This is a genomic window from Rhodoplanes tepidamans (genome assembly GCF_030813915.1).
Taxonomy (GTDB): Bacteria; Pseudomonadota; Alphaproteobacteria; order Rhizobiales; family Xanthobacteraceae; genus Rhodoplanes; species Rhodoplanes tepidamans.
Map to the genome: position 1 here is coordinate 280,294 of NZ_JAUSUJ010000004.1, position 47,892 is coordinate 328,185.

The following is a 47,892-nucleotide window of genomic DNA, read 5'->3' on the forward strand; positions in this document are numbered from 1 at the left end:
GGCAGGCCTGCTCGGCCTCGGCCAGCGTGCGGATGCCGCGGGCGCGCAGCCGCGGCACCAGGGCGAGGAAGAGCTGGGCGCAGGCGCGGGCGTCGCCGAGCCCGCTGTGGCGGCCCTCGATGGTGATGCCGAGCCAGGAGGCGAGGCTGTCGAGCGAGTATTCGGCGAGGTCGGGCTGCGCCACCTCGGCGAGCAGCAGCGTGTCGAGGGTGCGGGGCCGCGTCCACGGCAGGCCGGCGCGCTCGCATTCGCGGCGCAGCACCGCGAGGTCGAAGCCGACCGCGTGGCCGATCACCACGGCGCCGGTGCGCATGAAGGCGGCGTAGTCCGGCCACGCCTCGGCGAAGGCCGGCGCCGCGGCGACCATGCCGTCGTCGATGCCGTGGATCGCGGCGGCGGCGCGCGGAATCGGCTCGGGCGGGCGGACGAGGCGGCGGAACACCGGCTCCGGCACCACCCGGCCGGCCGAGATGCGCACGGCGGCGAGCTCCACGGTCCACGCCTTGCGCGGATCGAGCCCGGTCGTCTCGGTGTCGATCGCGACCGCCTCGAGGACCATCAGGGGCGTCGCATTGTCGGCGGCGGCCATGTCCTCCCCCCCCCCCTCGCGGCTCCCCGGTGCGCTCGTCGCCCGCCGTGGCCCGCTCTCAGCCGCCGCCGCGCAGGAGGGCCGCCGTCACGGCGTCGGCATCCAGGCGCTCGGCGAGCTCGTCGTGGATGTTGCACAGGCCGACCCGCAGATAGTTGCAGGTCGTGTCGAAGTCCTGTCCGCGCAGCTTCGGATGGATCGGCATCAGCGCGAAATAGGGCTTCATGTAGGGCTCCGGCACGTCGATGACGCGCTTGACCGGATGCAGCGCGCAGCGCTCGACCACATGGGCGACGTCGTCGCGCGCCGCCGCCCAGGCCTCCGGCCCGAGCGAGGGCGGCGCCGGATAGCGGTCGAACACGGCGAGCGCCGTTCCGGTCAGCGCCGCGCGGACGCCGGCGAGATGTCCCGCGGCATGAGGCCGCAGCTCGCCCTCGACCATCTCGACCACCATGGCGAGGCCGAGCGGGTAGGCGCGCCAGCGCGCCGCCTCCACGGCGGCCTGGAAGTCGGGCTCGTGGAACAGCACCTTGGCGTAATGCCCGGCGCGGGCGCGCGCATACTCGAAGATGCCCTTCTGCACCAGAAAAGCCGACTGGCTGTCGATGAAATCAGCGAGCGCCGCCGCGTCGCGGACGGGCGGCTTGCGACGGAGAAAGCTGAACAGAGCCATTGCGAGTCCCGGTTGTCGGGCGAGACTACCGCGCCCGCGCGCCCGACCGGAAGAGGAAACGCGCCGACGTCCGCATTGCACTGCAACATCAACGAAATGATCACGTCGCGATCGACGAAAGTCTAATAGGCGCAGCCACAACCGATGTTAGCATTTTTACTATCCCGACCCGGCACCCAAGACCGGGAGGACAAGGGAAGAACGCCGTCGCGATCAACGCCGGCCCCTGATCTTTCAACACCCACCCGAACGCTGCCCTCCGGCGGCGTCGCAGGAGGTTACAGAGTCATGTCCGTCGAACCCGTCAGTACGCCAGAAAACGATCGCGACCACTGGAGGAAGACCACCAGGCTGATGTTCGGCCATCTCGCGGTGTGGTTCGTCTTCGGCTACGTGATCCACATGTTCGTGATCCCGCTCAACAAGATCACGATCCCGGTGCTCAACTTCCCGCTCGGCTTCTACATGGCCGCGCAGGGATCCCTGATCGTCTTCGTCGTCATGCTGTTCGTCTTCGCATGGCAGCAGGACAAGATCGACCGCGACCACGGCGTCGCCGAGGACGAGTGAGCGAGGATCCCGACATGGCGACACAAGCATCAGGCTCCTCGGACTTCATCAAGAATCTGGGGAAGATCTACGGGTTCTACACGGGCGGGTTCTTCCTGTTCGTGATCGCGCTGGCGCTGCTCGAGCAGGTCGGCGTGCCGAACAGGATCCTCGGCTACCTGTTCGTGTTCTTCACCATCGCGGTCTACGCGATCATCGGCATCATGTCGCGGACCGCCCAGGTCTCCGAGTACTACGTCGCCGGCCGCAGCGTGCCGGCCTTCTACAACGGCATGGCGACCGGCGCCGACTGGATGTCGGCGGCCTCCTTCGTCGGCATGGCCGGCACCCTGTTCCTGCTCGGCTACGACGGGCTCGCCTGGGTGCTCGGCTGGACCGGCGGCTACGTGCTGGTGGCGATCCTGATCGGCCCGTATCTGCGCAAGTTCGGCGCCTACACGGTGCCGGACTTCATGTCGTTCCGCTACGGCGGCAACTTCGCCCGCATGCTCGGCGTCATCGTGCTGGTGTGCTGCTCCTTCACCTACGTGACGGCGCAGATCTACGGCACCGGCCTGATCGCCTCGCGCTTCCTCGGCATGCAGTTCGAGATCGCCGTGTTCGCCGGCCTGTTCGGCATTCTCGTGTGCTCGCTGCTCGGCGGCATGCGGGCCGTCACCTGGACCCAGGTGGCGCAGTACATCGTGCTGATCGTCGCCTACCTGACCCCGATCGTGATCCTCTCGTACCAGAAGTTCGGGATCCCGATCCCTCAGCTGACCTACGGCAACGCGATCATGGACATCACGGCGCGCGAGCAGCAGATGCTGCAGACGGGCCTCGCCACCGCGGCCGCCCTGAAGCCGCACATCCAGCCGTTCACCAGCTACACGCCGCTGAACTTCTTCGCGATCATCTTCTGCATGATGATCGGCACGGCGTCGCTGCCGCACATCCTGATGCGCTACTTCACCACGCCGAGCGTCCGCCAGGCGCGCCTGTCGGTCGGCTGGTCGCTGCTGTTCATCTTCCTCCTGTACTTCTCGGCGCCGGCCTACGCGGCCTTCTCCAAGCTCGAGGTCTACACCGAGATCATCGGCCGTGACCTGACCGCGATCCGTCCCTGGCTGTTCAACTGGGGCGAGCTCGGCCTGATCCAGATCTGCGGCAAGAACGCCACCAACATCGACGCCGTGCTCGCGGCGTGCAAGGCGGTGGCCGGGCATCCGGGCGTCGTCCGGCTGCAGGACTTCGTCATCAACACCGACGTGATCGTGCTCTCCACCCCCGAGATCGCGGGCCTGCCCTACGTGATCTCCGGCCTGGTGGCGGCCGGCGGCCTCGCCGCGGCGCTCTCCACCGCCGACGGCCTGCTGCTCGCCATCGCCAACGCGCTCAGCCACGACGTCTACTACAAGATGCTCGACCCGAACGCGCCGACCGCCCGTCGGCTCATCGTGGCGCGCGTCCTGCTGCTGGTCGTCGCGGTGTTCGCCGCCTACCTGGCCTCGACCAAGCCGGCCGACATCCTCGCGATGGTGGGCTGGGCGTTCTCGCTGGCCATGGCGGGCAACTTCCCGGCCCTGACCATGGGCGTGTGGTGGAAGCGGACGACCTCGGCGGGCGCCATCGCCGGCATCATCGCCGGGTTCGGTCTCTGCCTGTTCTACCTGCTCGTGACCCGCTACTTCCCGGGCTACGGCGTGGCGTATTTCGGCATGACCTCGAACCTCAACCCGGTGACGGGCGCGCCGCTGGTCGACATCGCCAAGGCGATGACGATGCCGAACGCCATGGAGGTGTGGCCGACGCTGGCGCATCCGCTCGCCAACAAGGTCGGCTGGTTCAACCTCAACAACATCGCCGCCGGCCTGCTCGGCATGCCGCTCGGCTTCCTGGTCATCATCGTGGTCAGCCTGCTGACCAAGGCACCGTCGGCCGAGATGCAGTCGCTGATCGACGAGATCCGCAAGCCGCGCGGCCGCACGGTGCTGCAGGAGAAGACCTGACGACAAGACACCTGACGGGTCCGCCCGTCGGGTTCGGAGCGGGGTCCTTCGGGACCCCGCTTTTTTGTGGGCTTGCGGCCGAGCGGTTCGCGGTGCAATGGAACCGCACGCGGCGGGCCTGCTCGCCGTCATTCCGGGGCGCGGCAAAGCCGCGAACCCGGAATCCAGCCGAACGTACGGAGATCGCCGCTGGATTCCGGGTTCGCGAGCCTTCGGCCCGCGCCCCGGAATGACGGCGAACCGATCGACCGGGTTTCGGTCACCCGACCCGCCCCTGCATTGCGAGAGGATGTCGTTTCATGACCACCGGAGGATCGCTCGGATCCTGGCTGCTCTTCGTGCCGAACTTCGTGCTGGCGGCGCTGATGTACACGCTGCTCGGCCGGGCCGTGCTGGGGATCGTCGTCGGCACCGATTCGACCAACTACATCTGGCGCTTCTTCTGCCGGATCACCGACCCGGTGGTCGCCGTGGTGGCGCTGGTGACCCCCAGGGCCGCCGCGCCCGTGATCGTCTGGCTGTTCGGCGTGGTGTGGCTGTTCTGGCTGCGCGTCGCGCTGCTCTACGCCTATCTCGCCTTCGCTCCCACGCAGGCCGGGTGAGGGCCGCCATGGACCGCAGCTTCTATTTCGTCGGCATCGCCTTCTTCGGCATGATCAACGGCCTGTTCAGCCCGTTGATGCCGGTCGCCTACGTGTTCTCGACCGCCCTGATGTCCGAGCCGCTGTTCGACAGCCAGGCGGCCGTGTTCTACTTCGCCTCGCTGATGCTCTCGACCGCGACCGTGATTCTCGGCGGCATCCCGGCGGCGCTCTACGAGCGCGCCAAGGGCGCCGAAGACTCGACGCCGGCGTCGCTGTTCATCTGGCTCGTCGGCACCGCGCTGCTGACGCTGCCGGCGGTCGGGAGCTTCCTCGCCATCGGGCTGTGACGGCGCCGGCGCGGCCCGGCGGCCGGGCGGGCACCGCCCGGTTCAACCCCTCGTGAGCGCGTTGTGGCGGCGCGGAACTGCCGGTACCCTCTTGCTTTGTCGTCGGGTTCACGAGGGCGGCGGCGCCGCCGCCCGGTCCGAGGCGGAGGGAGCATGGAGGTCCTGCGGCGGGTCGCGTTCGAGATCGTGCTGCGGGCGTGCCTGTTCGGGTCGCTCGCGATCTTCTGCGTGATGGTTGCGCTGTCCTTCGAGCCGCGCGCCGCCTTCAAGGCCGGCGGCGTCCTCACCCTGGTGATGGTGGGCGTGCTGCTCATCAAGGCGGTCGAGGCCCGCACCAAGGACCATCGCCGCACCGAGATGTGGCTCTATCTGCCGAAGGAGCACCGGCCGCCGCCCGCCTATGCCCAGACGGTGAGCGCCATGGTGCTGCGCGAGACCTATCTCGACTTCGCCCGCCGCACCGCCTTCGTGTCGGTCGTCATGTGGTCGCTCGCCCTGGTGCTGGCGCTCGCCGGTCTGTAGCGCGGCGGGGTGCAGGCGATGGGCACGGCGCTCCGCCGCGGCGTCACGCCCCGAGATAGGCCTGCCGGACGTGCGGGTTCTCCAGGAGCTCGCGGCCGGTGCCGGTGAGGGTCACCCGGCCCTGCTCCAGCACGTAGGAGCGGTCGGACAGCTCCAGCGCCGCGAAGGCGTTCTGCTCGACCATCACCACGGTGACGCCGTCCCGGCGGATGCCGTCGATGATCTCGAAGGTGCGCTCGACCAGGTTGGGCGCCAGCCCGAGCGACGGCTCGTCGAACAGCACCAGCTTGGGCCGCGACATCAGCGCGCGCGAGATCGCCAGCATCTGCTGCTCGCCGCCCGACAGCGTGCCGGCCGCCTGGTCGCGGCGCTCGGCCAGGATCGGGAAGCGGGCGAACAGCCGGTCCATGTCGTCGGCGATGCCGGCGCCGTCGCGGCGCAGGAAGCAGCCCATCTCGAGATTCTCGCGCACCGTCATGTAGGGGAAGACGCGGCGGCCTTCCGGGCAGTGGGCGATGCCGAGCTCCAGCACGCGGCGCGCCGGCGCCCGGGTGATGTCCTCGCCGTCGAACACGATCCTCCCGGCGGCCGGCGTCAGCAGGCCGGAGATCGCCTTCATGCTGGTCGTCTTGCCGGCGCCGTTGGCGCCGATCAGCGTGACCAGCTCGCCGCGCTCGACCCGCATGGTCAGGTCGCGCACCGCCTCCACCTTGCCGTAACGGCAGACCAGGCCTTCAACCTCGAGCACGGACGTACCTCTCGCCCAGATAGGCGCGGATCACCTGCGGGTCGCGCTGGATCGCGGCCGGCGGCCCGTCGGCGATGATCCGCCCCTGGTTCAGGCAGACGACGCGGTCGGACACGCCCATCACCATCTTCATGTCGTGCTCGACCAGCAGGATCGTCGTGCCGCGGGTGCGGATGCGGGCGATCAGCGCCATGAAGGCGCCGGTCTCGGCCGGGTTCATGCCGGACACCGGCTCGTCGAGCAGCAGCAGGGTCGGCTCGGCGGCGAGCGCGATGGCGACCTCGAGCAGCCGCAGCTCGCCGTAGGACAGCGACGCGGCGACCTCGCCGGCCCGCCCGCGCAGCGACACGAGATCGAGAATCTCCCAGGCGAGGTCGCGCAGCCGCGCCTCGTCGCGCCGCACCCCGGGCAGGCCCAGCATGATCGCCAGCGGATGCTGGCGGGCCCGCCGGTGCAGCCCGATCAGCACGTTGTCGAGCACCGGAAGGCCGTTGAACACGCTGGTCTTCTGGAAGGTGCGGACCACCCCGTGGCCGGCGATCTGGTCGGGCTTCAGCCCGGTCAGCGGCACGCCCCGATAGGTGATGCTGCCGCTCGACGCCGGGATGTAGCCCGTGATGGCGTTGAAGGCCGAGGTCTTGCCGGCGCCGTTGGGGCCGATCAGCGACAGCACCTCGCCCTCGCGCACCTCGAAGGTCATGTCCTCGACCGCCATCAGGCCGCCGAACCGGATCGACAGGCCGGCGACGGCGAGCGCGACGGGCGCCGGAGTCGCCGCCGCGTCGGGAGCCGGGAGGGTGTCGGGCGTGCTCACGGGCTCGCCTCCGCGGTCGCCGGCGTCGCGCCGGCCGGGGTGGCGGGCGCCGGCTGCGCGGGCGGCGCGCCGGAGCGGCCGCCGACGCGGCGCCAGCCGTCGCGCACCGCCGGCACGATGCCCTCGGGCAGGAAGTAGACGATCAGGATCATCAGCACGCCGTACACCACCCACTGGATCTCGGGCTGCACCTCGAAGCCGCGCAGGAGCTCCGGCAGGATGCCGAAGATCAGCCCGCCGACGATCGGCCCGGCGAGCGTGCCCTTGCCGCCGGTGACCACCATGATCACCATGGTCACCGTGTAGATGAACAGGAACACGTCCGGATCGACGATGCGGACATACTGGGCGTAGACGGCGCCGGCGAGGCCGGCGAGCGCCGCCGAGACCACGGTCGCCAGCACCAGGAAGCGGGTCACGTCGATGCCGACCGAGGTGGCGAGCGGCTCGTTCTCGCGCAGCGCGATCATGGCGCGGCCGGCGCGCGAATGCACGAGGCGGCGGATGATCACGTAGGTGACCACGGCGACCACCAGCACCAGATAGTAGTTCGGCATCTTGCCGAGGACGTCGATGTCGCCGATCCCGGGCAGCCACAGCTTGAGGAACGGGATGTTGTTGAGCGCCATCGGCCCCTGGGTGAGCTCCAGCCAGTTGAGCGCGACCAGCCGCGTCACCTCGGCGAAGCTCACCGACACGATGACGAAATAGGCGCCCCGCACCTTGAACGAGATCTTGCCGATCATCCAGCCGCACAGGCCGGCGAACACCACCGCGACGATCATCGACAGCCAGACGGGCTTGGGGGCGAGGCCGACCGGCACGTCGAAGACGTGGATCTCGAAGCCCAACGAGCACAGGCTCGACACATAGGCGCCGATGCCGAAGAAGGCGACGTGGCCGAGGCTGAGCTGGCCCGTGTAGCCGAGCAGCAGGTTGAGGCTCATGGCGGCGACGATGAAGATGCCGGCCATGATCAGCACGTGGAGGAAGTAGAGGTTGTCCATCCACAGCGGCAGCGTGAACAGGAACACCACCCAGGCGAGCGTGACGGCGCGGCTCATCCGATCCGCTCCTTGCGGGCGAACAGGCCGGTCGGCTTGACCAGCAGGATCACGATGATCAGCAGGAAGCCCATGGCGTCGCGGTAGCCGGAGGAGACGTAGCCGGCGCCGAGCTCCTCCATGAAGGCGAGGATGAAGCCGCCGATGGTGGCGCCCGGGATGCTGCCCAGCCCGCCGAGGATCACGATGGCGAAGGCCTTGAGCGAGGCCAGATCCCCGATCGTCGGATAGACGACGAAGACCGGGCCGAGCAGCGCGCCGGCCGCCGCCGCGAGGCCGGAGCCGATCGCGAAGGTCGCGGTGTGGACGCGGTCGATGCGCACGCCCATCAGGGCGGCCGCCTCGCGGTCCTGGAAGGTGGCGCGCATCGCCTTGCCGAGCCGGGTCTTCTGGATCAGCACCCAGGTGCCGGCGATCAGCATGACGGCGACGGCGAAGACGAACAGCCGCGTCCACGACACCGAGACGCCGCCCATCACGAGGGGCGCCGAGGGGAACGGCGAGTCGATCGACTTGGCGACGCCCGACCACACCAGCTGCTCGGTGTTCTGCATGGCGATCCAGGCGCCGATCATCACCAGCATGGTGGTGTCGATGTCGGCGCCGCGCAGCCGCCGCAGCAGCAGAATCTCGATTCCGGCGCCGAGCAGCACGCCCAGCGCCACGGCGAGCGCGATCGACACGACGAAGTTGGCGCCGATCAGCATCACCCACATGTACATCATGTAGGCGCCGAAGGCGTAGAGCTCGCCGTGGGTGAAGTTCACCACCCGCATGATGCCGAAGATCAGCGTCAGCCCGATGCCGAGCAGGGCATAGGTGCCGCCGAGGATCATCGCGTTGAGGGCGTGCTGGAGAAGCTGGTCCATGAATCCCGCGAGAGTTGGGGTCTGATCGCTTCACGCCGGAGACGCGTCCGGCTCCGTCTCCGTTCGTCCCCGTGGAGGCGGGGACCCAGGGGCCACGCGTCGTATGGCCCCTGGATGCCCGCCTTCGCGGGCATGAGCGGAGTTCGGGTCCACGGCGCGTGCCGCCCGGAGGCGGCGCGCCGCGGCGGGATCGCTCAGAGGCCGGACTTGACCACCTTGCCGCCGTCGATCTTCACCAGATAGACGGACGGGATGTTCTGGCCGCTCTCGGAGCCGGCCGGGCCCTGCTTGATGAACGCGATGTTGCCGTAGATGCCCTTGACCTTGGTCTTCCACAGCGCGTCCTTGATGGCCGCGGGCTCGGCCTTGCCGGCGATCTTGATCGCCTCGACGATCGTGTAGATGCCGTCGTAGCCCCGGAAGCCCTCGGTCAGGCCGCCCGGCTCGTGGCCGCGCTTCTTCCACTCGTCCATGTAGCGCTTGGCCGGCTCCGGATTGGTGACGACCTCGGGGAACCAGGGTGGGAAGAACACCGTGTGGAACGAGCCGTTGGCGGCGTCGCCGGCCTGGGCGATCAGCTGGTCGGGCGAGTTGGAGCCGCCCGTGGTGATGATCCGGGTGTTGAGCTGCAGCTCCTTCGCCTGCTTCAGGATCAGCGTCACCTGCTCGACCGCCGTGGTGACGAACAGCGTGTCGCCGCCCGACGCCTTGATGCGGGTGAGCTGCGCCGAGAAGTCGGTCGCCTTCGGATCCATCGTCTCCATGACGCCGACGGCGACGCCCTGGGCCTTCAGCATCTTCGAGTACTCGGCCGCCGAGCCGATGCCGAAATCGTTGTTGGTGTTGAGGAAGTCCGCCTTCTTGATGGCCAGCTTGGGGACCAGCGGCTTGAACGCGACCGCCTCCATCTCGGAGGTCGGGCTGATGCGGAAGATGTAGGGATTGCCCGAGGTGGTGATCTTGCCCGACGACGAGGTCTCGACCACCATCGGCACCTTGTACTCCTGCAGCTTCGGCATCACGGCGAGCGTGAGGGTCGAGCTCCAGGCGCCCATGATGACCGGCACCTTGTCGCGCACGATCAGCTTCTCGACGGTCGCCACCGCCTCGGTCGGGTTGGACTTGTTGTCCTCGACGACGAGCTGGATCTTCTTGCCGAGCACGCCGCCGGCGGCGTTGATCTCGGTCTCGGCGATCCGGGCGCCCTGCGCCACGTAGTTGCCGGACGCCGCGAAGGCGCCGGTGAGGGGCTGCGTCACCCCGATCTTGATGGTCTCCTGGGCGAGCGCCGGCCCGGCGAGCAGCGTCGCACCGAGCAAGGCGAGAGCGAGCTTGGCAGTCCTGGTATGCATTGCAGTCTCCCTGTCGTCTCCCGGAATTCAAGCAATCTCCATGCCGGCCGGCGGTCGAATTCTTCTGTTCTGGATTGCGCCGGGCCGGCATCGTGAACGCCCGTCCGGCGGGGCCGGGCGGGGCCGTCGAGTCGTGTCCGCGTCACGTGCCTGCCGTCACCTGCACGTCGTCACGGTCCGCGTCGTCGCGTCGGCGTGGCCGCCTCCGCGTCGTCACCTTCGCGTCGTCGCCTTCGCGTCGTCGTCTTCGCGACGCTGCCTTCGCGTCACTTGGCCTTCAGCTTGGGCAGGATGTCGTTGGCGATGGCGTCGATCTGCTCCGCCTCGTAACGATACGGCACGAAGATGATGCGGTCGATGCCGGTGGCGAGATGCGCCTGCAGCTGTTCGACGCACTCCTCCGGCGTGCCCATGATGGCCGAGTCCATGGTCGACTCCGACCACGAGGCGTAGTCCCACTCGGTCTGCAGCCACTCCTTCATCGGCCCTTCGATCTTGTCGCGCGGGCCGACGCAGATGGGCAGCTGGTTGGTGGAGATCAGCTCGTCCGGATCGCGGCCGGCCTCCTCGGCGAAGCCGCGCACCTTGGCCCACACCCGGGCGAAGGCCTCGGCCGTGTAGTAGTAGGTGAGCCAGCCGTCGCCCTTGGTCGCCGCGCGCTTGAGCACCGCGTCCACGTAGCCGCCGATCAGGATCGGGATGCGCGGCTTCTGCACCGGCTTGGGATACATCACGGCGCCGCGCAGCGTGTAGGGATCGTAGTCGCCGACCACCTTCTCCTCGGTCCACAGCCGCGTGATGATCTCGAGGCTCTGCTCCATGATCTTGCCGCGCTTCGAGAAGTCGACCCCGAGCGAGTCGAACTCGCGGCGATACCAGCCGACCGCGGCGCCGAGCAGCATGCGGCCGCCCGAGATGTGGTCGATGGTGGCGAGCTCCTTGGCGAGCAGCACCGGGTTGCGCAGCGGCATCACCAGGATTCCGGTGCCGATTTTTATGCGCGATGTCCGCGCCGCGACGGCCGTCAGCATGAGCAGGGCGTCGTGGATCGGGAAGTTGGGGTCGACGCCGAGCAGCGTGTGGTCCCACGCCCACAGCGACTCGAAGCCGAGCTCCTCCATGCGCACGCCGTACTCGATCAGCGCCTTCGCGTCCGGCATCTCGGGATACCGCGTGAAGTTGCGCATCGCAACGCCGTAGACGGTCTCTTTCGTGAGGCTCATGCAGTCCTCCGGTCGCCGGGCGACCTCGCTTGTCGTGAACACAGGCGCCGCGGACGCGGCAGCCGACGGAAACGGTGGCTGGCCGCCCGGCGATGCCGGGCGATGCGGTCAGGCCGTGTAGAGCCGGCCGGGGTCGAGCTCGCGGATCAGCGCCAGCTCCTCGGCCTGCGGCGGCGTCGTGACCGAGAGCTCCCGGGCGCGACGCAGCGTGAAGCCGGTGTTGTCCTGCACCTGCTCGAAGGTGACGCCGGGATGCAGCGCCAGCACCTCCATCTCGCGGGTCTGGGCATCGAAGCCCATCACGGCGAGGTCGGTGACGACGCGCCACATGCCGCCGGTCGGCAGGCCGCGGCGGCGGCGGCTGTCGTCGCCGTCGAGCCAGCCCGGCGAGGTGACGAAGTCGACCTTCTCCACGAAGCGGCGCTTCTCGTGCTTCATCGCGACGATCATGTCGGTGAGCGACGAGATGTCGTTGCCGCCGCCGGTGCCGGGCAGGCGGATCGCCGGCTTGTCGGCCGGGCCGATGAACGAGGAGTTGAGGTTGCCGTAGCGGTCGATCTGGGCGCCGCCCATGAAGCCGACGTCGACATAGCCGCGCTGCAGCAGCAGCAGCACGTCGGTCGACGGCAGCACCATGTTGGCCCGGCGGGTGCAGCGCTGCTCGTTGGTCGACGGCGGCAGCTCGCCCGGCTTGATGAACGGGCCGATGACGCCGCCCTCGAACAGGATGGTCAGCTTCGGCGCGAAGACGCGCTGCGCCAGCGTCGCGGCGAGCAGCGGGATGCCGACGCCGGCGAACACGATCTGCCCGTCGGTGAGCAGCCGGCCCGCCATGATGGCGATCAGCTCGGAGGCCGTGTAGACCGTGGAGGTCGGGGCGTGCTCAGTCATTGTAGATCACCCGGCCGCGGCGGCTCGCCGTCAGCAGCGTCTCGAGTCCCACCTCGGCGAGATAGCCGGCCCAATCCTTCGGGCCGTACACCATCTCGTCCAGATACTGCTTCACGCCGCCGATCGGATCCTTCGCGGTCAGCGCGGCGTAGCGGTCGAGCTGGGCGAAGATCGGCTCGTACTGGCCGTAGCACTCGTGCGGCGCCGAGCCGTACGGCACCTCGACCACCGCCTCGACCGTGAAGAACGGGATGCGGGTGTGGTCCGGGGCGCGGCGGATCTGGTCGTTGGAGACGATCCGCTCGGTGGTCAGGATCACCTTCTTCGCGGCCATCGCGATGTCGATGTCCATGAACTGCAGGCCGTCGAGCTGGGCGTTGCCGTAGGCGTCGGCGCGCTGCACGTGGAGGAGCGCCACGTCCGGGTTGAGGGCCGGCACCGCCAGCAGCTCCTCGCCCGTGAACGGGCAGCGCATCGGCCTCACCTCGTCGGCCCGGATGCGGCCGACGTCGGAGCCGATCATCGAGCGCACCGGCATGAACGGGATGCCCATGCCGCCGGCCCGGTAGCGCAGGCCCATCGCCATGTGGCTCCACTCGTCGAACTCGGCCAGCCCCTTCTCCACGTGGTGGCGCATCACCTTGGAGATGCCCCACACGATGCCCTGGCTGAACCAGCTCGACACGATCTTCCGGCCGAGACCCGACGCGAAGATCAGGTCGCCCTCGGTCGAGGTGATCGAGCGCGACACCGTCAGGCCGGTCCGGCGGGCCCGGATCAGCGACCAGATCATCGCCATCGGGGTGCGCGACAGCGTGCAGCCGCCGATCGCCACGTGGTCGCCGTCGGCGACGAGCTGCGCCGCCTCGTCGAGCGACATCACCTTCTCGCGCAGCCCGCGATCGCGCGCCGCGATCTCGCGGCGCAGCGTCTCGTAGTCCTTCACCAGCGGTCCGCTCATCGGCCCGGCAGCTCCATCTCGGTGAGCGGCACGATGGCGACGCCGGCCTGCTCCAGCGCGGCGCGCGCCGTGCGGGCGACCGCGACCGCCGTCGGCTCGTCGCCGTGGACGCACAGCGTGTCGACCTCGACCTTCACGACCTTGCCGTTCATCGAGAGGATCTCGCCCTCGGTGACCATGCGCACCGTCTGCTTCGCCGCCGTCTCGGCGTCCTTGAGCACCGTGCCGGAGAGGGCGCGCGAGGCGAGGTTGCCGTCGTCGTCGTACATGCGGTCGACGAAGCCCTCGCGGGCGAGCGGCAGGCCGAGCGTCTCGGCGGCGCGCTGCATTTCCGACCCGTAGAGCGCGACGTAGACGATCGACGGGTCGACCGTCTTGATGGCGCGGCCGATCGCCATCGCGTAGTCGGCGTCCTCGGCCGCCATGTTGTTGAGCGCGCCGTGCGGCTTGAGATGCGTCACCTTCAGGCCGGCATACTGGGCCATCGCCTGCAGGGCGCCGATCTGATAGGCGACCATGTATTCCAGGTCGACCGGCTTCATGTGGATGCGCCGGCGGCCGAAGCCCCACAGATCGTTGAAGCCCGGGTGGGCGCCGATGCTGACGCCGTTCTCCTTCGCCATGCCGCACAGGCGGTGCATGGTGTTGGCGTCGCCGGCATGGAAGCCGCAGGCCACGTTGGCCGACTTGATGATGGTCATCAGTTCGGCATCGTTGCCGATATTGTAGGCACCCCAGCCTTCCGCGATGTCGGCGTTGAGATTGATCCGCTTCGCCATTGCTCCTTCGCCTCTCCGTCGGGGTGCTGCGGCGCCGTCTTTTCCGGCAGGGCCGGGGGTGGACGACTGGTGCTATTTATAGGACAACCATACAACAGCCGCGTCCCCGTGCAACCACCCGGGCTGCCGTTCTTTCAGGCGATCCGGACGGGCCGATGGCGCGGCGCACGCCGCCGGGTTCGAGCAGCGTCGGCTCGAGGATGGCCGGTTCGAGAGGAGCGATGTCGAGCGAGCCGCACCCCCGCATCCTGACGAGCGGCGACACCGCCCTGGTGGTGGAGTTCGGCCGCGAGGTCGACCGCAGGGTGAGCGCGCTGGTGCTGGCGCTGACGCGGCGGCTCGAGGCGGCGGCGCTCGACGGCGTCGTCGAGCTGGTGCCGACCTTCCGCTCGCTGATGGTGCACTACGATCCGCTGGTGCTGGCGCCGTCCGATCTCGCCGCGCGGCTCGCCGCGCTGGCGGCCGGGCTCGACGCCGTCGAGGAGCCGGGGCGGCTGTGGCGGCTGCCCGCCTGCTACGATCCCGCCGTCGCCCCCGACATGGCCGACGTCGCCGCCGCCACCGGCATGACGCCCGCCGAGATCGCCGCCGTCCACAGCGCCGAGACCTATCACGTCTACATGCTGGGCTACCTGCCGGGCTTTCCCTACATGGGCGACACGCCAGTGCCGTTGCGCCTTCCGAGACGCCGGGATCCGCGTGTGAAGGTGCCGCCGGGCTCGATCGCCATCGCCACGGCGATGACGGCCGTGTACGCGATCGAGAGCCCGGGCGGGTGGAACCTGATCGGCCGCACCCCGGCGCTGATGTGGGATCTGCGGCGCGACCCGCCCGCCCTGCTCGCCGCCGGCGACAAGGTGCGGTTCGAGCCGGTGTCGCTCGCCGATTACGAGGCGCTCGCCGCAAGCGCCGCCGCGGGCACGCTGGTGCTGACGCCCGAGCCGGCCGCCGCCGCGTCCGCGGCCGTGCCGGAGTCCGTGACATGAGCGCGGCCGCCACCAACGGCGCCGCCGCACCCGCCGGCTCCGCGCCGGACGCCGGCGACGCCCCCGCCCTGCGGGTCGTCGCGCCCGGGCCGGCGACGACGCTGCAGGATGCCGGCCGCACCGGCCATCAGCGCTTCGGCATCCCGGTGTCGGGCGCCATGGACCGCGTCGCGCTCGCCGCCGCCAACCTGCTGGCCGGCAACCCGCCCGAGACGGCAGCGCTGGAGATCGCCTATCTGGGCCCCACCCTCGTGGTCGAGGCGGAGAGCGTGCGGGTCGCCTTCGCGGGCGGCAGCGCGACCGTCGAGGTGCTGGACGACACCGGCGAGCCGCCGCGAAAAATCCCGCCGCTCACCAGCGTGCGGCTGGTGCGCGGCCAGCGGCTGCGCATCGGCGGCCTCGGGGGCAGCGTGGTCGGCTATCTGGCGGTCGCCGGCGGCTTCGCCGTCGCGCCGTTCCTCGGCAGCCGCGCGACCCTGATGCGGGCCGGGCTGGGCGGCTTCGCCGGCCGCGCCCTGCAGGCCGGCGACCGGCTGCCGCTCGCCGCCGCCGTCGCCCCGCTGCGCGACGAGACGACGCTGCCCGACACGACGTTTCCCGCACCGCAGCGGGTGCGCGTCGTGCTCGGCCCGCAGGACGATCATTTTTCGGACGCCGGCGTCGCGACCTTTCTGGGCAGCACATACAAGGTGTCGGCCGCGACCGACCGCATGGGCATGCGGCTCGACGGGCCGGCCATTGCGCATGCGGACGGCTTCAACATCGTCTCCGACGGCATCGCGCCCGGCGCCGTGCAGGTGCCCGGCAACGGCCTGCCGATCGTGCTGCTCGCCGATCGCCAGACCACCGGCGGCTATCCGAAGATCGCAACCGTGATCTCGGCCGACCTGCCGGCCCTCGGCCGGCTCGCGCCCGGCGCCACGCTGACCTTCGAGCGCGTCGATCTCGACGCCGCCGTGGCGGCGCGCCGCGCCCTCGCGGCCGAGCTCGCCGCGATGGCGGCGCGGCTGGTGCCGGCCGGCGGCGGCGTCGACATCGCGGCGCGCATCCTGAGCGAGAACCTGATCGGCGGCGTCGTCGACATGCATGCGGAGCACGCGCCGTGACCGACGCCCGTGCCGACGCCATCAGCGGGAGGACGCGATGAGGACGGCCCGATCCGCCGCGCCGGCGGGGCGCCCCAAGCGCAGCGCCGCCAACGGCGACGCCGACAGCCGCGTGCCGCGCTACCTCCAGGTCGCCGCGGTGCTGCGCCGCCGGCTACGCGACGGCATCTGGTCGGTCGGCGAGAGGATCGCGACGCTGGAGGAGCTGGAGCGCGAGTTCGGCGTCGCCCGCGTCACGGTGCGCCAGGCGATCGAGCTCCTGCAGTCGGAGGGGCTGCTGGAGTCGCAGCAGGGCCGCGGCACCTTCGTCACCAACACGGTCGACCACCGCCGCTGGCTGCAGCTCGCCACCGACTGGGAGAGCCTGATCTCGATGATCCGCGAGAACGTGCCGCATCCGCTGCCGGCGGGTGTCGTGGGCACGCCGCGCATCGCGCCGGGCGAGGGGCGGCGGGCCGCGGCCTACCGGTTCCTGCGCAGCCTGCAGACCCGCGACGGCGAGCCGTTCGGCTATGCCCGCGTGCATCTCGCCCGCGACGTCTACCGGCTGGCGCCGAAGCAGTTCGCGGCACGCGCCGCGCTCGTCGTGCTGGCCGAGATGAAGGGAATCGAGATCGCCCGGGCGCACCAGACCTTCACGTTCGGCTCGGCCGACGTGGAGACGGCGACGCTGCTCGGCATCGGGCTCGCCGCGCCGACCGTCGAGGCCCGCTGCGTCGTCGCCGACGCCGCCGGCACCGTGATCTATGTCGGCGAGATCACCTACCGGGGCGACTGCGTCAGCCTCGACATCGAGCTGCGCGGCGCCGCCGGCGGCAAGGCGTCTCCGGCGGCGGCGGCGTCGCCGGCGAAGCCCTCCCGCGCCGAGCGCCCGCCCGCCAGGTCCGCCGCCGCCGCGAAGCGGGCCCCGCCCCGCCGCCGCGGCTGAGGGGACGTCATGGCCGCACTCCTCACCCGTCATCCCGGACGGTGCCGACGCGCCGCCCTGCGACCACCGGGAGATTCCGGGAATTCCGCTCGTCCCCGCGCAGGCGGGGACGAGCGGAGTGTGCGGCCACCGCGGTGAAAACGTTCTAGGATCGGCTTGTCATATCAACCATGATCGAGGCCTCCCGTGATCAGCAACGGACCAGCGACATGACCGACGCAGGGATCGGGGCGCGGCTGCCGCGCAAGGAGGACGACCGCTACATGCGCGGCCGCGGCCGCTATGTCGGCGACATTCGGCCGGCCGGCCTGCAGGACGTGGCGTTCCTGCGCAGCCCGCTGGCGCACGCCAAGATCCTGTCGATCCGGGTGCCCGAGCACCTGCGCGACCGCGTCCTCCTCGCCGCCGACCTCGCCGCGGTACGCGAGATCCGGGCCGACACCACCCTGCCCGGCTTCAAGTCGTCGACCCAGCCGGTGCTGGCCGGCACGCGGGTGCGCCATGTCGGCGAGCTGATCGCCATGTGCGTCGCGCCGACGCGCGCCGAGGCCGAGGACATCGCGGCCGAGATCGAGGTCGAGTTCGAGGAGCTGCCGGCCGTCACCGACATGCTGAAGGGCCGCACCCCGGGCGCGCCGCTGCTGCACGAGGCGTGGGGCGACAATCTCTTCCTCGTCTCGCTCACCGACGTGAATTCGGCCGAGCTGAAGCAGAAGGCCGCGTACAGCGTGGCGCGCGAGCTGCGCACCGCCCGCCAGGCGATGAGCCCGCTGGAGGGCCGCGGCGTCGTCGCCGAGTGGGACGGCCGCGTCGGCCAGCTGGTGATCCACTCCTCCACCCAGCAGCCGCACATCGTCCGCTCCGGCCTCGCCGAATGCCTCGGGCTCGACGAGGGCGCCATCCGGGTGATCGCGCCCGACGTCGGCGGCGGCTTCGGCTACAAGGGCATCCTGCTGCCCGAGGAGGTGGCGCTCGCCTTCGGCACCCGCCGCTTCGGCGTGCCGCTGCGCTGGCTGGAGGACCGCCGCGAGAACCTGATCGCCGGCGCCGACTGCCGCGAGCACCATTACAACCTCACCGCCTATGCGGACGCCGACGGCCGGCTGCTCGGGCTGGACTGCGAGGCGAGCGTCGATTGCGGCGCCTACTCGGCCTATCCGTTCTCGGCCTGCCTGGAGGGCGGCCAGATCGGCAGCATCCTGCCCGGCCTCTACGACTTCTCGCTCTACCGCTGCCGCGTCCACTCGGTCGCCACCAACAAGCCGCCGATCCTGCCCTATCGCGGCGTCGCCCGCACCGGCGCCTGCTTCGCCCTGGAAGTGACGCTGGATGCGCTCGCGCGAACAATCGGCATCGAGCCGACCGAGCTGCGCTTCCGCAGCCTGGTGCGGCCCGAGCAGATGCCGTTCGACAACGTGGCCAAGCGCCACTTCGATTCCGGCGACTATCCGGAGGCGCTGCGCCGCGCCGTCGACGCGCTCGACCTGACGGCGGTGCGGGCGCGCCAGAAGCAGGGCGAGCCGGACGGCCGCCGCATCGGCATCGGCTTCTCCATGTATGCCGAGCAGGCCGGCCACGGCACCAGCGTCTACTCGGCCTGGGGCATCCCGATGGTGCCGGGCCACGAGCAGTGCCAGGCGCGGTTCACGCCGGACGGCGGGCTCGAGCTGCGCATCGGCGCGCACAGCCACGGCCAGGGCCTGGAGACGACGCTGTCGCAGGTGGCGCATTCGATCCTCGGCGTGCCGCACGACAGGATCAGGCTGATCCACGGCGACACCGCGCTGACCCCCTACTCGACCGGCACCTGGGGCTCGCGCTGCATGATCATGTCGGGCGGCGCGGTGGCCGAGGCCTGCGACGCGCTCGCCCTGCGGCTGAAGAAGATCGGCGCCGCGCTGCTGCAGGCCGACCCCGCCGCGGTGCGGCTCGAGGCCGGCGAGGTGGTCGGCCCGGGCGGCCGGATGAGCGTCGCCGAGATCGCCCGCACCTGGTATCGGCGGCCGCAGGACCTGCCGCGCGACGTCGATCCGGGCGGGCTCGAGGTGACGGCCGGCTACAAGGCGCTGCGCGACACCGGCACGTTCAGCTACGCGGCGCACGGCGCCGTGGTGGCGGTCGATCCGGAGACCGGCGAGACCGAGATCCTCGACTACGTCATCGTCGAGGATGGCGGCGTGCTGGTGAACCCGATGATCGTCGACGGCCAGATCATCGGCGGCACGGCGCAGGGCATCGGCACCGCCTTCTACGAGGAGATGCCCTATGACGAGCGCGGCCAGCCGCTCGCCTCGACGCTGTCCGACTATCTGCTCCCCGGCCCGACCGAGATGCCGGACCTGAAGATCCTGCACATGGAGACGCCGTCGCCCTACACGCGCTTCGGCCAGAAGGGCATCGGCGAGGGCGGCGCCATCGCGCCGCCCGCCGCGCTCACCAATGCCGTCAACGACGCGCTGAAGGAGTGGGGCGTCGAGCTCCTGATGTCCCCCGTCACGCCGCGCCGCATCGTCGAGGCGATCGCGGCGGCCCAGCACCGCGAGGCCGCGGAATGAGCCCTCCGAGTCATTCCGGGGCGCACCGGAGGTGCGAACCCGGACTCCAGCAACAGGCTCCGACGTCTTGGTTGGATTCCGGGTCCGCGCGCTGGCGCGCACGTCCCGGAATGACCAGCCCTGATCAGGCGGATTTCGCATGAAAGCTGCTGCATTCGACTATGTCCGTCCGGCGAGCGTCGCCGAGGCCTGCGCGCTGCTCGCCGAGGATGCCGACTCGAAGGTGATGGCCGGCGGCCAGTCGCTCGGGCCCATGCTGAACCTGCGGCTCGCGCGGCCCGCCCGGCTGATCGACATCACCCGCATCCCCGAGCTGGGGCGCGTCGAGGAGAGCGCCGACGCCGTGACGCTCGGCGCGGTGGTGACGCACGCCGCGATCGAGGACCGGCGCGTCGCCGACCCGACGCACGGGTTCCTGTCACGGGTCGCCCGCGGCATCGCCTATCGGGCGGTGCGGTCGCGCGGCACCATCGGCGGCAGCCTCGCCCATGCCGACCCGGCCGCCGACTGGGTCTCCTCGCTGACGGCGCTGGGCGCCGAGGTCCTGATCACGCGCGCGGACGGCACGCAGCGACGCCTGCCGGTCGAGGACTTCATCCAGGGCGCGCTGGCGAGCGCGCTGGAGCCCGGCGAGATTCTCGACGGCGTGCGCATCCCGCGCTTCTCGGCCGAGGCGCGCTTCGGCTTCGAGAAGATCTGCCGGAAGACCGGCGAGTTCGCCGAGGCCATGGGGGTCGCGGTGCACGATCCCGCACGCGGCGTCTGCCGCATCGTCGCCGGCGCCGCCGGCGGCCGGCCGGTCGTCATCGAGGCGAGCCGCGGCGCCGGCGCCCGCCTGCTCGAGCGCTTCGCCGATGCGGCGGCCGTGCACGACATGCTGACCGAGGCCGGCCTCGCCGGCGACGCTTACCGGATGCGCCTGCACGTCGCCGCCGTGCGCCGCGCCGTCGAGGAGATCCGCCGATGACCACCGTCACGATCGAGGTCAACGGCAAGGCCGTCACGGCCGAGGTGACGCCGCGCACCCATCTCGCCGATTTCCTGCGCGAGCAGCTGCTGCTCACCGGCACCCATGTCGGCTGCGAGCACGGCGTCTGCGGCGCCTGCACGGTCGAGATCGACGGCGAGATCGCCCGCTCCTGCATCACCTTCGCGGTCGCCTGCGACGGCGCCACGGTGCGCACCATCGAGGGCTTCGACGACGACCCGCTGATGGCGCGGCTGCGCGACGCCTTCTCCACGTCGCACGCCCTGCAGTGCGGCTACTGCACGCCCGGCCAGCTCGTCGCGGCGCGCGACCTGATCCGCCGCAAGAGCATCGAGCCCGACCTCGACATCCGCACCGAGATGAGCGGCAACCTGTGCCGCTGCACCGGCTATGCCGGCATCGTCGCGGCGATCGAGACCGTGGCGGCCGAGCAGCCGGCCGTGCCGGCCCTCGCCCGCGACCGCTGGGCCGGCCCGGCGCCGGGCCCGGGCGCCGCGACCGCGGCACCCGTGAAGCCCGCCGCACCAGCGGCTGCGCCCAAGGTCACGGCGCCCAGGCCCGCTGCGCCCAAGCCCGCTGCACCCAAGCCCGCTGCACCCAAGCCCGCTGCACCGTCTGCGCCGTCGCGCCCCGTCGAGGTCGAGGTCGGGCCCGTCACGGTCGAGGCCGGCGAGACGCGTTTCACCCAGACCTTCGTGCTGGAGCACCCGGGCGACGCCGTGTGGGCGCTGATGCGCGATCCCGAGCAGGTCGCGGCCTGCATGCCCGGCCTCGCCCTCGATCCGCCGGGCGAGGACGGCCGCCTCACCGGCCGCATGGAGGTGAAGCTCGGCCCGATCGCCGCCGGCTTCTCCGGCGAAGGCACGATGCGGCGCGACGACGCCGCCCGCCGCATGGCGATCGAGGGCCGCGGCAGCGACCGCCGCAGCGGATCGCGGGCCTCCGGCCGCGTCGACTACACGCTGGCCGACACCACGGCCGACACCGGCGCCGCGGCCACCCGCGTCGACTGCGTCATCGCCTTCACGCTGCAGGGCCCGCTCGCCCAGTTCGGCCGCTCGGATCTGGTCCGCGACCTCGTCGGCCGCATCGGCGCAGCCTTCGCGACCAACGTCGACGTCCGCCTGCGCGCTCCCGACGGTGCGACGGTCGCCCCCGCCGAGCTCGGCGGCGCCTCGCTGCTGCTCGGCGTGCTGTTCGGCCGGATCAGGCGGGCCGTGATGAGGATGCTGGGGCGCGGGAGCTGATCACGATCTCCGGTCACCTCTACCCTGCGGGGAGAGGTGATACGGCATCCGGCTGATTCAGTCGGTGGTCATTCCGGGGCGGCGCGAAGCGCCGAACCCGGAATGACGGCGAACTGATCACCCGGAACAGTATGACGTTCGCGGCAGCCCTCGAGCCCCCCTCACTCCGGCACCTTGCGCGGCCCCGGGCCCGTGTAGGTCCAGATCTGGTCGCGCGGGATCGGGCCCTTGTTGCGGTAGTCCGACTGGCTCTCCTCCCAGGCATGGGCGAGGCAGCCGACCGAGCGCGACAGCACGAACAGGCCGCGGCACAGCGGCGGCGGAAAGCCGAGCTCGGCGAAGACGACGCCGGTCGCGCCGTCGATGTTCATCGGCACGCGCTTGCCGCCGCGGCGCTGCGCGATCACGTCCTCGACGGTGCGGCCGATGGCGGCGAACAGGCCGCTCACCGCGCCCGCCGCCGCCGCCTCGTCGACGAGCGACAGGATGCGCGGGGCGCGCGGGTCGAGATGATGGAAGCGGTGGCCGAAGCCCGGCACGTGCCTGATGCCGCGCGCCGCCAGCGCCTCGATTTCGTCCGTCACAGCCTTGGTGATGGCCGCGGCGTCACGGGCCCCCTCGGGCAGCCGCGCCGCGACCGCGTTGAACAATTCGACGCACTGCTCGCCGGCGCCGCCATGCACGTCGCCCAGCACGTTGGTGGCCGACGCCATGGCGTTGTTGATGCCGACCCCGCAGGTCATCGCCATGCGGGCGATGGCGATCGACGGCGCCTGCGGCCCGTGGTCGACCGCTGCCACCAGGGCGGCCTCCAGCAGCTTCGCGGCCGGCTTCGACGGCAGCTCGCCGCGGGTGAGCAGATAGACCATCTCGGCGAAGCCGACCCGGCCGATCAGATCCTCGATCGCGTAGCCGCGATAGCGGATCATCCCGGGCTTCATCTCGATGATCGACGTCGCCCACCAGTCCGACGGCGACAGCTTCTGGCGCTCGCTCATTTGGATCCTCGGTTTGCTCGCAATTTGATCCGTCATCCTGAGGTGCGAGCGAAGCGAGCCTCGAAGGATGAGCGGCCGCTGACTCCGGGGCCGTCGCCCTTCGAGGCTCGGCCTGCGGCCGAGCACCTCAGGGTGACGGAGGAAGTGCCGACGCGCGGCGTCAGATCGCGCCGCCCTCGCGCAGCCGCGAAATCTCCTCCGGCGCGAAGCCGAGCTCCTGCAAGATCGCGTCGGTGTCGGCGCCGAGCGCCGGCGGCGGCGTGTGCGGGGTGGGATCGCCGCTCTCCAGCTTGAAGCCGGAGCGCACGACCGGCACCTCGCGGTCGACCCCGGGCGCGCCGGGGAAGCGCGTGACCAGCTTGCGCTCCCTGATGTGCGGATGCTCCAGCACCTGCGGAATCGACAGCACCTCGCCGGCCGGGATGCCCTTGGCGTTGAGCAGCAGCGACCACTCCTTGGCGGTCTTGCGGGCCAGCGCCTTCTCGATCTCGGCCTTGAGCTCGAAGCGGCGCTTCTTGCGGTCCTCGCGATCGACATAGAGCGGGTCGGTGGCGAGCTCGGGTCGGCCGATCACCTGGCACAGCGCGACGAACTGCTCCTGCTTGTTGGCCGCGATGTTGAGCGGGCCGGAGCCGGTCGTGAAGGTGCCGGACGGGCTCGCCGTCATGTTCTCGTTGCCGATCGGCCGCGGCTGCACGTGGGCGACCAGATAGTTCGACACCTGCCAGCCCATGGCGACCAGGGTCGATTCCAGCATCGACACGTCGATGAACTCGCCCTCGCCGGTCCGTCCGCGCCGCACCAGCGCGGCCGCGATGGCGAAGGCCGCCGTGATGCCGCCCATGGTGTCGGCCACCGGGTAGCCGACCCGCAGCGGCGCCGTGGTCTCGTCGCCCGTCACGCTCATCACGCCGGCCAGGCCCTGGACGATCTGGTCGTAGGCCGGGTTGCCGTGCAGCGGCCCGGTCTGGCCGAAGCCCGAGATGGCGCAATAGACGAGGCTCGGCTTGATCTCCTTCAAGGTCGACCAACCCAGCCCGAGCCGGTCCATCACGCCGGGGCGGAAGTTCTCCACCAGCACGTCGGCGCTCTCGACCAGCCGGCGGAACACCGCCTTGCCGGCCGGGTCCTTCAGGTTGACCGTGACCGAGCGCTTGCCCGCGTTCTGGGCCAGGAACGAGACGCCCATCAGCGCCTTGTTGAGGTCGCGGTCGGCGCCGAGCTGGCGCGCGAGGTCGCCCGTGCCCGGGACCTCCACCTTGATCACGTCGGCGCCGAGCAGCGCCATCTGGTAGCAGCAGAACGGCCCCGCCAGCACGTTGGTGAGGTCGAGCACACGAATTTTGTCGAGAAGCGGGCTCACGGTTTGCCCCATGGGAAGCGCGCGGCGCCGGGCCGGGTCTTGGCGAGCGAGCCGTGCGTCTGGCGTAGGGACGGGCGAGAGCCGCCGCCCCGAAGACTACGGTCCTGTGTACACGATTGCGGTCTGCGCGACGAGTGACGCCGCGGCGGATCCGCCATCCGGACGAATGCGGAACGAGCCCGCGCCCCGGTTGCCGCGCCGCCCCGCCGCGCCCGGAGCGGGCGCAGGCCGCATCCCGGATCAGTCGCGCACCGCCTTCTCCAGGGTCGCCGTGACCCACTTGTTCAGGCTGACGCCGGCCCGGCGCGCGGCGCCCGAGACGGCCTTGTGCAGGGACGGATCGGCCCGCACCACGAACTGCCCGGAATACGGCTTCTCGGGCTCCTCGCCACGCGCCTTGCAGAAGGCGAGATAGTCCTCGATCGACTCGGCGAACGCTGCCTTCAGCTCCGCCACCGACCGGCCCTGGAACGTGATCACGTCGCGCAGATTCGCCACCTCGCCGTGGAAGACCTCGGCGTCCTCGTCGTACTCGACGACGGCCTCGTATCCCTTGTAGCTCATGGTCGTCATGGCTCGATCCCGGCCTCGGTGAGAAAGCGGCGCACCGATTTCACCGCAGCCTTATCGGTCTCCTTCTGCGGATGCGGGCGGTGGAAGACCGCGCGGACACCGCCGAGCGCGACCCGCACCCGCGAGCCGCTGCCCTCGCCGATCTCCGCCCCGCAGGCACTGAACAGCGCCTCGATGTCGGTCCAGGCGATCCCGGACCGGACCGGCGAGGCGAAGATCGCCTCGAGCGTGGCGCGGTGCTTCCGGCTCAGATCCATATAGTATCACTTTTTGATATCAATTCAACGCGGCACGACCTCCAGCGTGCGACGCGCAGCTGCCGGGCGCAACCTTCCGGGCTCAGTCCGCCAGGATGCGCGCCAGCGTCGCGACGTACCGGGCCGTGATCGTCTCGCGGGCGTGGTGGCGGCCGTCCTGCACCACGACGGCACCGCCGGCCATCACGGTCGCCACAGCCTCGCGGCCGGCGACGAACAGCCAGAGATCGATCAGCCGGTCGATCGCCCGGTCGCCGCTCGCGCCGGCGAGGTCCGGGTGCGTGGTATCGAGCACCACGAGGTCGGCGCGGTTGCCGACCGCGATGGCGCCCATCGGCTGGGCCAGCGCCTGGGCCCCGCCCCGCAGGGCCTCCGCCAGCAGGCGACGGCCGGTCGACTCGCCCTCGGCGGTCGCCATCACGTTGCGGGCCCGCAGCGCGAGGCGCTGCGAGTATTCGAGCTGGCGCAGCTCGCCGGCCGGATCGATGTCGATGTTGGAGTCGGTGCCGACGCCGAAGCCGCCGCCGCTTTCGAGATAGCGGGCCCCGTCGAAGATGCCGTCGCCGAGCGACGCCTCGGTGAGCGGGCAGAGGCCCGCCACGGCGCCGGACCGCGCCAGCCGCACGGTCTCGTCCGGCGTCATGTGGGTGGTGTGGATCAGCACCCAGCGCGCGTCGACCGGCATCTCGTCGATGAGCCACGCGACCGGCCGGCGGCCCGACCACGCGACGCAGTCGTCGACCTCCTTCACCTGCTCGGCGGCGTGGATGTGCACCGGGCCGTCGGGGGCGATCTGCAGCGCGGCGCGCAGCGTGTCGGGCGTGACGGCGCGCAGCGAATGCGGCGCGATGCCGACGCGGCCCCCCGGCACGGCGCGGACGGCCTCGCGGCTGCGCGCGACCAGGCGGGCGAAGCGGTCCGGGTCGTTGAGGAAGCGGCGCTGGCCGGCGACCGCCGGCTGCCCGCCGAGGCCGCCATAGCCGTAGAGCGAGGGCAGCAGCGTCAGGCCGATGCCGGTCGCCGCCGCGGCGGCGGCGATGCGGACCGCCATCTCGCCGAGATCGGCATAGGGCGCGCCGTCGATGTCGTGGTGGAGATAATGGAACTCGGCGACCGCGGTGAAGCCGCGCTCCAGCATCTGCATGTAGGCGAAGGCGGCGATCGCCTCGGCATCGTCCGGCGTCAGCCGGGCGAGGAAGCGGTACATCACCTCGCGCCACGTCCAGAAGCTGTCGGAGGCGGGGCCGCGCCGCTCGGCGAGCCCCGCCATGCCGCGCTGGAAGGCGTGGCAGTGCAGGTTCGGCACGCCGGGCAGCGCGAGCCCGGCGATCCGCTCGCCCCCGTCCGCCAGTGAATCCGGCTCGACCGCGGCGAACACGCCGTCCCGCACCGTGACGCGCACGTTCTGCGCGAACCCCTCCGGCAGCAGCGCCTGCGCGAGCAGGAAGGTCTGGGTCATCGTCTCCTCCGTCTCGACCTCTCCCCGCTGGCGGGGCGAGGGGCACAGGCGCCGTGCCGAGCCCGCGCGCCGGACCATAGCGGAGGGCGCGGCGATTCTGTATGGGACGGAGCGCGGGCGCGGCATGCCTGCGGGACGACGAGGCCTTCCATGCGGTTCGACCGGCTGTGGCGCGACGCGCAGATCGCGACGCTCGATCCCCGAAAGCCCGGGCTCGGGCTGATCGCGCGCGGCGCCATCGGGGCGACGGACGGCCGCATCGCCTTCGTCGGCCCCGAGGCTGACCTCCCGGCCGATGCCGACGCGGCCGAGACGATCCGGCTCGACGGCCGCCTCGTCACGCCCGGCCTGATCGACTGTCACACCCATCTGGTCTACGGCGGCTCGCGCGCCAGAGAGTTCGAGATGCGGCTCGCCGGCGCCACCTACGAGGAGATTTCGCGCGCCGGCGGCGGCATCGCCTCGACCGTGACGGCGACGCGGGCGGCGAGCGAGGACGCGCTGGTGGCGAGCGCCCGGGCGCGGCTCGACCGGCTGATCGCCGAAGGCGTCACCACGGTGGAGATCAAGTCCGGCTACGGGCTCGACGACGCGACCGAGACCCGCATGCTGCGCGCCGCCCGCCGCCTCGGCCGCGAGGCGGACGTGCGGGTCGTCACGACCTATCTCGGCGCCCACGCGACGCCGCCCGGCGAGCCGGACAAGGACGCCTATGTCGAAAGAGTCTGCGCCCTGATCCCGACGCTGGCGCAGGAGAAGCTCGCCGACGCGGTGGACGCCTTCTGTGAAGGCATCGCCTTCTCGCCCGAGCAGACCGCGCGCGTGTTCGCCGCCGCCAAGGCGGCCGGGCTGCCGGTGAAGCTGCACGCCGACCAGCTCTCCAACCTGCACGGTGCGCGGCTCGCCGCCGCGCACGGCGCGCTCTCGGCCGACCATCTCGAATACACCGACGAGGAGGGCGCCGCCGCGATGGCGCAGGCCGGCACCGTGGCGGTGCTGCTGCCCGGCGCCTACTACGTGCTGCGCGAGACCCACAAGCCGCCGGTCGAGGCGTTCCGGAAGCACGGCACCCGCATGGCGCTCGCCACCGACTGCAATCCCGGCACCTCGCCGGTCACGTCGCTGCTGCTGATCATGAACATGGGCGCGACGCTGTTCCGCCTCACCGTCGACGAGGCCATCGCCGGCGTCACCCGCGAGGCCGCCCACGCGCTCGGCCTCGCGTCGGAGATCGGCACGCTGGAGACGGGCAAGTCCTGCGACCTCGCGATCTTCGACGTCGACACCCCGGCCGAGCTCGTCTACCGCATCGGCGCCGCGCCGCTGCATGGCCGTGTGTGGCGCGGGCAATGACATCATGGTGTTCGGAACGACACTCCTCTCTCCGTCACCCTGAGGTGGCCGCGCAGCGGCCCTCGAAGGGCGACGGCCCGCGACGCCTCGGCCGTCCATCCTTCGAGGCCCGGTTTCGCCGGGCACCTCAGGATGACGGGTCCAGCACAAGGACCAACAGATGACCCGCATCGACAACGCCCGCACCATCCGCGCCCCGCACGGCAACGCGCTCTCGGCCAAGAGCTGGCTCACCGAGGCGCCGCTGCGGATGCTGATGAACAATCTCGATCCCGACGTCGCCGAGAAGCCGGGCGAGCTCGTCGTCTACGGCGGCATCGGCCGGGCGGCGCGCACCTGGGAGAGCTTCGACCGCATCGTCGCGGCGCTGAAATCCCTCGAGGCCGATCAGACCCTGCTGGTGCAGTCCGGCAAGCCGGTCGCGGTGCTGACCACGCACGCCGACGCGCCGCGGGTGCTGATCGCCAACTCCAACCTGGTGCCGCACTGGGCGACCTGGGACCACTTCAACGCGCTCGATCGCCAGGGCCTGATGATGTACGGCCAGATGACGGCCGGCTCGTGGATCTATATCGGCTCGCAGGGCATCGTGCAGGGCACCTACGAGACCTTCGCCGAGATGGGGCGCCGGCACTACGGCGGCGACCTCGCCGGCCGCTGGATCCTCACCGCCGGGCTCGGCGGCATGGGCGGCGCCCAGCCGCTCGCCGCCGTGATGGCGGGCGCCTCCTGCCTGGTCGTCGAATGCCAGCCGAGCCGCATCGAGATGCGGCTGCGCACCGGCTATCTGGACGTCAAGGCCGACACGCTCGACGAGGCGCTGGCCATCATCGAGCGCGCCTGCGCCGCGAAGACGCCGCTCTCGGTCGGCGTGCTCGGCAACGCCGCCGAGATCTTTCCGGAGCTGTTCCGCCGCGGCGTGCGGCCCGACGCCGTGACCGACCAGACCTCGGCGCACGACCCGGTCAACGGCTATCTGCCGAAGGGCTGGACGCTCGCCGAGTGGGAGGCGAAGCGCGAGACAGACCCCAGGGCCGTCGCGGCCGCGGCCAAGCGCTCGATGGTCGATCACGTCAGGGCGATGCTCGACTTCCACCGCGCCGGCGTACCGACCGTCGACTACGGCAACAACATCCGCCAGATGGCGCAGGACGAGGGCCTCGCCGAGGCCTTCGCGTTCCCGGGCTTCGTCCCGGCCTATATCCGCCCGATGTTCTGCCGCGGCATCGGCCCGTTCCGCTGGGCCGCGCTGTCCGGCGACCCGGCCGACATTCTTCGCGCCGACGAGGCCGTCAAGGAGCTGCTGCCGGACGACCGCCATCTCCACAACTGGATCGACATGGCGCAGAAGCGCATCAAGTTCCAGGGGCTGCCGGCGCGCATCTGCTGGCTCGGGCTCGGCGACCGCCACCGCGTCGGCCTCGCCTTCAACGAGCTGGTCGCGAAGGGCGAGATCAGCGCGCCGATCGTGATCGGACGTGATCACCTCGACTCGGGCAGCGTGGCGAGCCCGAACCGCGAGACCGAGGCGATGCTGGACGGCTCCGACGCGGTGTCGGACTGGCCGCTCCTCAACGCGCTGGTCAACTGCGCCAGCGGCGCCACCTGGGTGTCGCTGCACCACGGCGGCGGCGTCGGCATCGGCTACTCGCAGCACGCCGGCATGGTGATCGTCGCCGACGGCACGCCCGAGGCCGCGCGAAGACTCGCCCGCGTGCTGTGGAACGACCCCGCCACCGGCGTCATCCGCCACGCCGACGCCGGCTACGACCTCGCCATCGACTGCGCCCGCGAGAAAGGCCTGATCCTGCCGAGCCTGGGGTAGGCGCCCGGCTGCACCCAGCGGATCCTGGAAGGCTCGCCTTCTTCCCTCTCCCCTCGCGGGAGAGGGAACGAGCCGTGCGCCATCACGCGCGAGCGAACCAGCAGCCGCCCCCTACTCCAGCCCCTCGAAGGTCAGCCCGAGCAGCGGCGCGTGCTGCTGGGCGCCGTAGACGTCGCTGTCGCCGACCGCGCCGGAGGCGAGCGGGCGCTTCAGCGTGATCTTGATCGCGTGCGCCGGGTCGAAGGCGACGATCGAGATCACGTCGGTCTCGGCGACGCCGTAGAGCGCGGCGATGCGGGCAGCGTCGAGGGCGCCGCTCTGGCGCACGCGCTGATACCACGCCGCGTCGCGGAACATGACGTCGAGCGTCAGCTCGAACGGGCCGGCGTTCTTCGAGCGGATCACGCCGGCGATGTCGACGAGGCGCACCGGGCTCATCGGACGACCTCCGCCACGGCCGGCGCGCCGATCTCCTCGAAGCGCACCGGGAAGAGCGCGCCGGGATCGTCGATGCCGGTCAGCAGGTGATAGACGGCGAAGCGAAACACCTCGCCGGCCTGCAGGTCGGACGGCGAGTACGGGAAGGCGAGGTTGCCGGCGGTCGAGACGCGGCCCGGATAGCCCCAGTGCAGCAGGCTCGAGCGGGCGAAGCTGACGATCGTGTCGGCGATCTCCTGGGTCGCCGCCACCGCCTCGACGACGAGGCCGATCTCGTGCGGGGTCGCGGTCGCGCGCAGCGGCTCGCTCGCCCCCATCACGCCGTCGCGGCCATAGAGCCGGAACAGCAGCCGGTAGTCGTCCGGCGACAGCGTGCGCGAGAAATTCTCCGCGACGCGCGCGCGCACCGCATCGAGGATCGAATCGATCTGGGCGATGAAGGAGGGATCGCGCACGCCGGCGATCGACACGGTGCGGAAGCCGGCGAGCGCCGCGCCCTCGATCTTCAGCGTGTAGGGCCCGCGCATCATGCGGCTGCCGGCGACCCGCACGGTGCGCGCGTCCTCCTGCACGAAGGTCGTCGCGGTCAGGTCGAGCACGCCGCCCGGTCCGGGCAGGCGATACGGGTCGCTCTTCTCGTAGAGCGTGTGGGCCGCGACCGAGACGACGGTGCAGCGCCGCTCCGGCGCCATCGGCTCGACCAGGAAGTGATCACGTCGCAGCGTGCCCAGCATGCAGTCGCCGCCCGAGCCGGGCACCGCGGCGATGGCGGCGCATTCGAGGATTTTTCCCAGATGCACGGCGAGGCCGGCGTCGAAGCCCCGCATCAGCGGCAGCGCCGCGAACACGGCCGGGTCGTAGGCGCGGCCGGCGACGATCACGTCGGCGCCGCGCGCGAGCGCCTCGATCAGCGGCTCGGGTCCCATCTGGGCGACCAGATGGGTCGCCGCCCGCACGTCGTCGGCGCTCGCCTCCGGTCCGGGCGGCAGCGGCACCAGGCGGCCGTCGCGCTGCGCGGCGAGCAGCGTCTCGGGATCGATGTCGGCCGGGATCACGGCGAGCCGGAACGACAGGCCCTCCTCGGCCGCGATCTCGCGCACGATGGCGAGCGTCCAGTCGAGATGCGGCCGCGCCCCGCAGCCGCCCGCCGTGCCGACGATCACCGGGATGTCTCGCGCCCGCCCGGCGGCGAGCATCAGCCGCAGATCCCGCTTCACCGCGGCCCGGTCCGTGAACGGCACCCCGGCGCCGAGATAATACGGCCCCGGATCGGACGAGCCGGCGTCCACCGCGATCACGTGCGGATCACGCGCGAGCCCCGCCGCGAAGGAGGATTCGGGAAAGCCGTAGCCGAGGATCGCGGTCGGCGACAGGATTCTCAGCTCGTCGGGGGGAGGGGTCATCTGTGCTTGTCTCTTCCGTGCGATCGGAGTCGCTCAGCCATTTCGGAGGCTCGATCGCGGGCTCCGAGTCCGGGGCTCACCCCCCTCCCCGACCCTCCCCCACAAGGGGGGAGGGAGCAGGCTGCGGCAAGTGGCCTGATCATCGAAGCAGACGATAAGGTTCGCCGATCGGCACAGGGAAGCGGCTCCAGCGTTCCCTCCCCCCTTGTGGGGGAGGGACAGGGAGGGGGGTAGCCCCACGCACGACGCTGTCGTTTCATCCATCGTGGTGTGCCATCGTGAATCCCACCTCACTCCACCTTGGCGCCGGCGGCCTTCACGACCTCGGCCCAGGTGGCGAGATCGGTGTCGAGGCGCTTCGCCAGCTCCTCGGGCGTCGAGGTGACGATGGTGGCGCCCTGCGCCTTCAGCTTCTCCTGGACGCCGGGGTCGTTCATCGCCTTCACGGCGGCGTCGTGCAGCCTGTCGCGGATCGCCACCGGCAGGCCGCGCGGCGCGAACAGCGCCACCCACAGGTCGGCCGCGAAGCCCGGGATCGTCTCGGCGATCGCCGGAATGTCGGGCGCCGCCGGGGTGCGCTGCGCCGAGCTCATCGCCAGCGCCTTGAGCGACTTGCCCTGCAGCTGCGACATCACCGACGGCATGCTGGCGAAGCCGAGCATCACGTGGCCGGCGATCATGTCGTTGATGGCCGGGGCGACGCCACGATACGGCACATGGGTGAGCGGAATGCCGGCGCGGCTCTTCAGCATCTCGCCGAGCAGGTGGTTGAGCGTGCCGTTGCCGGCGGAGGCGTATTGCAGCGGCTGCGCGGCGTTCTGCCGGGCGAGCCCGATCAGCTCGGCGACCGTGTCGGCCTTGAGCGAGGGATGCGCGACCAGCACGTTCGGCACCGTCGCCAGCATGGTGATCGGCTCGAAGTCCTTCACCGGGTCGAAGCCGAGCTTGGAGAACAGCGCCGGATTGATCGCCTGGGTCGACGAGATGTTGACGATGAGCGTGTAGCCGTCCGGCGCCGCGCGGGCCGCCGAGGCGGTGCCGATGTTGCCGCCGGCGCCGACCCGGTTCTCCACCACGAAGCGGGCCTGGCCGAGACTCTCGCCCATCTTGTCGGCGAGCACGCGGGCGACGATGTCGTTGGTGCCGCCCGCCGCCTGCGGCACGACGACGATGACGGGGCGGCTCGGATAGACGTCCTGGGCCGCGGCCGGCGCCGCCGCGAGGCCGGCCGACAGAAGCGCGGCCGCGGCGAGGAGCGCGCGGCGGGAGAGCGGGAACGAATCGGTCATGAAAAGGTCCTCCCTCGGTTGCGGGCCGGCGATCTCCGCCGCCGGATGAAACCGAGGGTAGGCGGGCGGCGCGCAGGACGGGAAATACCGTCTCGCTCTGCGGGCCATAAGCCCCGCTTATGCCGTCCCGGCCAGCCGGACGCCGCGCCAGGCGCCGGCGTCGACGCGCGCGCGGGCGAGCGCCAGCAGCAGGTCGTGCACGGCCTCGACGGCCGGCGTGCGGGCCGCCGAGGCGAGCCGGCACAGGCTGACGGGGCGCGCCACCTCCGGCGCCACCAGCCGGCGGTGCGCCAGCGTCGCGCCCGGCGGCAGCGCGGCGAGCGCCGAGAACGGCAGCACCGTGCAGGCGAGGCCGTCGAGCGCGGCGCCGAGCAGCAGCGGCAGCGAGTCGATGTCGGCGACCACGGTCGGCGCCTCGACGCCGGCCTGGGCGAAGGCGCGCTCGACCAGCAGCCGCAGGCCCTGGCTGCCGCTCGGCAGCACCAGCGGCACGCCGGCGAGCGCCGCCACCGGGCAGGTCGCCGCCGCGTCGTCGCCGGCCGCCGCGGGCAGCGGGCCCATGACGAACAGGTCCTCCTGCAGCAGCGGCTCGACCGCGACATTGGGCGTCTCGACGTCGCGATAGAGCATCACCAGGTCGAGCCGGCCGTTGGCGAGCAGCTCGGCCAGATAGCCGCTCATCGATTCGAAGATCTGCAGCCGCAGGCCGGGATGGCGGGCGCGCACCAGGCGCAGCAGCGGCGCCGCCAGCATGGCGGCGACCGTGGTGGGCAGGCCGACCGCGACCGTGCCGGTGACGCCGGCGCCGGCGCCGCCGCGCACCTCGGCGGCCGCCTCCTCGAGCTGGCGCAGCACCGTGCGGGCGTGGCGGTAGAGCGCCTTGCCGGCCTCGGTCGGCCGCACACCCTGCGGGCTGCGCAGCAGCAGCGCGGTCTTCAGCTCCGCCTCCAGCCGGGTCATGCGCTGGCTCAGCGCCGGCTGCGCCACGTGCAGATGCGCGGCCGCCCGGGTCAGGCTGCCGAGATCCACGATGGCGACGAAGGCCTTCAGCTGACGGATGTCCATGGCGGCGGGCTGGTCGGATGACACCGGCCGATCCTAGAGCATATCGCGACGGCGATGCATCGCCCCCGATCTCCGCTCGTCGCCGCGAAGGGAGGACCCAGGAGCCTCACGACCTGCGGCCCCTGGAGTCCCGCTTGCGCGGGACTGAGCGGAGGGTGGGGCGAGCTCGGCGAAAGGCGCGCAGGCGCCGGCTCAGCCGGCCGGCGGACGCGGCTTCGGCGGCCGCGGCCGGCGCACCAGCAGGACGGTGAGGTTGAACCCGATCGCGACGGCGAGCGCCGTCGCGAGGCCGGGCCACACGCCGACCAGCGGCACCGCGAGATGGATGGTGAGGCAGGCGGACGAGAAGCCGATCAGGCCGAGCAGCGCGTTGGCGATGATGGCGGCGGTCGGCGGCCCGCCGAGCCGCGGCTGCAGGATCATCACGAAGCTCAGCAGCACCACCGGGAAGGCGGAGAGCAGGCCCGTGAAGGCGGTGCCGAGCCAGGAGCTGCCCGTCACCACGAAGCCGACCAGGCTCGCCACCATCAGGGCGCGGGCCGGGATGTCGTACCAGCGCCGCCGCGCCGGCAGGATGCGGGCGTGGCGGAAGCGCGCCGCCAGCGTCACGCAGGCGATCAGCACGCCGAACACGGCGGCCGCCGCCGGCACCGTCGTCCACGCCACCGCCTGCACGCCGAGCGCGGCGACGAACCAGCAGGCGAGCGCCCCGAGCGAGCTCGGCGCGGTTCCGCAGCGCTGCGCCAGCACCACATAGGCGAGCGCGAAGGCGCCGTTGGCGATGTTGGCCGTGAAGCTCGCCAGCGCCGCGTCGGCGATGAAGCCCGGCCCGTGGTCGAGCGCCAGGAACACATAGGCCGGCCCGGTCGAGGTCGGCAGCGTCGCGATCATGGCGCCGATCACCGCCCCGGCCCGCTCGGCCGCCAGCGTCGCGGCGACGACGATCAGGGCCGTGATCGCCATCTTGCTGGCGAGCGGCAGCAGCAACGCGAGATCGGGAGACATGTCGAAACCGGGATCCTTCAGCCAGTCATTCCGGGGCGCGGGCGAACCCCGCGAACCCGGAATCCAGCGGCGACCTCGGAATCAGGGTCTGGATTCCGGGCTCGTCGCGGCGCGGCGTCCCGGAATGACCACCGAATGGGATCGATCACCCGACTCTGATACGAGCGGCGTCGCAGCGCCCCCTCAGGCGCGGTCGAGCCGCACCGTGACCGGCGGGCCGTTCCGGATGGTCTGGTAGACGACGCAGTAGCGCTCGGTCAACGTCAGGAGCTGGTCGAGCTGCTCCTGCGGCGCGTCGGTGTCGACCGTGAAGGTCAGGCGGATCGCGGCGAAGCCGACCGGCGCGTCCTTGGCGACGCCGAGCGTCCCGCGGAAGTCGAGGTCGCCCTCCGCCGCGACCGTGCCGCCCGCCAGCGGGATCGCCAGCGCGGTCGCCACCGCCTTCAAGGTCACGCCGGCGCAGGCGACCAGCGCCTCCAGCAGCATGTCGCCCGAGCACAGCTCGAGCCCGCTGCCGCCGGTCGCCGGATGCAGGCCGGCGACCGCCAGCGCCCGCCCGGTCTCCACCTTGCAGGCGATCGCCTGGTCGGCGAGCGTGCCCCTCGCCTTCAGGGTGACCATCGCGGTCGTCGGATCGGCCTTGTAGCGCTCCTTGATCGGGGCCTGCAGGGCGCGCAGCGCGGTCGCATCCATCGGGGCGTCTCTCGGTTCGGGGGTTTTCGCCGGACCCGCACGTTAGCGCCCGCCGCGGCGCGCGCAAGCGCCCCGGAGGCCACTCCTAAGCCTTTGTGAATACGTTCGGTTTGACTGGACCCCGGCAATCCGCCACCTTGTCCGAAACCTCTTCGCGTGTTTTCGCGCCGTGGCGACGCGCCGTTGCGTCGCCGCTGGTCTCAGCCCGTTCCGCTGCCGTGTCCGAGTCCCGAGTGATGACAGCGCATCGCGCGAACGCCGATCCTTCCGCCCCCGAACCCGGACGAGCCGACATCATTTCCAGGACCTTCCAATTCCTCGCCGGCGGCGGCGAGATGGGCGCGCTCATGCGGGCCCACGACTGGACGCAGTCGCCGCTCGGACCGCCCGAGCGCTGGCCCGACGCGCTCAAGATGGCGGTCAGCATCTGCCTCGCCTCCCGCTTCCCCATGGTGATCTGGTGGGGGCCCGACCTGGTGATGCTCTACAACGACGCCTACCGGCCGATCCTCGGCATGACCAAGCATCCGGCGAGCCTCGGCCGGTCCGGCCGCGGCATCTGGCCGGAGACCTGGAGCATCATCGGGCCGCAGCTGGAGAGCGTGCTGGAGGGCGAGGCGACCTGGTCGCAGGACGTGCTGCTGCCGCTCGACCGCAACAACTACCTGGAAGAGGCCTACTTCACCTACTCCTACAGCCCGATCAAGCACGCCGACGGGCGCGTCGGCGGGGTCTTCACGGCGGTCACCGAGACCACCGAGCGGGTGCTGGGCGAGCGCCGCCTGCGCATCCTGCGCGAGCTCGCGGCGCAGACCGCCGAGGCGCGCACCGTGGCCGAGGCCGGACGCCGCGCCCTCGCCGTGCTCGGCGCCGACAATCCCGACCTCCCGCTGGCGCTCCTCTATCTGGTCGACGACGAGCGCGGCGTCGCCCGCGCGGTCGGGGCGTGCCGGGTGCCGGCCGACAAGTACGCCGCCGACATCGGCCCCGACGACGACGATCCCTGGCACGTCGCGCGGGTGATCCGCACCGGCGAGCCGGCGCTGATCGACTATCTGCCGTTCCGCTTCGGCTCGCTGCCCGGCACCGTGTGGCCCGAGCCGGTGAAGCGCGCCCTGGTGCTGCCGGTGCCGCGGCTCGGCGCCGCCGGCGCCGTGTGCGGCGCCATCGTGCTCGGCATCAATCCGCGCCGCGCCTTCGACGACGACTATCGCGGCTTCCTCGATCTCGTCGTCGGCCACCTCGCCAGCGCGGTGTCGAACGCCCGGGCGAGCGAGGAGGAGCGCCGCCGCAGCGACGAGCTCCAGCGGCTGGAGGCGCGCTTCCGCGACCTCGCCGATTCGGCGCCCGTGATGATCTGGGTGTCGGATCCGGCCGGCGCCTGCACCTGGTTCAACCGGCCGTGGCTCGCCTTCACGGGCCTCGGCCTGGACGCCTCGCTCGGCGACGGCTGGCTCGCCGCCGTCCATCCCGACGACCGCACCCGCTGCGAGAGCGTCCGCGACTCCGCCTTCGCGCAGCGCGAGCCGTTCCGCTTCGAGTTCCGGCTGCGCCGCCGCGACGGCGAGTGGTGCCAGGTCGACGACACCGGCGTGCCGCACTACGCCGCCGACGGCACCTTCCTGGGCTTCGTCGGCTCCTGCGTCGACGTCAGCGACGCGCGCCGCTTCGAGGCGGCGCTGCGCAAGAGCCGCGAGGAGCTGATCCGCCTCAACGAGACGCTGGAGACCCGGGTCGCCGAGCGCACCGAGGATCTGGCCGCCGCCAACCGCCAGCTGCTCGCCCAGATCGAGGAGCGCGAGCAGGTCGAGGCGACGCTGCGCCAGATGCAGCGGCTCGACGCGGTCGGCCAGCTCACCTCGGGCGTCGCCCACGACTTCAACAACCTGCTCACCGTGATCCTCGGCAACGCCAGCTGGCTGGAGCGGCTGTGGGCCGACGCCGACGATCCCAAGCTGATGCGGCGCGTCACCCACATCCGCATCGCCGCCGAGCGCGGCGCCAAGCTGATCGCCCAGCTGCTCGCCTTCTCGCGCCGCCAGCGGCTGGAGCCGCGCGCCCTCGACCTCAACGAGACGGTGACGCGCATGCGCGAGCTGCTCGGCACCACCATGGGCGGCGGCATCGAGATCGAGACCGTGCTGGCGCCGGCGCCGTGGTCGGCGCTGGTCGACCCGACCCAGCTCGAGCTCGTGGTGCTCAACCTCGCCATCAACGCCCGCGACGCCATGCAGGTCGGCGGCCGGCTGACGGTGCGCACCGCCAACGTCACGCGCGGTGACCAGACCCGGCCCGAGCACCCGGTGCCGGGCGACTATGTCGAGCTGGCGGTCAGCGACACCGGCACCGGCATGTCCGAGGAGGTGCTGGCCAAGGCGTTCGAGCCGTTCTTCACCACCAAGACGGTCGGCAAGGGCTCCGGCCTCGGCCTGTCCCAGGTGCTCGGCTTCGCCAAGCAGTCGGGCGGCGGCGTGGCGATCGAGACCGAGGCCGACCGGGGCACCACGGTGCGGGTGTTCTTCCCGCGCGCGCCGCTCGCCGAGGAGGCCGAGACCGACGGCGCGCCCGAGGCGCCGGCCGGCCGGGCGCTGTCCGCCTGCGTGCTGGTGGTCGACGACGACGACGACGTCCGCCACGTCACTGCGGCGATGCTGGAGACGCTCGGCCACCGCGTCGTCGAGGCGGGCAGCGGCGGCGCCGCGCTGGAGCGCCTCGCCTCGCGCGACGACATCGACCTCGCCCTGATCGACTTCGCCATGCCGGGGATGAGCGGCCTCGACCTCGCCCGCGAGGCGCGGGCGCGCCGCCCCGCCCTGCCGATCCTGTTCATCACCGGCTACGCCGATTCGACCGTGCTGGCCGGCGTCCGCCACGAGCACATCCTGCGGAAGCCCTTCCTGGAAGCCGAGCTCGACCGCCGCATCCGCGCCGTGCTGGCCAACACCCGCGCCGGCACCGTCGACGCCCTGATGACGCCGCCGCGGTAGCGCCGCAAACGACATTCATCGCCCGGGTGATTCCGTCCGGCACGGCCCGTCCCTCTCCCCTCGCGGGAGAGAGTGGCTCGCCGCGAAGCGGCGAGACGGGTGAGGGGGCCGTCCTCTTGCTCGGAGATCGTGGCACGCCCCCTCACCCGCCCTCGCTGCGCGAAGGGAGAGGGACGCGGAAGGCGCGGCGCTGCTCGGGCCGGCCGCAGGCCGGACCTCGAGGTCCACGTTCCGGAATGACGAAGGAAGCCGAGAAAAAACGGCGCCTTTCGGCGCCGTCAGGAGGCGTGCGCGGCCGTCTTCCGCGGCCGCGGTGGAGGGGCTCAGGCCGGGATCTGCTTCTGCTCCGCGGCGCGCTTCGCCTTGATCGCCTTGAGGACCTTCTCGGAGGTCGCCGGCAGCGCCGTGATGCGCACGCCGACGGCGTCGTAGATCGCGTTGGTGACGGCGACCGCGGTCGGCACCAGGCTCGGCTCGCCCACCGCCTTGGCGCCGAACGGGCCCGTGTAGTCGTAGTTCTCGACGATGTCCTCGTCGATCTCCGGCATGTCGAGCGAGGTCGGCAGGATGTAGTTGGTCAGGTTGCAGTTGACCTGCTTGCCGGTCTTGTCGAACAGGATCTCCTCGTAGAGCCCGAAGCCGAGCCCCATGTAGACGCCGCCGTCGATCTGGCCCTCGACCAGCATCGGGTTGATCGCCGTGCCGCAGTCGTGCGACGCGGTGATGCGCAGCACCTCCACCTCGCCGGTCTCGTCGTCGACGTCGACCTCGGCGATCTGGGTGGCGTAGACATAGGTGCCGAACGGCTTGCCCTGCCCTTCGGCGTCCATCGGCACCATCGGCGGATCCCAGGTGGCGCTGCCGATCGGCGGCGTGCCGACGCCGTTGTAGGCGCGGTTGCAGACGTCGGCGATCGGCGCGCTGCGGCTCGGGAAGCTCTTCACCTGGATCTTGTGGTCCTTCGCCTCGAGCTGGTCGGGCTTGACGCCGAGCATGCCGGAGGCGACCTGGAACAGCGTGTCGCGCGCCATCTCGGCGGCGAGCCGCACCGCGTTGCCGGTGATGTAGGTGGTGCGGCTGGCGATGGCGCCGGTGTCCATCGGGCAGGTGTCGGTGTCGCCCGAGACGATGTGGATGTCGTTCGGCGCGATGCCGAGCGCCTCGGCGGCGATCTGGCTCAGCGCGCCGAGCGAGCCCTGCCCGGTCTCCACCGTGCCGGTGAGGACGACGGCGCTGCCGTCCTCGTTGAGCTTGACCACCGCGCCGCTCGGGTTCGAGTACCCGGTGAAGCCGACCGGGTACCACATGCTCGCGATGCCGCGTCCGCGGTGCTTCATGACCGCACCTCCCATCCGAACTTGCGCGCCGCGTTCTGCAGCGACTCGATCACCTTGACGCTGTGCAGCACCTGGCCCGTGGCCGACATCGAGCCCTCGCGGAAGAAGTTCTTCATGCGCAGCTCGATCGGGTCGATGCCGAGGTCGCGGGCGATCTCGTCCATCTGGGACTCGTAGGCGAAGCACACCTGCGGGGCGCCGAAGCCGCGCATCGAGCCGGACGTGGTCTTGTTGGTGTAGACGACGCAGCCCTCGACGTGGATGTTCTCGATCGCGTAGGGCCCGGGCGCCAGGATCGAGGCCTTGCCGAGCGTCGTCTCCGAGAACGAGCAGTAGGCGCCGCCGTCGAGCACCATGCGGATCTGGCGGGCGAGGATCTTGCCCTCCTTCGTCACCCCGGTCTTGTAGTCCATGATCATCGGGTGGCGGATCGTCGAGGCGATGAACTCCTCGACCCGGGTGAAGCGCCCCTTCACCGGACGCCCCGCCTTCTTCGACAGCAGCGCCAGCACCGGCTCGTGCCGGATCTCGTTCTTGCCGCCGAAATTGCCGCCCACGATGGTGCCGATCACCCGCACCCGGCTGATCGGGATGCGCAGCGTCTTCGACAGGTCGACGCGGGCGAGCGTGATGCGCCCGATCGAGGCGTAGACGGTGAGGCGGCCGTTGGCGTCCCAGTCGGCGATCGACGTGAACGGCTCCATCGGCGCGTGCTCGATGCCGGGCGTGGTGTAGCGGTTCTCGTAGACCCGGTACGACTGGGCGAAGCCCTTCTCGACGTCGCCGCGGCGGATCAGCTTCTTGAAGTAGATGTTGGTGTCGCCGCCGTGCACCTTGGGCGAATCCGGCTGCAGCGCCTCGAGCGGGTCGTAGACGCCGGGCAGCGGCTCGTACTCCACCTCGATGGCGTCGATCGCCGCCTGGGCGATCTGCTCGGTGACGGCCGCCACCGCGGCGACGCCGTCGCCGGCGTGGCGGACGATCTCGTCGACCAGCAGCGGCTGGTCGACGATCGAGGTGCCGAACAGGTTGAGCGGGATCTCGCGGCCGAGCAGCACCGCCTGGACGCCCGGCATCGCCTCCGCTTTGGAGACGTCGATGCGCTTGATGCGGGCGGACGAGATGCCGGCGCGCTTGATCTTGGCGTAGAGCATGCCCGGCAGGGCGATGTCGTCGATGTAGCGGGTCAGGCCGAGGCCGTGATAGCGGCTGTCGGGCCGCTGCGCCCGCAGGCCGACCGCGCGGGTCTGCTCGCCCACCTGCGGAACCAGCGGCGGCTCCAGCGGCAGCGTCGTCGGCGGGGCGACGGCGGGCAGCCGCAGGCCCTCGTCGGCGCGCCGCAGCGTCTCGACGGGAGCGGCGCGCGGCTTCTCCAGGACGTCCGGAGCCCGTTCCAAAAGATCTTCGGCCATGCGTCTCACCTCTGCTGCGGCGCTGCGAGCGCGGGGGTCTCGGTCGACTGCAACATCTTGGCGGCCTCGTGGACGCCGTCGATCATCTTCACGTAGCCGGTGCAGCGGCACAGGTTGCCGGCCAGCGCCGTGCGGATCTCCTGGGTCGACGGGCTCGGGTTCTCGTCGAGCAGCGCCTTGGCGGTCATGATCACGCCGGGGCCGCAGAAGCCGCACTGCAGGGCGCCGGTCTCCTCGAACACCTGCTGCAGCGGATGCAGGCCCTCGCGGGTGGCGAGCCCCTCGATGGTGACGACGGTGCGGCCGTCGGCCTGGGCGGCGAGCATCAGGCAGGCGTTCACGGCCTTGCCGTCGACGATCACGGTACAGGCGCCGCAGTCGCCGATGTCGCAGCCGGTCTTGGCGCCGGTGAGCATGAAGTGCTCGCGCAGCAGCACGAGCAGCGTGGTCTCGGGCGGCACCGAGGCGGAGCGGAGCTCGCCGTTGACGGTCAGGGTCACGTTCACGATGCGAGATCCTTCTGGTTCGGCGTGACGCGGGCATGGGCGCCGGCGAGCGCGCGCTTGACCAGCACGGCGATCAGGTCGAGCCGGTACTCGGCGCTGGCGCGGAAGTCGGTGATCGGCTTCGCCTCGGTCGCGGCGATGCGGCCGGCCTCGGCCATCGCCTCCTCGCTGATCGGCCGGCCGGCCAGCCAGGCCTCGGCCTTGGGGGCGCGGATGACGGTCGGGGCGACGGCGCCGAGCGCGATCGCCGGCTCGGCGAACACCCCGTCGCCGCCCCAGAAGCCCGCCGCGGCGTTGACCAGCGCCAGCGCCTGGCCCTTGCGCAGCCCGAACTTCTGGAAGGCGCTCGGCTTGCCGACGTTCTTCTTCGGGATGACGATCTCGACCAGCAGCTCGGCGAAGCCGAGGCTGGTGCGGCGCGGCCCGACGAACAGCTCCGACAGCGGGATGGTGCGCCGGCCGGAGGGGCCGAGGATCGTCACCTGGGCGTCGAGGGCGAGCAGGGTCGGCCCCGAATCCATCGACGGCACGCAGGTCATCAGGTTGCCGCCGATGGTGCCGAGATTGCGGGTCTGCACGGCGCCGATCACCACGGCCGCCTCGGCGAGCGCCGGCAGCGTGTCGGCGATCAGCGGCGAGTCGACGATCTCGGTGTGGGTGGTCAGGGCGCCGATGCGCAGGCCGGCGTCGGTCAGCGCGATGCCCTTGAGGTCGGCGGCGCGCGAGATGTCGACCATCACGTCGGGCGGCGGATGCGGCGAGTTCTTCAGGTCGGCGAGGAGATCGGTGCCGCCGGCGAGCACCTTGGCGCCCTTGCCGTACTCGGCGAGCAGCGCGACCGCGTGCCCCGAATCCTTCGCCGCGACGTATCCGAACGGTTTCATGCTTCACGAGCCTCGGCGGTGGGCCGGCCGGCTGCCGTGTCGGGCGGGTGATTCGCGGCCTGGGCGGCTCCGGTCGGAGCCGCGGTCTGACGGGCGCGAGGGGCGCGACGACGGGCAGGGACGAAACCGGCTGAACGATCGGGAAAACCTGCCTGCTTCCCGAACGGGCGACAACCCCGGCAAACACGGGCCACATCGTCGCGGGACGCAGGCCTGCCCCGGCCCGGCCCCGCCCCGGCAGCCCGCAGCCGCCGGAAAAGACACGGCTTTTCAGAATCGTTCCGGTGTACGCTGCAACTCGTGACGGACGGGACGTCCACTTGTTCCTGGCACGCAGGAAATTCGCCAAGAATTACATTGCGTTGCAACATGAGCCGCCGCCGGCCTGCCGCACCGCGGAAGGTTTCCCCCGGCACGGCGTCACTTTGCATGCCGAGCCGGTCGCGGTCGGGGCGCGACCGGACCGGCGCCGGCGAAGGCTCTGCAGGCATGGTCATTCCGGGGCGGCGCGCAGCGCCGAACCCGGACTCCAGCCGAGAGCTCGGAGCCTGCCGCTGGATTCCAGGTTCGCACCTTCGGTGCGCCCCGGAATGACGCCGCGCCCATCGAACCGGAACTGGTCCGAGCCAGCCTCCCCTGGCCGGCCCACGACGGGAGAGAGGCAGAAGCCGGCCGGCCCGGGACGTCGCATCCCGCGGCGCCTCGCCCGCCGGGACAAGGCCCGTTAAGATTCCCGGGTTAGGCTGGCGGTCGGCGGCTCCGGCTCGGCCGCGCTCGCAAGAAGGATCGTCATGATCAGGATCGCACGTCTCGTCGTCCCGGCCGTCGCCATCGCCGCGTCGGCTGCGGCGACGATCGTCGTCACGCCGGCGCCGGCCCAGGACGTGCGCGGCCTCGAGGCGTGCGGCCGCGAGAGCCAGATGGAGCGGCGCACCGGCTGCCTGCAGTCCAACATCGAGTACCTGCACGCCGTCATCACCCGCAACAACGCCACGGCCAACCAGCGCCTGTCCGCCGCGGCGGCCGAGATCGCCGTGCTCAAGGCGACCGTGGCGGCCCTGCAGGCGCAGGTCGAGGCGCTCGCCAAGGCGAGCGGGAGCAGGCCCGGCGCCGCCGCCCCGCCCGACGGCAAGCCGGCCGACGCCAAGCCGCCTGAAAGCAAGCCGCCCGAGTCGAAGCCGGGCGCCCCCACCGAGGCCGAGCCGCCCGCCGGGGCGGCCGTGCCCGCGGCCCCCAAGTGAGCGATCCCGTCGCGACCACGGCCGAGGGCCGCCGGCTCGCGGCGGCGAATGCCGGGGCCGCCCCGTGGCGCCGCTTCGGCCCCTATGTCAGCGATCGCCAGTGGGGCACGGTGCGGGAGGACTACTCGGCCTCCGGCGACGCCTGGGCGTATCTCACCCACGACGCGGCGCGCAGCCGCGCCTATCGCTGGGGCGAGGACGCGATCGGCGGCTGGTGCGACGGCGGCCAGCACCTCTGCCTCGGCCTCGCGCTGTGGAACGGCGCCGACCCCATCCTCAAGGAGCGCTTCTTCGGCCTGACCAATGCCGAGGGCAATCACGGCGAGGACGTCAAGGAGATCTGGCACCATCTCGACGCGGTGCCGAGCCACGCCTATGCGCGGATGCTCTACAAGTACCCGCAGGCGGCGTTCCCCTATGCCCGGCTGGTCGCGGAGAACCGCCGCCGCGGCCGCGCCGACCGCGAGTTCGAGCTGATCGACACCGGGGTGTTCGACCACGACCGCTATTTCGACGTGACGATCGAGTACGCCAAGGCCGATCCCGAGGACACGCTGTGGCGCATCACCGCGACCAACCGCGGCGACGCGCCGGCGCGCCTCCACGTGCTGCCGCAGATCTGGTTCCGCAACACCTGGTCCTGGACGGCGGGCGCCGCGAAGCCGGAGCTCGCCGCCGACGGCGGCGCCGCGATCCGGGCCGAGCACGCGACGCTCGGCCGCTTCACGCTGCATCTCGAGGCGCCGCGGGATCTGCTGTTCTGCGACAACGAGACCAACGCGCAGCGCCTGTTCGGCACGCCGCCCGCGCCCGGCTTCTTCAAGGACGGCATCGGCGACTGCGTCGTCGCCGGCCGGCGCGACGCCGTGAATCCGGCCCGCACCGGCACCAAGGCGGCGGCCCTGCACGTGATCGACGTGCCGCCCGGCGGCAGCGTCGTGGTGCGGGCACGGCTCTGCCGGGGCGACCGGCGCCCCGACGCCTTCGCCGACTTCGACGCGGTCTTCGCCGCCCGCATCGCCGAGACCGAGGCGTTCTGGGCCGCCCTGCAGGCCGATGTCGGCGATCCCGACATGCGGGCCGTGCAGCGCCAGGCGCTCGCCGGGCTCCTGTGGTCGAAGCAGTTCTACGCCTACGACGTGACCGAGTGGCTGGCCGGCGATCCGGCGCAGCCGGCGCCGCCGGCGGGGCGGCGGCACGGCCGCAACGCCGACTGGGGCCATCTGGTCACGGCGGGCGTGATCGCCATGCCGGACAAGTGGGAGTATCCCTGGTTCGCGGCGTGGGACTGGGCCTTCCATCTCGTCACCATGGCGCTGGTCGATGCGCGCTTCGCCAAGGACCAGCTCCTGCTGCTGTGCGAGCCCTGGATGATGCATCCGAACGGGCAGCTGCCGGCCTACGAGTGGAACTTTTCCGACGTGAACCCGCCCGTGCACGCCTGGGCGGCGCTGCGCATCTTCGCCGCCGAGACGGCGCGGCACGGCATCGGCGACCGCGGCTTTCTCGAGGCCGTGTTCGTCAAGCTGCTCCTGAACTTCACCTGGTGGGTGAACCGCAAGGACGAGGGCGGCCGCAACGTCTTCCAGGGCGGCTTCCTCGGCCTCGACAACATCGGCGTGTTCGACCGCTCGCAGCCGCTGCCGGTCGGCGGCACCCTGACCCAGTCGGACGGCACCTCGTGGATGGCGATGTTCTGCCTCCACATGCTGAAGATCGCGCTGGAGCTCGCCCGCGAGGACGCCGCCTACCAGGACATCGCCTCGAAGTTCTTCGAGCACTTCCTGCTGATCGGCGGCGCGATGACCAATCTGGGCGGCGAGGGCCTCGGCCTGTGGGACGACCAGGACGGCTTCTACTACGACTGGCTGGTGCGCGACGGCGGCGGGAAGGAGCCGCTGCGGCTGCGCTCGATGGTCGGGCTGATCCCGCTGTTCGCCGTCGAGGTGCTGGACGAGGATCTGCTGGCGCAGGCGCCCGTGTTCGTGCGCCGCATGGAATGGACGCTGGCGCACCGGCCGGAGCTCGCCGCCCTCGTCTCGCGGCCGCAGACGCCGGGCGCCGGCGGGCGGCGCCTGATCGCCGTCGCCCGCGCCTTCCGCATGAAGGCCGTGCTGGCCCGCATGCTGGACGAGACCGAGTTCCTTTCCGACCACGGCATCCGGGCGATCTCGCGGGTCTACCGCGACCGCCCCTACGTGTTCGAGCGCGACGGCTTCCGGGCCGAGGTGCGCTACGCGCCGGGCGAATCCGACACCGGCCTGTTCGGCGGCAACTCCAACTGGCGCGGGCCCGTGTGGATGCCGGTGAACTATCTGATGGTCGAGAGCCTGGAGAAGTTCGGGCTGTTCTACGGCGACGACCTGAGCATCGAATGCCCGACCGGATCGGGCCGCATGCTGAGCCTCGCCGCGGTCGCCGACGAGCTGCGCCGGCGCCTGGTCGGCCTGTTCCTGCGCGGCGCCGACGGCCGGCGGCCGGTGCTCGGCGATCATCCCAAGCTGCAGGACGACCCGCACTTCCGCGACCACCTCGTGTTCCACGAGTATTTCGACGGCGACAGCGGCCGCGGCGTCGGCGCCTCGCACCAGACCGGCTGGACCGCGCTGGTCGCCAACCTGATCGACGAGCTGCACCGGCCCGGGCGCTGACAACCCGTCATTCCGGGGCGCACCGAAGGTGCGAACCCGGAATCCAGCGACGAGCTCGGAGTTCATGGCTGGAGTCCGGGTTCGGCGCATTGCGCCGCCCCGGAATGACGGGGCCCGGGACATCGACCGCGTCCGACCGAGCTGCCTTCGACCGACACCGCGTCACGACACCAGGAGCCCAGCATGACGACCCCGAGCGACACCCCGTCCGACACCGCCGCGGCGCGCCCGCCGTTCAACACCGACCTGCCGGCCTTCGACCGCATGCCGAAGCTGCTCACCGGGCAGGTCGCGCTGGTCACCGGCGCCAATTCCGGCATCGGCCAGGCGGTGGCGATCGCCATGGCGCAGGCCGGCGCCGACGTGGTGGTGAACTACGTCGCCGGCACGGCCGACCCCGTCGTCGCGGCGATCGAGCAGGCGGGGCGCCGGGCGCTCGCCGTCAAGGCCGACGTGTCGGAGGAGGACCAGGTGGTCGCCATGGTGGCCGAGGCCGTGAAGGCCTTCGGCACCATCGACATCATGGTGGCGAACGCCGGCCTGCAGCGCGACGCGCCGCTCACCGCGATGACGCTCGCCGAATGGAACAAGGTGATCGGCGTCAACCTCACCGGCCAGTTCCTGTGCGCCCGCGAGGCCGCCAAGGAGTTCATCCGCCGCGGCGTGCGCCGCGAGGTGTCGGTGGCGGCCGGCAAGATCGTCTGCATGAGCTCGGTGCACGAGGTGATCCCGTGGGCCGGCCACGTCAACTACGCCTCCTCCAAGGGCGGCATCCAGATGATGATGAAGAGCCTCGCCCAGGAGCTCGCGCCGCACCGCATCCGCGCCAACGCCATCGGCCCCGGCGCCATCCGCACGCCGATCAACACGGCGGCGTGGGAGACGCCCGAGGCCTACGCGAAGCTGATGGCGCTCGTCCCCTACCGGCGCATCGGCGAGCCGCAGGACATCGCCAACGCCGCCGTGTTCCTGGCCTCCGACATGGCCGACTACATCAACGGCATCACCCTGTTCGTCGACGGCGGCATGACCTGCTACCCGGGATTTGCGACGGGGGGATAGGACGCGGGCGGCGGGCGCGCGCGGGCAGCCGCGGGTGATCGCGGCCGCAGCGCGGTAGCCCGCATGAAGCGCCAGCGCAATGCGGGTCCACGACGACTTGTACGGACGGTCTCCGGTCCTGCCCCTCGCCGTCCTCTCACCGTTACCCTGAGGCGCTCGGGCGAAGCCCGAGCCTCGAAGGGCGACGGCCCGAGCGCCGGTGACCGCATCCTTGTAAGCGTCGTTTTCAGGCCACGGCTTTGAGGGCTTGCGGCGGGGCGTAGGCCCAGGGCAGCAGGTCGTCGATGCGGCTGTTGGGGTGGCCGTC

43 protein-coding genes (1 of these 43 only partly in view) are annotated in these 47,892 nt (G+C 71.4%); 17 read left to right on the forward strand and 26 right to left on the reverse strand.

The annotated features are described in order from the left end of the window. Positions 1-589: the 5' portion of a DUF294 nucleotidyltransferase-like domain-containing protein gene (locus J2S22_RS07290; protein ID WP_272779566.1), read on the reverse strand. The gene continues 1,550 nt to the left of window position 1, outside the view; 589 of the gene's 2,139 nt are visible here — the first part of the coding sequence; it begins with the start codon at positions 587-589; the stop codon falls past the left edge of the window. Between the two features lie 58 nt (positions 590-647). Further along, a complete protein-coding gene (locus J2S22_RS07295) occupies positions 648-1,262 on the reverse strand; it encodes a hypothetical protein (protein ID WP_272779567.1) in 615 nt (204 codons plus the stop codon). Positions 1,263-1,550: 288 nt separating this feature from the next. Between J2S22_RS07295 and J2S22_RS07300 the strand changes: the two genes are divergently transcribed. The 5 genes from J2S22_RS07300 (at position 1,551) to J2S22_RS07320 (ending at position 5,273) form a co-directional block, all read left to right on the forward strand. Further along, positions 1,551-1,832, forward strand: coding sequence for a DUF4212 domain-containing protein (locus J2S22_RS07300; RefSeq protein WP_111355928.1), 282 nt, complete (start codon positions 1,551-1,553; stop codon positions 1,830-1,832). 14 nt (positions 1,833-1,846) lie between these two features. After that, positions 1,847-3,820 carry a sodium:solute symporter family protein gene (locus tag J2S22_RS07305; protein ID WP_272779568.1) on the forward strand — a complete coding sequence of 658 codons (1,974 nt, stop codon included), beginning with the start codon at positions 1,847-1,849 and terminating at the stop codon, positions 3,818-3,820. Positions 3,821-4,119: 299 nt separating this feature from the next. Continuing rightward, positions 4,120-4,422 carry a hypothetical protein gene (locus tag J2S22_RS07310; RefSeq protein ID WP_272779569.1) on the forward strand — a complete coding sequence of 101 codons (303 nt, stop codon included), beginning with the start codon at positions 4,120-4,122 and terminating at the stop codon, positions 4,420-4,422. An 8-nt stretch (positions 4,423-4,430) separates the two neighbouring features. Further along, on the forward strand, positions 4,431-4,751 hold the full coding sequence (locus J2S22_RS07315) for a hypothetical protein (RefSeq protein WP_272779570.1): 321 nt from the start codon (positions 4,431-4,433) through the stop codon (positions 4,749-4,751). 153 nt (positions 4,752-4,904) lie between these two features. After that, on the forward strand, positions 4,905-5,273 hold the full coding sequence (locus J2S22_RS07320; RefSeq protein WP_272779571.1) for a hypothetical protein: 369 nt from the start codon (positions 4,905-4,907) through the stop codon (positions 5,271-5,273). Between the two features lie 43 nt (positions 5,274-5,316). Here J2S22_RS07320 and J2S22_RS07325 read toward each other — a convergent pair whose 3' ends face one another. The 9 genes from J2S22_RS07325 to J2S22_RS07365 form a co-directional block, all read right to left on the reverse strand. After that, positions 5,317-6,021: an ABC transporter ATP-binding protein gene (locus tag J2S22_RS07325; RefSeq protein WP_272779572.1), complete on the reverse strand. Its 705-nt coding sequence runs from the start codon at positions 6,019-6,021 to the stop codon at positions 5,317-5,319. Further along, a complete protein-coding gene (locus J2S22_RS07330; protein WP_272779604.1) occupies positions 6,008-6,736 on the reverse strand; it encodes an ABC transporter ATP-binding protein in 729 nt (242 codons plus the stop codon). Before J2S22_RS07330 ends, J2S22_RS07325 begins: the two co-directional genes overlap by 14 nt. Positions 6,737-6,831: 95 nt before the next feature. Further along, positions 6,832-7,899 carry a branched-chain amino acid ABC transporter permease gene (locus J2S22_RS07335; RefSeq protein ID WP_272779573.1) on the reverse strand — a complete coding sequence of 356 codons (1,068 nt, stop codon included), beginning with the start codon at positions 7,897-7,899 and terminating at the stop codon, positions 6,832-6,834. Beyond that, positions 7,896-8,768: a branched-chain amino acid ABC transporter permease gene (locus J2S22_RS07340; RefSeq protein ID WP_272779574.1), complete on the reverse strand. Its 873-nt coding sequence runs from the start codon at positions 8,766-8,768 to the stop codon at positions 7,896-7,898. Before J2S22_RS07340 ends, J2S22_RS07335 begins: the two co-directional genes overlap by 4 nt. Before the next feature lie 194 nt (positions 8,769-8,962). Next, positions 8,963-10,120, reverse strand: a complete 1,158-nt coding sequence (locus J2S22_RS07345; protein ID WP_272779575.1) for an ABC transporter substrate-binding protein — start codon at positions 10,118-10,120, stop codon at positions 8,963-8,965. 266 nt (positions 10,121-10,386) lie between these two features. Beyond that, positions 10,387-11,343, reverse strand: a complete 957-nt coding sequence (locus J2S22_RS07350; protein WP_272779576.1) for an LLM class flavin-dependent oxidoreductase — start codon at positions 11,341-11,343, stop codon at positions 10,387-10,389. A gap of 108 nt (positions 11,344-11,451) precedes the next feature. Then, positions 11,452-12,234 carry a CoA-transferase subunit beta gene (locus J2S22_RS07355; RefSeq protein WP_272779577.1) on the reverse strand — a complete coding sequence of 261 codons (783 nt, stop codon included), beginning with the start codon at positions 12,232-12,234 and terminating at the stop codon, positions 11,452-11,454. Next, the gene (locus J2S22_RS07360; protein WP_272779578.1) at positions 12,227-13,195 is read right to left on the reverse strand and encodes a CoA transferase subunit A; all 969 of its coding nucleotides are present in this window, start codon (positions 13,193-13,195) and stop codon (positions 12,227-12,229) included. The genes J2S22_RS07355 and J2S22_RS07360 overlap by 8 nt, the downstream gene beginning before the upstream one ends. Beyond that, complete coding sequence (locus J2S22_RS07365) at positions 13,192-13,974, reverse strand: LamB/YcsF family protein (protein WP_272779579.1); 783 nt, start codon at positions 13,972-13,974, stop codon at positions 13,192-13,194. The genes J2S22_RS07360 and J2S22_RS07365 overlap by 4 nt, the downstream gene beginning before the upstream one ends. 221 nt (positions 13,975-14,195) lie before the next feature. Between J2S22_RS07365 and pxpB the strand changes: the two genes are divergently transcribed. From pxpB to J2S22_RS07395, 6 genes are all read left to right on the forward strand, one after another. Next, complete coding sequence (gene pxpB, locus J2S22_RS07370) at positions 14,196-14,960, forward strand: 5-oxoprolinase subunit PxpB (RefSeq protein WP_272779580.1); 765 nt, start codon at positions 14,196-14,198, stop codon at positions 14,958-14,960. Next, positions 14,957-16,066, forward strand: a complete 1,110-nt coding sequence (locus tag J2S22_RS07375; protein WP_272779581.1) for a 5-oxoprolinase subunit C family protein — start codon at positions 14,957-14,959, stop codon at positions 16,064-16,066. The genes pxpB and J2S22_RS07375 overlap by 4 nt, the downstream gene beginning before the upstream one ends. Positions 16,067-16,103: 37 nt before the next feature. Then, a complete protein-coding gene (locus J2S22_RS07380) occupies positions 16,104-16,994 on the forward strand; it encodes a GntR family transcriptional regulator (RefSeq protein ID WP_272779582.1) in 891 nt (296 codons plus the stop codon). Positions 16,995-17,203: 209 nt separating this feature from the next. Further along, positions 17,204-19,549, forward strand: coding sequence for a xanthine dehydrogenase family protein molybdopterin-binding subunit (locus tag J2S22_RS07385; protein ID WP_272779583.1), 2,346 nt, complete (start codon positions 17,204-17,206; stop codon positions 19,547-19,549). A gap of 139 nt (positions 19,550-19,688) precedes the next feature. After that, the gene (locus tag J2S22_RS07390) at positions 19,689-20,516 is read left to right on the forward strand and encodes an FAD binding domain-containing protein (protein ID WP_272779584.1); all 828 of its coding nucleotides are present in this window, start codon (positions 19,689-19,691) and stop codon (positions 20,514-20,516) included. Continuing rightward, positions 20,513-21,784, forward strand: coding sequence for a xanthine dehydrogenase family Fe-S subunit (locus tag J2S22_RS07395; RefSeq protein WP_272779585.1), 1,272 nt, complete (start codon positions 20,513-20,515; stop codon positions 21,782-21,784). Before J2S22_RS07390 ends, J2S22_RS07395 begins: the two co-directional genes overlap by 4 nt. A 161-nt stretch (positions 21,785-21,945) precedes the next feature. On the opposite strand, the gene J2S22_RS07400 is transcribed toward J2S22_RS07395, so the two are convergent. The 5 genes from J2S22_RS07400 to J2S22_RS07420 form a co-directional block, all read right to left on the reverse strand. Continuing rightward, a complete protein-coding gene (locus J2S22_RS07400; protein WP_272779586.1) occupies positions 21,946-22,782 on the reverse strand; it encodes a citryl-CoA lyase in 837 nt (278 codons plus the stop codon). A gap of 160 nt (positions 22,783-22,942) precedes the next feature. Continuing rightward, a complete protein-coding gene (locus tag J2S22_RS07405) occupies positions 22,943-24,145 on the reverse strand; it encodes a CaiB/BaiF CoA transferase family protein (protein WP_272779587.1) in 1,203 nt (400 codons plus the stop codon). A 240-nt stretch (positions 24,146-24,385) separates the two neighbouring features. Beyond that, entirely contained in the window at positions 24,386-24,718 is a 333-nt protein-coding gene (locus J2S22_RS07410) for a type II toxin-antitoxin system HicB family antitoxin (protein WP_272779588.1), read from the reverse strand. Then, positions 24,715-24,975 (reverse strand): type II toxin-antitoxin system HicA family toxin, encoded by a 261-nt coding sequence (locus tag J2S22_RS07415; protein ID WP_272779589.1) that lies wholly within the window; start codon positions 24,973-24,975, stop codon positions 24,715-24,717. The genes J2S22_RS07410 and J2S22_RS07415 overlap by 4 nt, the downstream gene beginning before the upstream one ends. Positions 24,976-25,057: 82 nt before the next feature. Continuing rightward, the gene (locus J2S22_RS07420; protein ID WP_272779590.1) at positions 25,058-26,434 is read right to left on the reverse strand and encodes a formimidoylglutamate deiminase; all 1,377 of its coding nucleotides are present in this window, start codon (positions 26,432-26,434) and stop codon (positions 25,058-25,060) included. A gap of 150 nt (positions 26,435-26,584) precedes the next feature. Here J2S22_RS07420 and hutI point away from each other — a divergent pair, with 150 nt between their 5' ends. Continuing rightward, positions 26,585-27,787 carry an imidazolonepropionase gene (hutI, locus tag J2S22_RS07425; protein ID WP_272779591.1) on the forward strand — a complete coding sequence of 401 codons (1,203 nt, stop codon included), beginning with the start codon at positions 26,585-26,587 and terminating at the stop codon, positions 27,785-27,787. A 160-nt stretch (positions 27,788-27,947) separates the two neighbouring features. Continuing rightward, on the forward strand, positions 27,948-29,612 hold the full coding sequence (gene hutU, locus J2S22_RS07430; RefSeq protein WP_272779592.1) for a urocanate hydratase: 1,665 nt from the start codon (positions 27,948-27,950) through the stop codon (positions 29,610-29,612). 111 nt (positions 29,613-29,723) lie between these two features. Here hutU and J2S22_RS07435 read toward each other — a convergent pair whose 3' ends face one another. The 6 genes from J2S22_RS07435 to J2S22_RS07460 form a co-directional block, all read right to left on the reverse strand. Beyond that, complete coding sequence (locus tag J2S22_RS07435) at positions 29,724-30,050, reverse strand: DUF4387 domain-containing protein (RefSeq protein WP_272779593.1); 327 nt, start codon at positions 30,048-30,050, stop codon at positions 29,724-29,726. Then, positions 30,047-31,453: an acyclic terpene utilization AtuA family protein gene (locus J2S22_RS07440; RefSeq protein WP_272779594.1), complete on the reverse strand. Its 1,407-nt coding sequence runs from the start codon at positions 31,451-31,453 to the stop codon at positions 30,047-30,049. The genes J2S22_RS07435 and J2S22_RS07440 overlap by 4 nt, the downstream gene beginning before the upstream one ends. 290 nt (positions 31,454-31,743) lie before the next feature. Next, positions 31,744-32,742, reverse strand: a complete 999-nt coding sequence (locus tag J2S22_RS07445) for a Bug family tripartite tricarboxylate transporter substrate binding protein (RefSeq protein ID WP_272779595.1) — start codon at positions 32,740-32,742, stop codon at positions 31,744-31,746. Positions 32,743-32,859: 117 nt separating this feature from the next. Then, on the reverse strand, positions 32,860-33,831 hold the full coding sequence (locus J2S22_RS07450) for a LysR substrate-binding domain-containing protein (protein WP_272779596.1): 972 nt from the start codon (positions 33,829-33,831) through the stop codon (positions 32,860-32,862). 168 nt (positions 33,832-33,999) lie between these two features. Further along, positions 34,000-34,812, reverse strand: coding sequence for a hypothetical protein (locus tag J2S22_RS07455; RefSeq protein WP_272779597.1), 813 nt, complete (start codon positions 34,810-34,812; stop codon positions 34,000-34,002). Positions 34,813-34,995: 183 nt separating this feature from the next. Next, positions 34,996-35,505, reverse strand: coding sequence for an OsmC family protein (locus J2S22_RS07460; protein ID WP_272779598.1), 510 nt, complete (start codon positions 35,503-35,505; stop codon positions 34,996-34,998). Positions 35,506-35,741: 236 nt separating this feature from the next. On the opposite strand from J2S22_RS07460, the gene J2S22_RS07465 reads away from it, so the two are divergent. Then, positions 35,742-38,492: a response regulator gene (locus tag J2S22_RS07465; protein WP_272779599.1), complete on the forward strand. Its 2,751-nt coding sequence runs from the start codon at positions 35,742-35,744 to the stop codon at positions 38,490-38,492. 323 nt (positions 38,493-38,815) lie between these two features. Here the strand turns inward: J2S22_RS07465 and J2S22_RS07470 are convergent, their stop codons facing one another. Genes J2S22_RS07470 through J2S22_RS07485 form a run of 4 tightly spaced genes read right to left on the reverse strand, consistent with a single transcriptional unit; the run spans position 38,816 to position 42,631 of the window. Beyond that, entirely contained in the window at positions 38,816-39,829 is a 1,014-nt protein-coding gene (locus J2S22_RS07470) for a xanthine dehydrogenase family protein molybdopterin-binding subunit (protein ID WP_307155808.1), read from the reverse strand. Then, positions 39,826-41,241 carry a xanthine dehydrogenase family protein molybdopterin-binding subunit gene (locus J2S22_RS07475; RefSeq protein WP_307155809.1) on the reverse strand — a complete coding sequence of 472 codons (1,416 nt, stop codon included), beginning with the start codon at positions 41,239-41,241 and terminating at the stop codon, positions 39,826-39,828. The genes J2S22_RS07470 and J2S22_RS07475 overlap by 4 nt, the downstream gene beginning before the upstream one ends. 5 nt (positions 41,242-41,246) lie before the next feature. Continuing rightward, positions 41,247-41,747: a (2Fe-2S)-binding protein gene (locus J2S22_RS07480; protein ID WP_272779600.1), complete on the reverse strand. Its 501-nt coding sequence runs from the start codon at positions 41,745-41,747 to the stop codon at positions 41,247-41,249. Continuing rightward, complete coding sequence (locus tag J2S22_RS07485; RefSeq protein ID WP_272779601.1) at positions 41,744-42,631, reverse strand: FAD binding domain-containing protein; 888 nt, start codon at positions 42,629-42,631, stop codon at positions 41,744-41,746. The genes J2S22_RS07480 and J2S22_RS07485 overlap by 4 nt, the downstream gene beginning before the upstream one ends. Before the next feature lie 791 nt (positions 42,632-43,422). Here J2S22_RS07485 and J2S22_RS07490 point away from each other — a divergent pair. From J2S22_RS07490 to J2S22_RS07500, 3 genes are all read left to right on the forward strand, one after another. Next, a complete protein-coding gene (locus tag J2S22_RS07490) occupies positions 43,423-43,872 on the forward strand; it encodes a hypothetical protein (RefSeq protein ID WP_272779602.1) in 450 nt (149 codons plus the stop codon). Beyond that, on the forward strand, positions 43,869-46,523 hold the full coding sequence (locus J2S22_RS07495) for an MGH1-like glycoside hydrolase domain-containing protein (RefSeq protein WP_272779603.1): 2,655 nt from the start codon (positions 43,869-43,871) through the stop codon (positions 46,521-46,523). Before J2S22_RS07490 ends, J2S22_RS07495 begins: the two co-directional genes overlap by 4 nt. A gap of 183 nt (positions 46,524-46,706) precedes the next feature. Further along, positions 46,707-47,585, forward strand: coding sequence for an SDR family oxidoreductase (locus tag J2S22_RS07500; RefSeq protein WP_307155810.1), 879 nt, complete (start codon positions 46,707-46,709; stop codon positions 47,583-47,585). The last annotated feature ends 307 nt before the right edge of the window (positions 47,586-47,892 follow it).

Excerpts from the sequence above, each read along its gene's own strand:
- J2S22_RS07295 (WP_272779567.1), bottom strand. The coding sequence starts at position 1,262 with ATGGCTCTGTTCAGCTTTCTCCGTCGCAAGCCGCCCGTCCGCGACGCG.
- J2S22_RS07300 (WP_111355928.1), top strand. The coding sequence starts at position 1,551 with ATGTCCGTCGAACCCGTCAGTACGCCAGAAAACGATCGCGACCACTGG.
- J2S22_RS07305 (WP_272779568.1), top strand. The coding sequence starts at position 1,847 with ATGGCGACACAAGCATCAGGCTCCTCGGACTTCATCAAGAATCTGGGG.
- J2S22_RS07310 (WP_272779569.1), top strand. The coding sequence starts at position 4,120 with ATGACCACCGGAGGATCGCTCGGATCCTGGCTGCTCTTCGTGCCGAAC.
- J2S22_RS07315 (WP_272779570.1), top strand. The coding sequence starts at position 4,431 with ATGGACCGCAGCTTCTATTTCGTCGGCATCGCCTTCTTCGGCATGATC.
- J2S22_RS07320 (WP_272779571.1), top strand. The coding sequence starts at position 4,905 with ATGGAGGTCCTGCGGCGGGTCGCGTTCGAGATCGTGCTGCGGGCGTGC.
- J2S22_RS07330 (WP_272779604.1), bottom strand. The coding sequence starts at position 6,736 with ATGGCGGTCGAGGACATGACCTTCGAGGTGCGCGAGGGCGAGGTGCTG.
- J2S22_RS07335 (WP_272779573.1), bottom strand. The coding sequence starts at position 7,899 with ATGAGCCGCGCCGTCACGCTCGCCTGGGTGGTGTTCCTGTTCACGCTG.
- J2S22_RS07340 (WP_272779574.1), bottom strand. The coding sequence starts at position 8,768 with ATGGACCAGCTTCTCCAGCACGCCCTCAACGCGATGATCCTCGGCGGC.
- J2S22_RS07345 (WP_272779575.1), bottom strand. The coding sequence starts at position 10,120 with ATGCATACCAGGACTGCCAAGCTCGCTCTCGCCTTGCTCGGTGCGACG.
- J2S22_RS07350 (WP_272779576.1), bottom strand. The coding sequence starts at position 11,343 with ATGAGCCTCACGAAAGAGACCGTCTACGGCGTTGCGATGCGCAACTTC.
- J2S22_RS07355 (WP_272779577.1), bottom strand. The coding sequence starts at position 12,234 with ATGACTGAGCACGCCCCGACCTCCACGGTCTACACGGCCTCCGAGCTG.
- J2S22_RS07360 (WP_272779578.1), bottom strand. The coding sequence starts at position 13,195 with ATGAGCGGACCGCTGGTGAAGGACTACGAGACGCTGCGCCGCGAGATC.
- J2S22_RS07365 (WP_272779579.1), bottom strand. The coding sequence starts at position 13,974 with ATGGCGAAGCGGATCAATCTCAACGCCGACATCGCGGAAGGCTGGGGT.
- pxpB (WP_272779580.1), top strand. The coding sequence starts at position 14,196 with ATGTCGAGCGAGCCGCACCCCCGCATCCTGACGAGCGGCGACACCGCC.
- J2S22_RS07375 (WP_272779581.1), top strand. The coding sequence starts at position 14,957 with ATGAGCGCGGCCGCCACCAACGGCGCCGCCGCACCCGCCGGCTCCGCG.
- J2S22_RS07380 (WP_272779582.1), top strand. The coding sequence starts at position 16,104 with ATGAGGACGGCCCGATCCGCCGCGCCGGCGGGGCGCCCCAAGCGCAGC.
- J2S22_RS07385 (WP_272779583.1), top strand. The coding sequence starts at position 17,204 with ATGACCGACGCAGGGATCGGGGCGCGGCTGCCGCGCAAGGAGGACGAC.
- J2S22_RS07390 (WP_272779584.1), top strand. The coding sequence starts at position 19,689 with ATGAAAGCTGCTGCATTCGACTATGTCCGTCCGGCGAGCGTCGCCGAG.
- J2S22_RS07395 (WP_272779585.1), top strand. The coding sequence starts at position 20,513 with ATGACCACCGTCACGATCGAGGTCAACGGCAAGGCCGTCACGGCCGAG.
- J2S22_RS07400 (WP_272779586.1), bottom strand. The coding sequence starts at position 22,782 with ATGAGCGAGCGCCAGAAGCTGTCGCCGTCGGACTGGTGGGCGACGTCG.
- J2S22_RS07410 (WP_272779588.1), bottom strand. The coding sequence starts at position 24,718 with ATGACGACCATGAGCTACAAGGGATACGAGGCCGTCGTCGAGTACGAC.
- J2S22_RS07415 (WP_272779589.1), bottom strand. The coding sequence starts at position 24,975 with ATGGATCTGAGCCGGAAGCACCGCGCCACGCTCGAGGCGATCTTCGCC.
- J2S22_RS07420 (WP_272779590.1), bottom strand. The coding sequence starts at position 26,434 with ATGACCCAGACCTTCCTGCTCGCGCAGGCGCTGCTGCCGGAGGGGTTC.
- hutI (WP_272779591.1), top strand. The coding sequence starts at position 26,585 with ATGCGGTTCGACCGGCTGTGGCGCGACGCGCAGATCGCGACGCTCGAT.
- hutU (WP_272779592.1), top strand. The coding sequence starts at position 27,948 with ATGACCCGCATCGACAACGCCCGCACCATCCGCGCCCCGCACGGCAAC.
- J2S22_RS07435 (WP_272779593.1), bottom strand. The coding sequence starts at position 30,050 with ATGAGCCCGGTGCGCCTCGTCGACATCGCCGGCGTGATCCGCTCGAAG.
- J2S22_RS07440 (WP_272779594.1), bottom strand. The coding sequence starts at position 31,453 with ATGACCCCTCCCCCCGACGAGCTGAGAATCCTGTCGCCGACCGCGATC.
- J2S22_RS07445 (WP_272779595.1), bottom strand. The coding sequence starts at position 32,742 with ATGACCGATTCGTTCCCGCTCTCCCGCCGCGCGCTCCTCGCCGCGGCC.
- J2S22_RS07455 (WP_272779597.1), bottom strand. The coding sequence starts at position 34,812 with ATGTCTCCCGATCTCGCGTTGCTGCTGCCGCTCGCCAGCAAGATGGCG.
- J2S22_RS07460 (WP_272779598.1), bottom strand. The coding sequence starts at position 35,505 with ATGGATGCGACCGCGCTGCGCGCCCTGCAGGCCCCGATCAAGGAGCGC.
- J2S22_RS07465 (WP_272779599.1), top strand. The coding sequence starts at position 35,742 with ATGACAGCGCATCGCGCGAACGCCGATCCTTCCGCCCCCGAACCCGGA.
- J2S22_RS07470 (WP_307155808.1), bottom strand. The coding sequence starts at position 39,829 with ATGAAGCACCGCGGACGCGGCATCGCGAGCATGTGGTACCCGGTCGGC.
- J2S22_RS07475 (WP_307155809.1), bottom strand. The coding sequence starts at position 41,241 with ATGGCCGAAGATCTTTTGGAACGGGCTCCGGACGTCCTGGAGAAGCCG.
- J2S22_RS07485 (WP_272779601.1), bottom strand. The coding sequence starts at position 42,631 with ATGAAACCGTTCGGATACGTCGCGGCGAAGGATTCGGGGCACGCGGTC.
- J2S22_RS07490 (WP_272779602.1), top strand. The coding sequence starts at position 43,423 with ATGATCAGGATCGCACGTCTCGTCGTCCCGGCCGTCGCCATCGCCGCG.
- J2S22_RS07500 (WP_307155810.1), top strand. The coding sequence starts at position 46,707 with ATGACGACCCCGAGCGACACCCCGTCCGACACCGCCGCGGCGCGCCCG.